Origin of the sequence: Vasconcelosia minhoensis LEGE 07310, from assembly GCF_015207255.1 — a bacterium.
In the GTDB taxonomy this organism is placed as follows: Bacteria; Cyanobacteriota; Cyanobacteriia; order Phormidesmidales; family Phormidesmidaceae; genus Vasconcelosia; species Vasconcelosia minhoensis.
In genome coordinates this window covers 1-55,772 of sequence record NZ_JADEXG010000027.1, presented here as the reverse complement: position 1 = coordinate 55,772, position 55,772 = coordinate 1, and the positions used below count along the sequence as shown (strand labels likewise).

The window sequence follows — 55,772 nt, the reverse complement described above, 5'->3', positions numbered from 1 at the left end:
GCGCTCTACGGGCGATATCAGCGCGATCGCGTTAAATTCTCCCAAATTCTTTTGATCAGCGACCTAGGGGAAGAAGTGGCCGAAGTGCCCCTGACCCCAGCCGAATTTCGCCGCCTGCACACCTACGGGCAGGCTGACCCTGAACGACTTGCCCAGCTGGCTCAAAGCTACCCGGCAGTTGAGCTGCTGAGCTGTGCTACAGATTGAAATGGGCGTGAACATAGGTGCGATCGCGCCCATGCTGCTTGGCATGATAGAGGGCAAGATCTGCCGCTTGCAAAAGCGACTGCGGCGTTTCAGATCGGCTTGGAACCGCGGTGGCAATCCCCATGGTGACGGTAACGTAGTCTGAGCCTGTCAGCGGCGAGAGCGGATGGGGAATGTACAGCCCGCGGATGCTGTCATGGATCTTTTGGGCGACTTGCCAAGCGCCCTGGGTGTGAGTATTGGGTAATACAATGGCAAATTCTTCGCCGCCGTAGCGCGCGACTAGGTCCGCTGGCCGCTGAGGCACCTGCATTAGCGTTTGGGCGACCTGGGTCAGGCAGCGATCCCCCGCTGGGTGGCCGTAGTGATCGTTATAAAGCTTAAAGTGGTCGAGGTCGCAGAGAATTAGCGAAAGCGGCTTTTTCTCGCGGGTCAGGCGCTGCCACTCGCTATGCAGATGCTCGTCAAAGCGCCGCCGATTGGCTAGCTGGGTGAGCCCGTCCGATAGAGCCAGCAGCCGGAGTTCCTGGTTAGCCAGCTGAAGCTTCTGATACAGCAGGGCCTGCTGAATGGCGATAGAGAGCTCGTAGGCAACACTGCTAGCATTCGTCAGCGCCTGCTCCGACCATACATCTGGGTCAGCGCAGTTGGCCAAGGCGAGCATTCCCCAGGGCAGAGGGATATGCTCAGGCGGGCGGGCTGACAACCGCAGCGGCAGCAGCAACCACTGGCCTGGATACTGCTGCTGCCAGCGTCGTTGCCAATCCAGACAGGAAGCCTGATCAGGATCAGTCTGAATTGGCATCCCGTCGAGCAGGGGCTGAAGCTCCGGAAAATCTTTGAGGGTGATGGAGAGCAGATCCTGCCGAGCAATCGGCTCGGTCTGGCAGTATTGGACAATCTGTCGCCAGGCGCGATCGCGCTCATCATACTGGAGTAAGCAGACCCGCTCAGCCCCATATAGCTCGCCAACGCTCGTTACTGCGGTGGCGCAGACCTGGCGCAGATCGAGCGACTGACGAATTTGCTGCTCCACTCGCCGCTGCTGCTGCTGTCGTTGCAGCTGCTGCTGGAGAGATTGAAGCTGTAGCTCTAAGTTTGTCAAGTTCGCCAGCCTCAATGGAGTAACGCTGGTGCCAGCCGGGACCGAAGCCAGTAGCAATTGGTACACCGCACTGCTAAGCGGTGAGTCAATTAGCCCAGTCTGTTTCAGGGTCAAGCCGGTTCAATCGCTCTAATGGGTTGGCTTTGCTAAGCGGAACCCAACAAAGCCCAGTTTTCCCTCAATTATCTCAGAACTGCCGTCAGCAGCAGAGTTTCTTAGCAAAACATGCCGATTGAGAGACCTATTGAATTCGGTCTATCTATACTACTCTAAGCGCGTATGTGCTTAATTTCGAGAGCGCTCAGAGCACCTACGCGAATTTCCGTAGACGCTTGTACTGCCAAGGGGCCTTACGGTTGAACTGGGTCACGGGAGCTGATTTCTATCTTTGGGCAAGGCTAGGTTGAAAGCTGAAGAAAGTGCCTTAGGGCAGTGACCATCGCCGGGGGCCAGCGCCGTACCCGGGTCACCCAGTCCAGGTCACGATAGCGAGAGTCCAGGCCGACTGCTGCAACCCAATGGCTTTCAGCTTCGCCGCGCTGTCCTTGCTCCCATAGGGCGGCGGTCAGGCCGGCCCGAACATCGGCAAAGTTTGGATATTTACGCACTAGACTTTTCAGGAGCTGTACCGCATCCTGCGTCTGTCCCGTCTGATATAGGGCCAGTGCGTAGTTGGCGTAGGCTAGCGAAAAGCTAGGCCTGAGGGTAATGGCAGCCTGGTAATCTGCGATCGCGAGCTCCCATTCGCCCGCTCCAGCCTCGGCATTGGCCCGGTTGTTGTAGACCGCCGGGTCGTCTGAATCGAGCGCCAGCAGCCGGTTGTAGTCCTCAATTGCGGCGTCCCACTGGCCCATCGCTTCCCAGGCTGCCCCCCGGTTGAGGTAGGGATCGGGGGCTAGGGGAGCTAGGTCGATGGCCCGGCTGTAGTCCGCGATCGCGGCGGGCAGATGGTTTTGGCCCACCCGCACATTGCCCCGATTGCTCCAAAGCGCAGCCTCATCGGGGCGTTGCTCAATCAGCTCAGTCCAGTAGCCTTCGGCTGCGGCGAACTGGCCCGCTTGAGTGGCGGCGAAGGCCCTTTGGCGCAGCTCTGCCGTAGAGGTTGCCCAGGCGGGCTGCGCCGGTATGAGCCAAGCCAGCGCTAGCGTCAGCCCCAGGAATAGACTCAGCCCCGCGATCGCGAGCGCTTTTTTCATCGGATGGTTCTACCGCCTCTGTTGCTGTTCCTTCAGCTTAAGCCTTACATCAGCCGCAGCTGTTCTTCATTGTTAAAATTTAGCCGCATTATGCCATTCACAAAGGCATCGGGTACGTCATAGCCCAGGTGCCGACAGGCGGCGGCAGTCACGACCCGGCCCCGGGGCGTACGCTGCAGGTAGCCAATCTGGAGCAGGTAGGGTTCATAGACTTCTTCGATCGTCTGGGCATCTTCCCCCGTCGCCGCCGCCATCGTGTCAAGCCCCACCGGGCCGCCGCCGAAGTTTTCGATCATCATCGTCAGCAGCCGCCGATCGGTCCAGTCCAGGCCGCAGGGATCGACGTTGAACAGCTCTAGTGCCTCTGCCGCCACTTCGCCGCTGACCGGCCCCGACGCCTTCACCTGAACATAGTCGCGAACGCGCTTCAGCAGCCGATTGGCGATGCGCGGGGTGCCCCGGGCGCGCCGCGCAATTTCCTCCGCTCCTGCCGGCGTAATCTCGGTACTCAAAACGGCGGCGGTGCGCACGATGATCTGGGTGAGCTCGTCAATTTCATAAAACCGCAGCCGCTGGATTAGGCCGAAGCGATCGCGCAGCGGCGAGGCTAGCGCCCCGACCCGCGTCGTCGCCCCCACCAGGGTAAAGGGCTGGAGTGGAATGCTGCGAATGCGGGCGCTCTGGCCTTTGCCGATGGTGATATCGAGCCGCGAGTCTTCCATAGCGGGGTAGAGAATTTCTTCGGTCACTCGCGATAGGCGATGAATTTCGTCGATAAACAGGACGTCGCCAGCTTTCAGGTTGACCAGCAGTCCGGCAATGTCCCGCGGTCGTTCGATTGCGGGGGCAGTGGTAATTTTGCAAGCAACGCCCATCTCCTGGGCCAGGATCAGCGCCATCGTCGTCTTACCGAGGCCGGGCGGGCCATAGAGCAGCAGATGGTCAAGCGGTTCCCGCCGCGACTGGGCCGCCTGGATGGCGATTCCCAGCACCTCTTTGAGCGCTTTCTGGCCGATGTACTCCCCCAGCTGCTGGGGCCGCAGCCCTTCTTCCTGGCGTGACAGCTCGCTGGGCTGGGCTGCGCTTTGCAGCAGCTCGGCTTTGGGCCTGGCCGGGCGAGCCCGGTCTTCGGGAGGCTGCTGAGAGGAAATAATCGCCATGGCGCTGCAAGCTCGCGGTACGAGGACTGTCTTACAGACAAATGTACTATATTATCTGAGCATTATCTGGGCGCTACGTCGCCCGCGCGGAACAAGTCGGCCAGGGTCGAGCAGTAGTTGGTCAGGCCCAGCTTGGCTGGCGACACCGGGTTTTGGTAGGTAAAGTGGCGATGCTGGATGCAGAAGCGGTCCCACTCGGCCACTCTCACATTGAAAACCTTGATTAGCAGCTGAGTCAGGCGGGCTGAGAGCGGCAGCCGAAAGTAAATCCGCTGGCCAAAGTAACGACTAGTTTCCTCAATCGCCTGGTTGACCGTCATCGCCTCGCCGCCCAGGACGATGTCGCGCGGCCCGTCCGCTGCCGGCGGATGCTCTACCAGGTACCGCACCACAGTGGCAATATCCTGGGCGTGGATGTAGTGAAAGCTGCCTTCGGCCTGAAGAAAACGCGCCAGGCCAATCCACTGGGCGACTTCGGGGAGAGCGCCAGAGATGTGGGAGTAGGGCTTTTGGCCATCGCCACCAAAGACCAGCGTAGGGAAGAGGGTCGTAATTTGAGGCGAGATCGCGAGCTGACCCAGCCGCTGATAGCAGATATACTTAGAGCGAATGTAGTCGGTACCGATCTCACCGGCGGCTTTAAGCGGCCGATTTTGGGGGCCTAAAATACTTGAGGTCGAAAAATAGATCACCTGCCGCAGCCGCTGCGGGTCGAGCAGCGACATCAGCCGAAGCGTTTTCTCGACGTTGATTTCATAGCTCTCTTTGGGATCCCCCCAGGAGGTGGCGATGTGAATCAGCTGGTCTACGGTAGAAAGCCGGTCAGCAAATTTATTGATCTCCCGTATGTCGCCTTGCAGACAGTGAATACCGGGCCGGGCACCGATATCCAGGTGCAGCCGGTCGGGATTACGAACCATTAAAAACAGCTCATGATCGCTATTTTTAATCAGCGTATCGACGACGTAATGGCCGATACAGCCGCTGGCCCCAGTAATGAAAATTCGCATTGTTGCCTAGGCGTGAACCGCCAGCAGCCGATCGACCTGTTTCGCCGTCTCAAAGAAGTAAGCCGCGTTTTCTTCCGGCGTTCCCGGTAGGATACCGTGGCCCAAGTTGAGAATATGGCCGCGGTTGCCCGCCTTGCGCACGGTGTCGAGGATGCGATCGCGAATGAACACCTGCGACCCAAACAGTACGCCCGGATCGACATTGCCCTGCACCACCTGAGCCGGACCTAGCCGCCGCCGGGCATCGGCCATGTCAACCGTCCAGTCCACACTAATGATGTCTACCCCGGACTCGCCCATTAGCTCCAGCACGCCCGCACTGCCGCTAATGTAGAGCACCAGCGGCGTATCGGGATGGGTCTGCTTCACCTGCCGCACCACCTGCTGCTGGTAGGGCAGGGCAAAGGTGCGGTAGTCCGCCGGGCTCAGCTGCCCCGCCCAGGAGTCAAACAGCTGCACCATCTGAGCGCCGCAGTCGATCTGGTAGCGTACATAGGTGGCAATTCCATCGGCCAGCTTGCTCAAGAGCTGGTGCAGCATCTGCGGCTGGGAAAACGCCATACCCTTGATCACCGCGTAGTTTTTGGAACTCTTACCTTCTACGGCATAGGCAGCCAATGTCCAGGGCGAGCCAACAAACCCCAGCACCGCCGCTTCATTGCCTACTTCCTGCCGCAGCGTGCTCAAGATTTTGCGAATAAACGATAGCGCCGCTTCCGGGTCGAGGTCATGCACCTGATCGATCTGGGCCTGGGTGCGGATTGGCGGATCGATAATCGGCCCCTTGCTTTCCACAATGTCGAACGGGATGCCCATACCCGGCAGCGGCGTCAGGATGTCAGAAAACATAATCACGCCGTCGGGTCGAAAGGCCCGCCAAGGCTGAAGGGAAATTTCAATGGCCAAATCGGGATTCTCAGAGCGCTCCCGAAAGGACGGATATTGCTCACGCAGGTCCCGATACACTTTCATATACCGGCCCGCCTGCCGCATCATCCAAACCGGCGGACGCTCCAACGTTTCTCCCCGAGCAGCCCGCAGCAGGTAAGGGGTTTGACTGAGTCCGGTCATACCAGTTCCAAAAAAGTAAAGGGAAAATCTTTTGTCCTTCTGCTAGCTTATCACCTGAAGCGGAGCTCTGAGCAGCGCCAGCTCTAGGCCAGCTCTGGCCCAGAGCTGGCTGAATCCGTTCTGACTAGGCCCGCTTGGGCGTAAACTGAGAGACAGCGAAGCATTGTTGTCTGAATTCAGACCGACCCATGGAAATTGTGAACTTTTTTGAAAAGCTGGCCGGCAAGTGGTTCTCTCAACGCACGACCCACGATATTGCCAGTAAGCAGTCTCAGGCCGGCAAGTCAGATTTGCAGATAGACTTTCTTCCCGCCGACAGTGCCGATGTCCAGCAGCTCTGTCAGGCTGCCGCTGCCGCAGCCCCCGCCCTATGCGGCCTGCGGCTGAGCCAAAGCAGCACCATCGAGGGTGATCCTAAAACGCTGACTGGGACTACTTTGATGGTGCCCTTAAGCCCGGCTGCGGACGGCAGTGGGTCTATCCTCTATGGCACCCCGAGCTCGTCCAGCATGCGCCAGTATCGCCTGGAAGACGGCGTTTTGACCATCCTAGCTGAGGATGATCAGGCCCGCTCAGAGGAGCGGCTCTGGTTTGTCAATGACAACGTGCGGATGCGTACCCAGGTGTTGGAGCGGCCCGACGGACTGAGACTGACCTCGTTTTGCTCAGAGATTCGACTAGGGGCAAAGCCGCCAGCCAGTTCCGCTACGGGTTAAATCGGTCAGGGCTAGGAAATGGGGTTAACGCGCGGCTAGCGCTCTCATCTTCGTTCGCCGGGCCGTCCACAGCGATGCTGAAACGGGCGTCAGTTCCGGTTTAAACGGCTGAATGGGGCGATGGAGTGAGTAGATAGGCCTGTAGCTGGCTGACCCAGCGCTCACTTCTGCTTTGGGATTGGGCTGCGGTGACAGGGGCTCAATCGGCTGGTTGCCCCGGGCCGGAGCCTCGCTTGGCAGCGTTACCAGCTGAATTTCATCGAACTGGCGGCAGGCGATTCGAACGAATTCGCGGTTGAAATGCCGTACCGGCTCACCACGCCGATTCCAGAGTTGCAAGATCTGCCGTACCGAAACAGCTTTGTAGCGACCTTCATAGAGGGCTTCAATTACCCCGTCTCGCACCCAGGCCGGTCGAGCCGTTCTCAGCCAGTCATCGAGCCAGTCGTTGGCCGGCCTGCCGCTGAGGTCAAAGCTATAACCCTGAACGAGAATCAGCGCCTGATGGGCCTCTTGTGGCAGAGAAAATGCGGTCATGGAAGCAATCCGATTGCAGCACAGACGACGTTGACGTCGGGGTAAAATGCGACACCCATGATTAATCTATAGCGTTTTCTCCGAGTTTTCTCTATCAGTGTGAACACTTGACTCCTCAAGTTGATTAAATACCTGGCTGCCAGCCGTAATACGGCTATTGGAGCGGCTCGCGCTGAATGATGCCGCCCTCGACATCGCGCCTCGGCGGCTGGTCAAAGGGCGCGGTCTCACCGCTCCAGCCCAGATTGCTCAGCCGAAACCCAACAAATCCGACCTCTTGCGAGGGGTTATAGCGTACCAGCAGGCCGTAGGTACGGCGGCTATATTCCAGCGCAAATGACGTATCTACCTCTTCCCCCGTGTCGAGATTGATCGCGGTTTGAACCCCGAGTAGGAAGGGTCCGTAGATCTGCTGAGTGATTCCCAGGGTGAGGACGCTGCGATCGACGTCCCGGTCGAAGGTAAACGGCGACTCGGCGCCGCCGAGCAGCGCCTGATAGTAGCTGATGTTAAAGCGGGTATAGTCGCCAAAGTTGCGCGATAGGTGACCGACCTGACCCACTAAGCCGATGCTGCCAGCGACCGTATCTTGGACATCGCCGTTAGTGTAATAGGTGCGGGTAGCGCGCAGACCGGTCTGAAGTTGTAGGAAGGGCACGACCGGCTCTGGCGTATAGCGCAGTCCGCCGAACTGGGTAGGCGGCAGCGGTTCTCCCTGCCAGAGCTGAAAGCTTTTGGTCAAAGAGGCGCTGCCCTGAAACCGGCCAAGGCTGATCAGATTGTCTTCGGGGGCTGTACCGAGCAAATCGGCTCGGTCGGTGTTGGCGGTGATGTACTGAGCGCTGGCCTGATAGGACAGGGTCGGTCCCTGGTTCCCCAATGGAATGGCAGGAGACAGGATCACTGCTCCTAAATTGGACTGCACGTCTTGAAACCCTAGCGAACCGTTATAGAGGCGCTCTCGATAGCCCGCTTCTAACGACAGCAGATGGCTACCCACAAACCGCTGAGCTTGCAGATTGGCCCGCAGCTCATCAGTAAATTTTGAAGGATCCAGGCTGCTGAGGTTGGCCCGGCCTCGGAGCGTTGTCCTAGGGCTGAGCTGAGCGGCTAATTTCGTCGCAATCCCGAAATTGTCAAGGTCAAAGAAGCCGCCATTGCTGCCGGTAATGGCCTGATTGACAAAGAACTGAGGTGCAACCGAAAAATTAAAACCAGGTCGGGTGACCGCAATCAGCTCGCTTTCTAGAAACACGCCGCCGCGATCGCGCCCATCTAAGCCAATTTCTGCGGGCAGTGGGCTGCTGTCGTCCTCAGTCGGATCGGTGCTGCCGCGGCTGAACAAAAAGCGCGATCGCAGCAGCGGTAGCGACAGGCCCTGGTCAAATACAATCCGGGGGCGACCGAGGGTGAGCTCATCTTGGGTTGGTGAAATGTTGCGCAGCTGCGCGGTTCTCGCCCGAAACTCGAGCTCTGGCGGCGAGAACGGATCGTTGGTAATGCGAACCCCTTCAGCCTGCCATCCATCGGCGTCGAAAAACAGCCGGTCGGCTTCAAATCGGAGCTGACGCACGCCGCTGCCCGTTGACTCGGCCCCAAAGGCGGCGTTGCTATCGGTACTGAGCCGCAGACTGCCCTCGTTCCTGACCTCAAGGGAGCGATCCGGGTTGATGGGATCATAAATGGGCCGGATGGTGCCCGTGCGGCGCTCTAGCGGCTTGGCAAAGTCAGACTCCAGCGCCGGGATGAACAATTCGCCGCGGGCGCTGCGGATCATCCCCATACCCTGGGTAAAGCTGTACTCCGCCTGCTCGCCGCGGATCACCTGCGCCCCCCGGCTGAGCAGCACATTGCCCTCGGCCAGGGCAAAGCGGTTGACCACATTGAGCCGCAGTTCGTCGGCTTGCAGCCGAGACCGCTCTAGCTGGAGGACGACGTTGCCCTGCGCGATCACCACCTGACGAATCGGGTCATATTCCTGATAGTCAGAGGTGAGCTGAAGCGCTGAGCCTGGAGCGACACCCGCTGGTGGGTCGGCGTTAATAGCGGCATCGGGGGTAGCCTCGGGCGGGTCTGGGGTCAGAACCGGATAGGGCGCTGATAGCGGATTTTCAAGCAATGGCGCCGGTTCTGACGCGGGCTCTGAGCCCGGCTGAGCGGGCAGCCGGAGCAGCTCGGTGGAGGTCTGCGCGATCGTGTCCCTAGCCGCTCGGTTAGGTTGCTCAATCCGCAGATCGTCGAGAGTCAGCTGACCTAACCCAGCTCCAGGTGGAGAAACCAGCTGATCTTCAGCCAAATCACTCGCAGACCGGCTAACCCCCTCGCCCGCAGTAGCAGCGGCTGATATCGGACTGGGCAACGCTGTAGACGAGCGACTGAAGCGAGCATCGGCATATTCGATCAGCTCTACTGGAGGGCGTTCAGGGGGAAAATCGGGATAAAACATACCCTAAACGACTCTCTTTAGACAAAAAGAGAGCCCGACGGAGCGGGCTAACTCTAGCATGAAACCATTCTCAGTAAAACGACCTATGCCGGGTCACAGCGTCCCCAGTCCCCAATGGATTATGCAAAATCCTAGATTATTCAAAATCCTGACGGCCGGGGTTCCGCGCCGGGTCGCCGCTGAGAAAGCCAAAGATGAACAGGCCAATAAAAAAGGCAACCGTAATGTAGACGATGATTTTAAGCGTCAGCATGAGAGGTCTCCAGACAAGACTCAATAGTAAACCCATGGTATCGCAGGTTGGGATCGCTCAAGGGCCTCACGCGCAGAAGATTGCGCTATCGCATCGTTTTGAGAATGCGCTAACGCACAATCTTCTGCATATAGTTGCCCCAGACCAGGGCTGCCTGAGCGCTGCTGCCATAGGTGGGCTCGTTGCTGTCATTGCCGAACCAGACGCCTGTTACTCGGTCAGCTCGGGGCACGAAACCGACAAACCAAAGGTCACGATTATCGTTGGTCGTGCCGGTTTTACCCGCTTCGCCATAGCCCAGGGCGGCATTGCGGCCCGTACCGCCCTGGATGACGCCCTGCATCATCCCCACCAGGGTATCGGCTACGGTTGGCTCGAGCACCTGAAAATTGGCATCGGCGGTTTGGGAAAAGTCGTAGATCACGCGGCAGGTGTCAATTTGGTCAGGATTGGTACAGTCGCTGCTGTCAAGCACCCGCTGGATGCCGTGGGGCCGATTCCAAACGCCGTCGTTGGCGATCGCGCCAAAGGCGCCGGTCAGCTCTAGCGGCGTCACTTCGCTCTGACCCAGCACCAGCCCCGGCACCGGCTCCAGGGTCGAGTCAATCCCCAGGCGGTGGGCCAGCTGCACAATCGAGTCGAGCCCAGCCGCCTGGGCGATCCGCAGGGCGACGACGTTTTCGGAGCGGGCCAGCCCAGCATACATGTCCAGCCCGCCCGCGGCCGAGCGACAGCCGTCAAAGGTCTGCCCGCCCCAGCCCAAGCGGCTACAGGAAAACACCTCATTGGCAGAGATCCCCTGTTCTAGGGCGCTGGCGTAGGCAAATACCTTGAAGGTTGAGCCCGGCTGACGCACGGCCTGGGTAGCTCGATTAAACTGGCTTTCCTGATAGTCGGCCCCGCCCACCAATGCCTTAATTTCGCCATTGCTGCTGTCGAGGGTGACCAGCGCCCCCTGGGAAAAGCCATACTCGCCGCCCAGGCCGCTAACGGCTTCGCGAATGCTGCTTTCGGCCTGGATTTGCGAGTCCAGGTTAAGGCTGGTCTCAACGATGAAATTGCCTTCCCCCGCCAGACTTTCTCCCAGCACCTGATTCAGCTCGTCAAACACATAGCTGTAAAAGTAGGGGGCCCGGATGCTCTGCAGCTGCTCCCGCGCCCTGGGGCTGATCTCAATTCGCGATCGCCGCGCCCGGCGGCCCGCTTCCTGGCCGATCTTGCCCTGCGCCACCATTCGCTCGATCACGCGATCGCGGTAGTCCACCGCGGCCTGGTAGTCCTGGACCGGGTTAAAGGCATTGGGCGCAGGCAAAATCCCGACCAGGGTCGCCGCTTCTGAAATATCGAGTTTCTCAGCCGATTTGCCAAAATAAAACTGGGCCGCATCCTCAAACCCGTAGAGGTTATTGCCCAGGTAGACTCGGTTGAGGTAGAGCAGGAGCAGCTGTCGCTTGCTGTAAAAGGTCTCTAGCTTCAGCGCCACGACGGCTTCCCGTACCTTGCGTCCGGCGCTGTCGGCCGTTCCCACGTAGTCGCGATAGATATTGCGGGCCAGCTGCTGACTCAAGGTACTGCCGCCTTCGCTGATTTCGCCGGCCCTGACGTTGGTTACCAACGCCCGGGCGATGCCGATCGGGTCAACTCCTAGGTGCCAGTAGTAGCGCTTGTCCTCAGAGGCAATCACCGCCTTGGGCAGATAGGCCGAATATTCGTTCAGCCGCTGCTTTTCCAGATGGGCGATATTGGGCAGCTGGTTGAGCTGGGTGCGGCTGCCGTCTTCCTCCGCCGTAATCAGCACGGGGCCTTGAACCGAGTTGGGCAGGGGCCGAATGTCGATTTTGGGCCATTCCACGCCGACGATCCACAGGGCGATCAGGGCCGTCAGCCCGGTCACTCCGTAGAGCCCATAGCGTAACGCTTGAACGTATCCGGGCGGCGGGTCTAGATAGCGCAGGGTGACGGCATCGGCCAGCTCAGCCGGGCCCAGGGTCAGCACGTCGCCATGCTTCAGGGGCAGCGTCGATAGGCGCTTTTTGCCGCGGTAGATGCCATTGGTCGAATGCTGGTCTTTGAGGATAAAGGGCTGGCCGCTGCGGGCGCGATCGCGGGTCAGCGACAGATGCACCTGGCTGACGATCGGGCTGCGCACGACAATGTCGCTAGATTTTGAGGAGCGGCCCAGGACATAGTGCTCGCCGACCAGGGGATATTCCTCGCGATCGCGACCCGACTCAACCACGAGTTTGGGCACCCGCGCTCCCGGCTTGAGCGGGATCTTGCCAAAGTCCACCCGGGCCTGAACGGTTTGAAATGCCTGAGTAATCGTACCCAGCATCGTGCGCTGGGGTGGCTTAGGCGGAGGTTGGGGGCGCGGTGAAGTCATGCCGGTCAGGAAACGTCTAATCCTGGAAATAAGCTAGCGCGGATGCAATTTCGGCCTGTTCATTCTAGACAACCTGTCTAGAGGCAGGCCAGATGCCGACCAGAAACCGCCGACCGAATGCCGGGGCTATCGCCGCCGCTTACTGCCATTTTCATCTTCTGGCACGAGCACAAGGGTCAGCAGCAGGCAGATAATGCCGATGTTAATCCAGATATCGGCCAAATTGAAAACGGGAAAGCGCGTAATCGGAAAAACCTGAATAAAATCAACTACTTCCCCTGACCGCAGCCGGTCGATGCCATTGCCAAAGGCACCGCTGAGGATCAGACCATAGCCGACCTGCTCCCAGCGGGTGGGGATTCTGGTCAGTAGGCCGTAGAAGGCCAGCCCTAGGCTGACGATCAGCGACAGCCAGCGCAGCCACTCGCCGTTTTCGCTGAACAGGCTCCAAGCCGCGCCGGTATTGGTGACATAGGTAAAGTTGAGCACGCCTGGGATCAGCGGGATGCTCTGGGGCGGGCTGGTCAGCTCAAAATTTTGAACGACCAGCAGCTTGGTCAGCTGATCGAGCCCCAGACCGACGACAGCGACCAGCCAAAATAGTGGATTTCGCAGGCTCATAAGGGCTAAACCAAAGCAGGCTCAGTAAAACATTAGGCGCCGCATCGCATAGGCAATCACAGAAACAGCGCAAATAATCATCACCTGCCCTGGTATCTGGGAAACGGAAAAGCTGGCAATGGCATTCAATAGCGAAAACCGGTCGTCACCCCAGCGGAATAGATGCGTCAGTACCAAATACACCAGTCCAACCAGGTGGATCACAGCCAGCCCACTCAAACAGCTGAATACCAGCCGCTCCAGCCTAGGCTTGGCCCTAAACGCCAGAGCGCCACAGACCCACCCCGCTGGCACAAACCCCAGCAGATAGCCAAAGCTGGGCTCGCGCAAATAGTCTAACCCACCCCCCTGGGTGAAGACCTGAAAGCCAAAGGATTCGAAGAGAAATAGTCCCAACGACAGATAGGCAATTTGCGAGAGCGCGGCTGCATGTCGCCCGCCCATACAGCCCGTGAAGAGAACGGCTCCCACCTGGAAGTTGACGCCGAGCGAATAAAACTCAATATTGCCCTGGGACCAGTTCCAAGGCGCATTGGTGACAAAGGCTTCGAGCCAGGTGCCACCAATCGTTAAAATTAGCCCTATGAGCGCCCAGAGCAGCCCGAATGGAGCAAACACCCTTTTGGTTCCGTATCTTCTTTGGTAGATGGTCATTTTATCGTCTCTCGCTCATTTAGCAGCAGGCAGCCCGATCCGGCTTCAAATCCACTGCGCGTTCCTGGGCAAAACGTAACCTTTTTTAACCGCCAGCTGGCTGCGACGCGATCGGGGCTGAAAACTGGCCTAAACTGGATTTTAGATTCTTCAAATCCCCACTGTTCAAAGTTTTCTGGGTTTTTCTCAGGCTTACCGCGTTCTATGTTTCCTACCCATCGCCCTCGTCGGCTGCGCAACCATTCCCAACTCCGCCGTATGGTGCGCGAAAACAGCGTCACCACCAGCGACCTAATTTATCCTCTTTTTGCCGCACCTGGGAGCGGATTTGCTAAAGAAGTGACCTCGATGCCTGGGGTCTATCAGCTCTCGGTCGATAAAATTGTCGAAGAGGCCAAGGAAGTCTACGACCTGGGCATTCCGGCCATCATCCTATTCGGCATCCCGGCTGAGAAAGATGACGAGGCGACCGGGGCCTGGCACGACCATGGCATCGTGCAGCAGGCGACTACGGCAGTAAAAGAGGCCGTTGGCGACCTGTTAGTCATTGTCGATACCTGCCTCTGCGAATATACGTCCCACGGCCATTGCGGCTATTTAGACGTCGGCGATTTAACCGGCCGAGTCCTCAACGATCCCACTTTGGAATTGCTGAAAAAGACGGCGGTTTCCCAGGCTCAGGCGGGTGCCGATGTGATTGCGCCGTCGGGGATGATGGACGGCTTTGTCCAGGCCATTCGCAGCGGCTTGGATGAGGGCGGCTTTGAAGATTTGCCGATTCTGTCCTACGCGGCCAAGTATGCCTCTTCTTACTACGGTCCATTTCGCGATGTAGCCGAATCAGCTCCGCAGTTTGGCGATCGCAGAACCTACCAGATGGACCCCGCCAACGGCCAGGAAGCGCTCAAAGAAATCGAGCTCGACATGGCCGAAGGGGCCGATATGCTGATGGTGAAGCCCGCCCTCTCCTATATGGACATCATCTGGCGGGTGAAGCAGGCGACCCATCTGCCCGTCGCCGCCTACAACGTCTCCGGCGAATATGCCATGGTCAAGGCCGCCGCCCTGAACGGCTGGATCGATGAGGAGCGCGTGGTGATGGAGACGATGACCAGCTTTAAGCGAGCCGGGGCCGACCTGATTCTGACCTACCATGCCAAAGATATCGCCCGCTGGCTCGGCTAGCGGCGGTTGGGACCAGGCTGAGCTAGCTTGGGCTGAGTGAAAATGCCCTGGCTAGGGCTGAACAGCAGTGCCAGCAGAAATAGCGTAAATACGACCAGCGCGATCGCGGGTCCAGTTGGCAAATCTAGGTAGTAGCTGAGATAGACACCGATAACGCTAGCCGCAGCGCCAAGCCCGCTGCCTATCAGCATCATCTGGTGCAGCTCCTTCACCAGCAGGTAGGCCGTCGTCGCCGGGCCAACCATCAGCGCGATCGCTAAAATCACCCCGACCATCTGCATTCCCAAAATCAGCGTCAGCGTCACCGCCGCCATCAGCCCAGCGTTGAGCCAGCTGACCGGCAGCCCCATTGCTTCAGCTCCCAGCCGATCAAAGGTGAGAAATAAGAGCGGTCGATAGAACAGTCCCACCAGGACTAGTAAACCCACAGCCAGAATGACAGCCTGACGAATTTCTTCTGCCGTCACGCTGAGAATATCGCCAAACAGCAGCCCATCCAGGTCAAGCTGGGTATTGAGCGTGGACAGCAGTACGATTCCCAGGGCAAAAAAGCTGGCGAAGGTCAGCGCCATTGCCGCGTCAATCTTGATCCGCGACTGGGCGCGAATCCAGGTAATTAGTCCAGTTCCGAGCATTCCCGAAATGAACGCGCCCAGGATAAAGGCAATTCCCCAGAAGTGAGCTAGCACTAGCCCTGGTAGCAGCGCGTGGGCAATCACGTCTCCCAGCAGCGTCAGCCGCTGCACGACCAGATAGCTGCCAATAATCGGGCAAACGCCGCCGATTAGCAGACCCATCAGCAGCGCATAGCGAATGAACTCATAGGCCAGCGGGTCGGTCAGAACATGTAGCATGGCTCAGCAGACAAAGGGCAAATCCGCCGAGGGCTTGACCAGCTGTAGGTTTTGACCGTAGGCGCGGTGAATATTTTCCAGCGTCATCACCCCCTCTGGGCGGTCGTCGGCTAGCAGCTGCTGATTTAACAGCAGCAGTCGGTCGTACTGCTGGAGCCGATCGCCCCACTCGTGGCTACAGACCAGCAGCGTTTTACCCTGCGCTTTCAGGGCTGAAAACACCGCCAGCATCATCGCCTCGGTCTTGCGGTCAACGCCGGTAAAGGGTTCATCCAGTAAAAACAAATCGGCCTGCTGGGCCAGGGCTCGGCCCAGAAAGACCCGCTGCTGCTGCCCGCCGGAAAGAGCCCCAATGGCGCGATCACGCAGCCCCACCAGATCGACTCGTTCCAGCGCCGCATAGGCTCGCCGCTGCGCCTCTCGACCCGGCGGTCGCCACCACCCCCGCAGCGCTGTGGTCCCCATTAGGACGACGTTCCAGACGGTGGTGGGATAGTCCCAGTCGATCTGTGATCGCTGGGGCACATAGGCGACCCGCTGGCGCTGGCGACGCAGCGGCAGCCCATTCCACAGCACCCGTCCGCTGGCGGGCACCAGCCCCAAAATAGCTTTAATCAGCGTGCTCTTCCCCGCTCCGTTAGGGCCAATCAGCCCGACCAGCTCTCCGGCAGCAAAGTCTATCGAGAGCGGCTCCAGCGCCCGCACGCCTCGATAGTTGACAGAGACATTTTGTACCTCTAACATAGGCGGGAAATGATAATCGTTCTCAGTCAGAGTTCCCATTCATCCTAGCAGATTTTCTGCTATCGCTGAGGAAAGAGAACAAAATGGTCTATCGCTATCTCGCCTTCAAAACCCCCTGGCGCGCGCTCGGCGCGACGCTCCTGTTGGGAGGTTTGGGCTGTCAGCAGGTGACTCCGCCGCCCAGCTCTGCTCCCGAACCCTCGGCTGAATCCGCCGACTTGGCCCAGGTGGTCGCAACGAACAGCGTGCTCTGCGACCTAACGCAGCAAATTGCTCAAAATACGGTTGATGTGCTCTGCCTGCTGAGCTCAGGCCAAGATCCCCATACCTATGAGCCAACGCCGTCTGACCGACAGGCAATCGAAGATGCCGACCTGATTCTCTATGGCGGCTATGGGCTAGAGAGCCGCGTCATTCAGCTGATTGAATCGAGCAGCACCCCTGCATCTCAAGTGGCTGTATATGAATCAGCCGCACCTGAGCCTCTAATGGGGGCGTCCCACGAACATGGTGGGCACGAAGGCGAAGAACATGCTGAAGGTGAAGCCCATGCCGAAGGCGAACCTGTACCCGATCCCCATATCTGGAACGATGCTCAAAACGGCGCTGCTATTGCCGATGTGATTGCTGAGCAGCTGGCCCAAATCGAGCCCGATCAGGCCCAAACCTATCAGCAGGCCGCAGACGAAATTGCGGGTCAGCTGACTGAAATTGACGCCTGGATTCAGGCCCAGGTAGCGACGGTACCCGAGTCGGCTCGCAAGCTGGTGACGACCCACGAGGCGATGGCCTACTACGCCGATGCCTACGGCCTAGGCCTAATGGCTGCCCTGGAAGGGCTGAGTACCGAGGCTCGCCCTTCTGCGGCTGAAATCACCGAGCTGGTCAATGCGGTCAAAAGCTCACAGGTGCCCGCCGTATTTGTTGAATCTACAACTAATCCCGAGCTCATCCAAACGGTTGCCAAGAATGCCGGCGTTGCAGTCTCAGACGACCCCCTCTATGTCGAAGGCCCGGTCGCAGACAGTGAGGCGGATACCTATCAAAAAACCTTCATCGCCAATACCTGCACCATCGTTGAGGCGCTAGGCGGAACCTGCGATCGCGCCTCCGCACCACTCTAAGCAAACTCTATCCCCTACTCCCCTATTCCCTCAATCACCAAAGTCAAACTGCCGGTGAATCCACTGCTTCGCCCGACGAATCGCCTCATCCCGTGAAGCCGCCCGGGGTACAGCAACGGCACTGCCCGTGGCATAGTCCACCCAGGCTGTAAAGATCCAGCGCTGCTCATGCTGAGCGGTCGTGATCGTAATCTTCATGCCTCGATAGGGAAAGGCCAAGACGGTTTTGAGATAGTCGGGATTGGCAATATGCTCATGCATAGGCAGCTAGCTCGATGCTCACTTATAAAGCTGGGCAACGTAGTCTCCATAGCCGTTATAAATCACCGTCGGCTTTCTTTCCCAGTCCCCCTGGCTGCCAGAGCCAATCAGCTTTTCAGTTTCCTGAGACCAGCGCGGGTGAGGGATCTCAGGGTTGACGTTGGCTTCAAAGCCATACTCATTTGGCGATAGGGTGTTCCAGTAGGTGGCGGGCTGTTCGGCGGTAAATTCAATCTTAACGATGGACTTAGCACCTTTGAAGCCATACTTCCAGGGCAAAACTGCGCGGATGGGAGCGCCGTGCTGTTTTGGTAAAGTACGTCCGTAGATCCCAACGGCAAAGAATGCCAGCTCGTTGGCCATTTCTTCTAGCCGCAGCCCCTCGTGGTAAGGCCAGGGCAGGTTTGAGAGCGAAAAAGTCGGGCCGGGAGTGATTTCCGGATCATAAAAGGACTCAAACCGGACGAATTTGGCCGCTGGCTGAGGAGCGGCGGCCTCCAGCAGAAGACGCATTGGGAAGCCAATCCAGGGCACTACCATGGCCCAGGCTTCGACACAGCGAAAGCGATAGACCCGCTCCTCCAGCGGAAATTTCTGCCGCAGATCGTCCAGGTCGTAGGTCTGAGGATTGTTCACTAGCCCGGTAACTTCAACCTGCCAGGGGTCAACCGGCAGGGCCTGGGCCTCAGACCAGATGGTCTTACTCTGGCCAAATTCGTAGAAATTATTGAATCGGCTCGCATATTTCTGCTCGGTAATTGACCGGTCTACCTGGGCAAAGTTGGGATTAGCCTCAACTCGTAGGGGTTCTCCCAGGGTCGCTTCAAACTGACGCCGTTCAGAGCTGCTGAGGGAACGACGGCAGCCGCCCAGCGCCGTCACCATCGACGCGCCTACGCCAGCGCCAATCGCCGTTTTGATGAACCGGCGGCGATTAAAAAAGGCAGACTCAGACGTAATCAGCCGGCTCGGCGACTGCCAGTCGGGACGGAGAGAGGGCATGGGCTCAGTTGGGATGACTGGTACCATTGTTACACTTTCAGCCCGTCGCAGACTGCTTCATGCTCAGCCCGCCTGCCAACCGCCAGTCTCAACTCAAGTTTCGAATGGGCTGTGCGGTCTGGGCGTTTAAAGATTGGGTGGGAGGTTTCTATCCCAGTGGCAGCCGCAGTGGGGATTTCCTTCGTCTGTACGGTGAGCGCCTGAGCGCGGTAGAGGGCAACACGACTTTTTATTCCATCCCCGATGTGGCAACGGTTGCCCGCTGGGCGGCGGCAACCCCATCGCAGTTTCGCTTTTGCCCCAAGCTGCCGCGCACAATCACCCACACAGGGCTACTCGCGCCGCACCAGACCGCTGCTCTAGATTTTCTCAACCGAATCCAGGGTCTAGGCCAGCGGCTTGGTCCAGTGATGGTTCAGCTCCCGCCCGCTTACAGCCCGGCCAGCCTGGATGACCTGAATCGGTTTTTGTCAGCCTGGCCTCGTCAGGCCGCACCAATCGCAGTAGAAGTGCGTCATCTCGACTGGTTTCGGCCACCCCATGAAGAGCGGCTTAATGCTCTACTCACTCAGCTGGGCATAGGGCGAGTCTTACTGGATACGCGGCCCGTCTATGCTTGGGAAGCACCCCAGGAAGACCCGCAGCGGCATTCCCAACGGCATAAGCCAAGAGTGCCGCTCCAGCCCGCTGTTACGGCTCCATTTGCGATCGCGCGCTATATCGGCCATCCCCAGCTCAATCGCAATATCCCCTATTTAACGAAATGGGTCGAGCATATTCGGCAGTGGCTGAATCAGGGAGCGCAGGTCTACTTTTTTGTCCACTGCCCGCAGGAAGTCAAATCGCCCGCGATCGCGCAGCGCTTCCAAGAGCTACTATTGCAGGCTCAGGTTCCTGTCCCACCGCTGTCCTGGCAGTTGGAAACGATTCCAGAGCAGCTCACTTTATTTTGAGTGATTTTGAATGGCGGACTTTATGCTGCAGAACGCTTGACGCGGGGGCTAATCGTTTTCCCAGTCTTCGCGTCCCATCAGATCGACAATTCGATCTCTCAGCAGAAAACCATTTTTTTCGAGTTCGCGCTCAACCCCGACCCATTCCCGAGCAGGAATGTACTTGCACAGGGTGTAAATTGGCTGCTGACGGCCAACGACGCCTTGATACACGAGCTGGCGGGCCTCGTCTTGAAGCAAATTGATGGAATACTGCAGCGACTGGAGCATAGCTACATCCTTTAGGTGTGTGAGAGGAAACTTGGAAGCGGAGTTTTCAAAGGAGTAAATGTTGCGGCTTGAACCCCTGAACTTTTGGAGTTCACGAAAAAATGTATTCAATCTTACTAAATAGCCTAAGCAATTTTTTATAAATGATCAAGCCTTGAATCTACTGAGATAGGGTTGATTCGGCCTCTATTGAGTGATAGAGGCTACCTCTGAGTGCCAGAACTATTCTAGGTATTTTGACCTAATGTCGCTCTATCAGAGCGTTTTAGTAATTCTTAAACCTTTGTAAAAAAACGGACAAAGCGATGCGCTACAGTCGGACTGATTTTCAGTTGAATGTGTCGGCTGAATTTAATGGCGGTTAGCCAGCCGCTGCCGACACAGCTCGATCGCCAGCTCAATCGCCGCTATCATGCTGGTCCCATCCGCTAGGCCCTGCCCGGCAATGTCAAAGGCCGTTCCATGGTCAGGCGATGTGCGAATGAACGGCAGACCGATGGTCGTATTGACCGCTCGGTCAAACGCCAGCAGCTTAACTGGAATCAGACCCTGATCGTGATACAGCGCCAGATAGGCATCGTGAGCGGCGGAGTGAGCCCCATGCCAGGCCTGGCCAGGACGAACCCAGAGCGTATCGGGGGGCACCGGCCCGTCCAGCTGAGCTTGGGGAAACCGCTGCCGCTGCTGGATGAGCCAGGGCAGCAGCCAGGATTTTTCCTCGTCTCCCAGCTGGCCCTGTTCGCCGCTGTGGGGGTTTAGTCCCGCGATCGCAATTCGCGGCTGACGCAGGCCAAAATCCTTTTTTAGGCAATCGATTAAAAGCTCTAATTTTACCGTCATCAGACTAGACGAAAGGGTGTCTGCAACAGTCCGCAGGGGAATGTGGGTGGTCGCCAGCAGGGTGCGTAAGGCCCAGCCGTTGTGGGGTGAGCGGGCCACAAACAGCATGCCAAACCGGGCCACTTCAGCCATTTCTGCCAGCAGCTCAGTCTGGCCGGGATAGCGATGGCCAGCCGCTAGCCAGGCTGATTTCGCAATCGGTGCAGTAACAATGCCGTCAAATTCGCCAGCCAGGGTTTTCGAGATCGCGGTTTGCAATGTCCGAAAGCTCAGCTCCCCGCTGGCCGCACTGCCGACCCCGGTTTGGATCGCCCGATTCCACTCAGCGCCAATCGCCAAGTCGATAAACGGCAGCGTATCTGGATCGGTGAGCTCAGCGGTTGACTCAGCGGAGGCAATGGTGCGGAGCTGTTCGTAGGTTTGATGACAAAGGGTGCGATCGCCGATTAGGGTAATCTCTGCCTGCTGTCGCAGCCGCTGATTCACGGCCCGCAGCACTACCTCTGGCCCAATCCCAGCGGCATCGCCTAGAGTCACTACCAACCGTGGCTTGGCGGTCAGGTCAGCGACCGGCAGCGGCGCTACACCCGAATTAGCTTGAGAAATAGGAGTCATTGCGTCAGCCTGATGCGATCGCCAAACTGATTTAGAATAGAAGCTACCAAACAGTTACGGTTGGCCTTTAGTTCCAAGCTAAAAGCTTTTCCTTAAAATACCAACTATTACTACAAAGACCAGGAGGATAGCTTCAGAATGGGTGGAGAAATTTTTTCAACCGCAGTTGTCGTTTTTACGACGGTGCTGATTGGCCTTAGCGTAGGGTTTCTGATGCTGCGGTTACAGGGCGGTGAAGAATAGCAGCCCGCCGGCTCAATCTGGCCCTATTCTGACTTAGAGACTTAGAGCCGTAAATCAGCCCAGCACAAATTTTCTGCTACGTAACGCCTTCTGCTAAGCTGAGGGCATTATTAAGTTTTGTTTACACTCCCTCATGGTTTTATTAGTCGTGGGTGCAACTGGCACCTTGGGAAGGCAAGTTGTCCGCCGGGCCTTAGATGAAGGCTACGAAGTGCGCTGCCTCGTCCGGAGTTTTCAACGCGCGAGTTTCTTGAGGGAGTGGGGAGCCCAGCTCGTTCGAGGTGACCTTTGCAAACCCGAGACCCTGCCACCCGCGCTAGAAGGCGCAACCGCAGTGATCGACGCGGCCACGTCCCGACCTGCCGAGGCAGGTGGCGTCTATGCGGTCGATTGGCAGGGCAAAGTCTCACTCATTCAGGCAGCGAAGAAGGCTGGAGTCGAGCGCTTTGTCTTCTTTTCCATCCTCGACGCTGAAAAATATCCCCATGTCCCCCTGATGGACGTTAAGCACTGCACCGAGAAGTTCCTAGCAGAGTCGGGGCTAGACTACACTATCTTGCGCCCCTGCGGCTTCCTGCAGGGGCTAATCAGCCAGTATGCTATCCCTGTTTTGGAGAAGCAAGCCGTTTGGGTCATGGGCGATGCCGCTCCGGTAGCCTACATGAATACCCAAGATATTGCCCGGTTCGCGGTTCAGGCTTTAAGGCAGCCCAAAACCGCCAATGCGACCTATCCGCTTGCCGGTAGCCGAGCTTGGGGCGCTTATGAAATCGTTCGGCTTTGTGAGCGCCTATCTGGACAAGATGCAAAAGTGTCTCAAATGCCTCTAGGACTGCTCCGGGGCGTGCGCAAGCTGGCTCGGTTTTTTCAATGGGGTTGGGACCTCTCCGACCGGCTAGCGTTTAGCGAAGTCAGCGCCAGTGGCGAGCCTTTGACTGCTCCTATGGACGAGGTCTACCCGGCGTTCGGCATCGACCCCAAGGAAATTACAACGCTAGAGGCCTATCTCAAAGAGTACTTTACCCGGATTATGAAAAAGCTCAAAGAGCTGGATTATGAACGGGATAAGGCTAAGAAAAAGAAGGTACCCTTCTAAAGCTTTTCCTTATAAATGGACGGACTGAGCTTGCCAACCCCTCCACAGGTTTTGAACTTTGTGCTAAGGTGGGACTCGTGAGCAGAAAGCTGTTCATCCCTTTACAGGAAGACCGTTTAGGATCAAGGAGGTGATGCCCATGTCAGATAGTTGTAAATGCATGGGTCTCCAGGTTGATGTAGTCCGGCTGCGAGCCGGGGCTGTTCTCTAGGGAACTGGCTTCAATATCATTTGAAACCGGTGTTTGCTAGAGTTCCTTCCGGCAGTCTGGTTTCAACCTGAAGACCCGCTAGACCGCTCCCATCCCCAAAGCGCTTTACCCAAGTGTTTTTCCTGGATGGGAGCGGATAGCTTTTTAAAGGGGTATTCCTCAAGCGTAGCCAGCGAAAGCTAAGGCTTGCTGAGCTACGCTACGGCAGCTCAGCGATGGCACGAAACTTTTAGGGAACTTTGCAGCGTCACATGCTGTCATAATGTATTTGGGATGATATTCTCTGCCCGCCAGGTCGCCTGACAAAGACAACTGCAAAAGTGGTCTATCCCCTAGCCGAACTGAAATGAATCTGCTAGCATCTGCTATAGCTCTGAAATTGGTTCGGTTTTTAAAGGCTTTGCGTAATACCAGATCGAACTCAGATTCAGCGGCTCTAGATCGAATTTTCAATGGAACTGTTTCCCTAATTTGGTCCTAGATTACTAAGGTGTGAGGAAAATACAATGACGAAAATGTTTTGGAGAACGCTGCTCGTTTACCCGGCAGCCCTCGGTGCAGCCCTAGCCTTCTCAGGAAGCGCTCTAGCGGCTGAGCCAGCAAGCCTTGATTCCCTATTAAATGCTGATTCTGTCAGCCTCGACGATGCTGAGAAGTCGGCTGACAAGCCAGCAGCAGAGCCTATTGCTGCCCCGACCGAGCTGGCTAGCGCCAACGCCCCAGCTGAAGCGCCCGCTTCGACTGCTCCGGTCAGCGTTGAAGCGCTGAGCAACGAGCCGGTTCAGCTGGCTCAGGTAACCAGCGTTTCTGAGCTGTCTGACGTCCAGCCTTCCGACTGGGCCTACACCGCCCTACAGCGACTGGTCGAAGAGTACGGCTGTATTGAAGGCTACCCCGACCGCACCTACCGCGGCAACCGGGCGCTGACCCGCTATGAGTTTGCCGCTGGTTTGAATGCGTGCCTGGACGTGGTGGTGCAGCTGATTGGCCCCGATGGCGACCTCGACACCATTCGTCGGTTGCAGGAAGAGTTTGCAGCTGAGCTGGCGACTCTGCGCGGTCGGGTGGACACGATTGAGGCTGACGTCGCGGAGCTGGAAGCTAACCAGTTCTCAACCACCACCAAGCTGCGCGGTCAGTTGGATGCTCACCTAATTGTCCCGATTGATGAGCCAATTGTTCAGGGGCTGCCAGGGGAAGATCCCCAAGACGAGGAAGTCACCTTTGACTATCGAGCTCGGTTGAACTTTGACACTAGCTTTACCGGCGAAGACCGGCTGCGGATTCGCCTGCAGGCCAATAGCGGGCAGACGGGCCTGACAGCGGTTCCTGGTGGCTTGGCGAACGGTGGTGGTAGTAACAGCTCGATCTTTTCTGAAGATGCTCCGGGGAAGATAACGTTGCACTCAACGACGTCTATTACAGCTTCCCAATCGGCAGCCGCATCAGCGCTATCATTGCGGCGAACAGTATCACGACTGACGACTTCGTCACCAGCACCATTGTGCCGTTTGACGGTCCATCAGTGGCTGATTTTGGCGGTCCTCAGTTCTACGACATCTTCTCTGGCGGTTCTTCATTTGCTGCCGGTGTAAACTTTGCCTTTACCGACAACCTCATCCTTGACTTAGGCTACGCGACGGATGACTCTGACAACCCGAATGAAGGCATCTTCGAGAACTACAGCTACATTGCGCAGCTCAACCTCTTAGATGTTGGTCCGTTCAACGTGGCGGCCACCTACATTGACGGAGACCAAGAAGGGATTGACTACACTGCTGCCGGTTTGGTCAGCCTCAACTTTGGCAACTTCGAGGTTGGGGGTTACTACTCCTACATCGACCTTGACGATGGAGAAACCGACTCATGGATGGGCGGTATTTCTATCTCTGATTTCCTTGGAGCTGGCAACACCCTCGGCGGTTACTATGGCCGTTCGCCCATTTTCCCCGATGGAGCATTGGATACGATTGATCGTAATCCGTATGTGGCTGAGGTTTACTACGAGATTGGCCTGAATGAGTTCTTCACGCTCACGCCCGCTGTTATCTACAGCGATCCTAACCAGCCTGGGGATGGCTTCGGCGATGCTCTGTATGGAGTGCTACGTAGTACTTTCCGCTTCTAAGCTGATTAGCGACTGAACTACTCAAAACGCAATCAATAACCCCCCGCAGTCATATGACTGCGGGGGGTTATTGATTACAGATTTGCATTTCCCTGACTCTGTCAACCATTGATTCAATCTGCTTAGAGAGTCAGCAGGAAGAGTGCGTTTAACCAAAGCTTAAACGCACTCTTTTTATAAATGTAATCTATGTTCTATTTCATCTGAGTGGAATCTACTAGTGTCATTTATAACTCCGGAGATAAGTTGGAATTCGGGGTCTATCTGTCAGACCAACCAAAGGTTTGGTCTTAATTTATTAAGGTGTGAGGAAAATACAATGACGAAAATGTTTTGGAGAACGCTGCTCGTTTACCCGGCAGCCCTCGGTGCAGCCCTAGCCTTCTCAGGAAGCGCTCTAGCGGCTGAGCCAGCAAGCCTTGATTCCCTATTAAATGCTGATTCTGTCAGCCTCGACGATGCTGAGAAGTCGGCTGACAAGCCAGCAGCAGAGCCTATTGCTGCCCCGACCGAGCTGGCTAGCGCCAACGCCCCAGCTGAAGCGCCCGCTTCGACTGCTCCGGTCAGCGTTGAAGCGCTGAGCAACGAGCCGGTTCAGCTGGCTCAGGTAACCAGCGTTTCTGAGCTGTCTGACGTCCAGCCTTCCGACTGGGCCTACACCGCCCTACAGCGATTGGTCGAAGAGTACGGCTGTATTGAAGGCTACCCCGACCGCACCTACCGCGGCAACCGGGCGCTGACCCGCTATGAGTTTGCCGCTGGTTTGAATGCGTGCCTGGACGTGGTGGTGCAGCTGATTGGCCCCGATGGCGACCTCGACACCATTCGTCGGTTGCAGGAAGAGTTTGCAGCTGAGCTGGCGACTCTGCGCGGTCGGGTGGACACGATTGAGGCTGACGTCGCGGAGCTGGAAGCTAACCAGTTTTCAACCACCACCAAGCTGCGCGGTCAGTTGGATGCTCACCTAATCGTCCCGATTGATGAGCCAATTGTTCAGGGGCTGCCAGGGGAAGATCCCCAAGACGAGGAAGTCACCTTTGACTATCGAGCTCGGCTGAACTTTGACACTAGCTTTACCGGCGAAGACCGGCTGCGGATTCGCCTGCAGGCCAATAGCGGGCAGACGGGCCTGACAGCGGTTCCTGGTGGCTTGGCGAACGGTGGTGGCAGTAGCAGCTCGATCTTTTCTGAAGATGCTGCCAGTGGGGAAGATAACGTCGCACTCAACGACGTCTATTACAGCTTCCCAATCGGCAGCCGCATCAGCGCTATCATTGCGGCGAACAGTATCACGACTGACGACTTCGTCACCAGCACCATTGTGCCGTTTGACGGTCCATCAGTGGCTGATTTTGGCGGTCCTCAGTTCTACGACATCTTCTCTGGCGGTTCTTCATTTGCTGCCGGTGTAAACTTTGCCTTTACCGACAACCTCATCCTTGACTTAGGCTACGCGACGGATGACTCTGACAACCCGAATGAAGGCATCTTCGAGAACTACAGCTACATTGCGCAGCTCAACCTCTTAGATGTTGGTCCGTTCAACGTGGCGGCCACCTACATTGACGGAGACCAAGAAGGGATTGACTACACTGCTGCCGGTTTGGTCAGCCTCAACTTTGGCAACTTCGAGGTTGGCGGTTACTACTCCTACATCGACCTTGACGATGGAGAAACCGACTCATGGATGGGCGGTATTTCTATCTCTGATTTCCTTGGAGCTGGCAACACCCTCGGCGGTTACTATGGCCGTTCGCCCATTTTCCCCGATGGAGCATTGGATACGATTGATCGTAATCCGTATGTGGCTGAGGTTTACTACGAGATTGGCCTGAATGAGTTCTTCACGCTCACGCCCGCTGTTATCTACAGCGATCCTAACCAGCCTGGGGATGGCTTCGGCGATGCTCTGTATGGAGTGCTACGTAGTACTTTCAACTTCTAAACAGGTCACTTTCAGCTCGCACTGCAGAAAGCCGTCATTTACAAGCGGCGGCTTTCTTAAGCGAAGCATTTCCTACACTTTAACCTAGCCACTGTATCCAAACTTAAATATCCCAAACCCCACCGGAGAACCGGAGTATAATAGAGGGGTTTCTGATTGACCAAGTTTGTGGAACTTTCCTGTAAAAGTGAATATGCGCTGCTGGCGCTAATCGAACTGAGTTTGTATTACAGCTGTGGCGAACCGCTGCAAATTCGGCAGATTGCGACGCAGCAAAATATTCCCGATCGCTATCTAGAGCAGCTCCTGGCGACGCTACGACGAGCTGGGCTGGTGAAGAGTCAGCGGGGGGCGAAGGGGGGATATTTGTTAACCCGCGAGCCCTGGAAAATTACGCTGTTGGAAATCATGGGCTGTATCGAAGGGTTTGAATCGACCGAGCGAAAACCTTCTGAAGGGGCAGAAAGCGCGGTAGTGTGCGAAATTTGGCAGGAGGCGAGACAGGCGGCTGAGGCCGTGCTGGCCAGGTATACGCTACAAGACCTGGTTGAGAAACGCAATGCCAAACGTCAGATGAACCTGATGTACTACATTTGAGGCGGCCGATGCGAATTGCGAATAATGTTACAGAGCTGATTGGCCATACGCCGCTGGTGCGGCTGAACCGCATCCCCGCGTCTGAAGGCTGCGTCGCTCAAATTTTAGTCAAGCTAGAGGGCCTCAATCCATCCGCTTCGGTCAAAGACCGGATTGGCATCAGCATGATTGAAGCGGCTGAGGCGGCCGGCGAAATTACGCCAGGTCAAACGACTTTAGTCGAGCCCACCTCTGGCAACACGGGGATCGCCCTGGCGATGGCGGCGGCGGCAAAGGGCTACCATCTCGTACTGACCATGCCTGAAACCATGAGTTCTGAGCGCCGAGCCATGCTCCGAGCCTATGGGGCTGAGCTAGAGCTGACGCCGGGGACATCAGGTATGGGCGGCTGCATCCAGCGGGCTCAGCAGCTACTCAACAGCCTGCCAGATGCCTATATGCTCCAGCAGTTTGACAATCCGGCCAATCCAGCGGTGCATCGGCAGACGACAGCCGAAGAAATCTGGCAGGATACCGACGGTCAGGTCGATTTTGTCGTGGCTGGGGTAGGAACGGGTGGCACAATCACGGGTGTCGCAGAGGCGCTCAAGCCGCGCAAGCCGGATTTCCGAGTCATTGCTGTTGAACCGGCCAACAGCCCTATTCTGTCTGGTGGTAAACCCGGCTCCCATAAAATACAGGGGATTGGCGCTGGGTTTGTGCCGGGTGTGCTCAGGCGAGATTTGATCGATGAGGTGATTGCGGTAGAAGATGAGGAAGCGATCTCGTTTGGCCGCCGTCTGGCCAGGGAGGAGGGTATCCTTTCGGGTATCTCTAGCGGGGCCGCTCTGTTTGCCGCGGTGAAACTCGCCCGTCGGCCAGAAAATGACGGTAAGCTAATTGTGATGGTTCAGCCGAGCTTTGGCGAACGCTACCTGAGCACGCCCCTATTCCAGGACCCAGAGCTGGTTGCACCGCTGTCTGTGAGCTAGGCCCAGACTAGGCCAGCTGCTCAGGTTTTGCGGGTAGCCGATCGCGGTTGGCTCCCCTAAAATGCTCCTATGGCAGAAATCAATCACTACACCACCCTAGGCCTGCCTGAGTCAGCGACCCAGGCTCAGATCAAGCAGGCCTACCGCCAGCTCGCCAAACAGCTCCATCCCGATAGCCGTCACCCAGCCGCCAGCCACGAGCAGATTACAGGCTTAAACGCAGCCTACGAGGTGCTCGGCAACCCCAGCAATCGGCAGCAGTATGACCGCTACCGGGCTTTCCAGCCGGGCCGGGCCGATCGCTCCTGGCGGCAGCGCACCGCTGATATGCAAAGCCAGTATCAGCAGCAGCGCCAGGCCGCTCGGGCGGCGGATAGTCAGCTTGATCGCTGGCTGCAAACGGTCTATGCCCCAATCGATCGGCTGATTAGCAAGATTGTCGATCCGCTTTCGGCAGAGGTGCGATCGCTCTCAGCCGACCCCTTTGATGATGAGCTGATGGCAGACTTTCAAGCGTATTTAGAAGACTGCCGCGAGCAGCTAGAGACGGCCCAGCGTCAGTTTAAATCGATGGCAAATCCGCCCACGGTGGCTGGTGTGGCCGCTAACCTTTACTACTGCCTAAACCAGCTGGAAGACGGTATCGAAGAAATGGAGCGCTTTACCTATTGCTACGAAGAGAGCTATCTGCATACGGGCCAGGAGCTGTTTCGGATTTCTGTCGGGCTGCGGCAGGAGGCCAGGGCAGGCATGGGAGCGTTTGCCTAATCCTGTAGTCGGGCCAGGGGTTGCGCCGAAATTAGTCGGCAGGGTTCCAAAAAGCCTTGATAGAATAGTGGTTTACTCTCCAGGCTCAGAACTTTGATGATGTCGCTGCCAATCGTCGCGATTATTGGTCGCCCCAACGTGGGCAAGTCAACCGTAGTGAACCGGCTGGCTGGCGGTCGCGAGGCGATTGTCTTCGATCAGCCTGGGGTCACCCGCGATCGCACCTACCAGCCTGCTTTTTGGCAAGACCGCGAGTTCATGGTCGTCGATACCGGCGGTCTGGTATTTGACGACGATACGGAATTTTTGCCCTACATTCGCGAGCAGGCCCTGGCGGCGCTGGTCGAGGCGGCGGCGGCGATTTTTGTGGTAGACGGGCAGACCGGTCCGACCGAGGGCGATCGCGAAATCGCCACCTGGCTGCGTCAGCAGCCCGTACCGGTGCTGCTGGCAGTGAATAAATGCGAGTCGCCCGATCAGGGATTGGTTCAGTCTGCTCAATTTTGGGAGCTGGGGCTGGGCGAGCCCCACCCAGTTTCGGGCATCCACGGGAACGGTACTGGTGAGCTGCTGGACGCGCTGGTGGCCCATCTGCCGCCGGTTGACCAGCTGGCGGCCACGGATGAAATCCGAGTCGCGATCGCAGGGCGACCCAACGTTGGCAAATCCAGCCTGCTGAACGCCTTTGTGGGCAACAATCGAGCTATTGTCAGCCCAATTTCAGGTACGACTCGGGACGCGATCGATACGGTGGTACAGCGAGGGGATCAGGTCTATCGGCTAATCGATACTGCTGGCATCCGGCGGAAAAAGAATGTGGACTATGGCCCTGAATTTTTCGGGATCAACCGAGCGTTCAAGGCAATTCGCCGTGCCGACGTGGTGCTGCTGGTAATCGACGCGGTGGACGGCGTTACCGAGCAAGACCAGAAGCTGGCCGGGCGCATCGCTGATGATGGCCGCGCCTGCGTGATTGTGGTGAATAAGTGGGACGCTGTCGAAAAAGACACCTATACCATCTATGACTTCGACAAGCAGATTGCGGCAAGGCTACATTTTGTAGATTGGGCCAAGCGGCTTTACGTCAGCGCTATGACCGGTCAGCGCGTCCCCAAAATTTTTGATGCTGTCGATGCTGCCGTAGCTCAGCACCGGCGACGAGTCACCACCTCTGTAGTGAATGAGGTGCTGGAAGAAGCCGTCAGCTGGCATACGCCACCGACCACCCGCCAGGGCCGCCAGGGCCGAATTTACTACGGCACTCAGGTTACCGCTCAGCCGCCTTCCTTTGCCCTATTTGTCAACAGCCCGTCCTTAATTGGTGAAAACTATCGCCGCTATATCGAGCGCCAGTTTCGCCAGAATCTAGGCTTTGACGGTTCTCCCATTCGCCTGCTGTGGCGCGGTAAAAAGACCCGCGACCTGGAGCGCGACAGCGTCAACCGGGCCACCAAGGTCTAGCGGAGGCAGTCAATGGATCTGCTGCGATCGCTGCCGCTGGGCCTCTACCTCGAACAGCCGGTGACCTGGCTGCACCGGGTGGATATTCGGGTGAAGCTGGCCTGGCTGCTGAGTATTCTGCTGGCCCCGATTCTGGCCAATCCGACCTGGCGACTGGCGATTGTCGTCCTGCTGATCCTGCTCACCCTCACCGCCCGCATTCCGCTGCGCGTCTGGCGGCAGCAGATGGGCTGGCTGCTAGTGCTGTGTCTGCTGATTGCCGGACTGATTATGGTCATGCCAGATGGGATTGCCGTCACCCAGCAGCCCCGATTGCCCGGGCTGGAACAGCTCAGCGGCTTGGACAATCCGCCCGAAGATCTCACCGGTTTGGACCGTCCGCCTGAAGATCGGTCGCTTCCTCAGCCGACCGGCTATCGCTATGTGCTGCTTGAGCTGGGCTGGCTAAAGGTGACCCAGCAGTCAATGCAGCTCGCGATCAAAACCGGAACGCTGCTGTTCACGCTAATCTACGGCACTAACCTATTTTTGCTAACTTCTGCACCCGAGGAAATTACGGCGGGGTTAGAGGACCTGATGCAGCCGCTGCGATGGCTCAACATTCCGGTGACTGAGATTGCGCTGACGCTGACTTTGGCCCTGCGCTTTATTCCCTTGGTTTTAGAAGAAGTCCAAAATTTAGTCCGCTCTGTCCGCACCCGGGCGATCAACTGGCAAAAGTTGGGCCTGCGCCGCGCCGCGGGAATCTGGCTGATGCTATCGGAGCGGCTACTAGAAAACCTGCTGCTGCGGGCGGATCAAATTGCCAGCGCGATGCGCGTGCGCGAGTTTACCAGCCCCAATCGGCATCGGGTCCAGTGGCATCAGCTGAGGCTGCACTGGTGGGACTGGGCCGTTTTACTCGGGCTAGCCCTGTTTTGGTGGGGCCGTCTGGCCTGGGGAGGCGCTGTGTGAGCCCAGCTGATCGCTGCTGGCAGCGCCTGCCGCTGGCCCAGCGCACCGGGTCGGAAGTGTTCGCAGCGCTGTTCCAGTCCGGCACGAGTCGGCCGGGGATCGCCGGTATTGCGACTTTGCTGGAGAGCCCTTACCCGACGGTTGAAGCCGGTGCGCCAGCGCGATACTCCATCTGTGCTGGGCCGCCGCATCTGCGACATGATGATCCCCAGCTCTGGACGCCAGCGGTGGGAGAAATCTTGCCGCTGCTTCGCCGCTTGGCGGCGGCCGCCGTTCCACCCCCTCAGTCTTGCCCTTGTCCAGAGCTGCCCTTTATCGGTGGCTGGCTGGGTTGGCTGGGCTACGACCTCGCTTGGGAGATCGAGCGACTGCCCCGGCTTCGCCCGGATCCCCTCCCTTTTCCGGTTGCTTTTTGGTACGAACCCGCCCAGTTTGCCGTATTGGACCATCAGGCTCAGGTCCTATGGCTAGCGGCTCCTAGCCTAGCGGAGCTGGCTGAGCTGAAGGCAAAACTGGCCCGGCCGCTACCGCTGGGGGAATCGTCTGAACAGGTCACCGACGCACTGACGCTGGCTACAGACCGGACGGCGTTTATCGCGGCTGTCGGCCAGGCTCAGGACTCGATTCGAGCCGGTGACGTTTTTCAGGTCAACCTTTCGCTGCGCTTTAGTACGCACACATCGGCCAGCAGCTGGCAGGTCTATCGGGCTTTGCAGCGCATTAACCCCTCTCCCTTTGCCAGCTATTGGCATACGCCCTGGGGCGCTGTGAGCAGCTGCTCCCCAGAGCGGCTGGTGGCGCTGCGCGATCGCACTGCCCAGACTCGGCCCATTGCGGGTACTCGTCCTCGAGGCGAGACGGCCACTGCCGACCAGGTCCTAGCTCAGACCCTGGGGCGGCATCCCAAAGAAATAGCCGAACATATTATGCTGGTAGACCTGGAGCGCAATGACCTGGGCCGGGTCTGTCGCTGGGGATCGGTTCAGGTCGATGAGCTGATGACCATCGAGCGCTATAGCCATGTGATCCACTTAGTCAGCAATATCATCGGCCAGCTGCGACCCGACCAAACCGCCGCCGATCTGATTGCGGCGATGTTCCCCGGCGGCACTATTACCGGCTGTCCCAAAGTCCGCTGTATGGAGCTGATCGAAGCGCTAGAGCCGGTTCGACGCAGTCTGTTTTATGGTTCGGCTGGCTACCTGGATGCCCGTGGACACCTCGATCTTAATATCCTGATTCGCACTCTGCTAATGGCCCGGGTTAGCCAGTCGGGGCATCAGCAGGGCGGCCATCGGGTTTGGGGCCAGGTTGGGGCCGGAATTGTGGCTGACAGCCTACCCGAGCAGGAATGGCTGGAGTCGCTGCAGAAGGCAAAAGCTCAGCTGCTTGCTCTGGGACTTTCCTAGGGGCTGAGCGAGCATAAACTTTTGGGCGACTGAGCAGGTTTTTGGGATTGCAGAAGGAAAACGCTGTAAACTCTTCCCAAATAGGAACAAGCGCATTTGAAGGCGAGTTCACTTGCCGACTGCGATCGCGATAAGCCTGAATGAGCACAGAAACCTATCTCAACCATCCCAACTTTGGCCTGCTCTTCAGGGTTTGCCTCGTCGAAGAGAACCAGGAACTCTTCGCCACCCTGTATGCCCAACGCTTGTTTTTCCTGGTCAAGAATTCGGCAGCCGGACTGTCCTTTGACCCGGTCGGGCGGAACGAGGCCCGGCTGATACTGGAAAATCGAATTCGAATCCTGCGGCGGGCTGGGCAGCATGGCGAATACGATCGCCTCCAGAAGACCTATCAGCAAACCTTTCAATGACCCCCGCTGCGGCTGCGATCGCGGAGCGCCTGGCAGCGGTGCGTGCCACTATCCCCGCTCGGGTGCGGCTGATTGCCGTGACCAAAACCTTTTCAGCAGAGGTCGTCCGCGCTGCCTATGAGGCTGGCCTGCGCGACTTCGGCGAAAATCGAGTGCAGGAAGCGATCGCTAAGCAGGCTGAGCTTTCTGACCTGAGCGGCATGACCTGGCATCTGATTGGCCGGCTACAGTCGAACAAGTCTCGCAAGGCGCTCGAGCATTTCCAGTGGATTCACTCGATTGACAGCCTGAAGCTAGCAGAACGGCTGAACCTGCAGGCCGCCGAGCTAGACCTGCGACCCAGCTGCTGTCTTCAGCTGAAGCTGCGGCCCGACCCAAACAAGGGGGGACTGACTCTGGCTGAACTTCAGAGGGACCTGTCGGACTATGCCCAGATGCAGCACCTCAACATCACGGGATTAATGGCGATCCCCCCCCAGGGGCTAGAGCCGGACGAGACGCAAGCCGTTTTTATTCAGACCCAGGAGATCGCGAAAATGATCAACCAAATGGCATTTCCCCATCTCAAAATCAGCCAGCTTTCGCTCGGAATGTCAGCCGACTACCCCCTAGCAATTGCTGCTGGCTCAACCATGATCCGGCTGGGAACGCTACTTTTTGGCCAGCGTCAACGTCGAACTGGAGCGCAAAACTAAAAAATAATCCTGCTAGCAATTGACATTTTGGGGAAAGTATGTGGTAATTCTTTTAAGTCTGAGATGAGAGCCTAGTCTACTTGCTTTGAAATTCGTGTATACTGTTGACTCAATTACTGCTAGCGCCTGCGGGGCATCCATAAAATGCTGATCTCCGCCTAGCCTACCGGGATATTCTTGACTGAGCACTTTTGCTGCGGTGACGGACTTCCCCTAAGTTTTGGAGCGCTTTAAAAGCGAGTAATTGGATAATATTTGGTAGTCCCAGACCCCCTGCAAATTTTTCAGCTTCAGCATTGCCCCCATGAGGAAGCAGAGATTTTTAGAAAAGTCCCCCGGAAGTCCTTATTTTTACTTTTCAGCGTCCTCGATGTGTGTATGCTGACGGTGATAACGATGTCAAGTTCGCAAAAGTCGTGATGGAGTTATAGGTTATGAGTAATCTTTTCACTAAGCTACGTGATTTTGTCGGTCTTAACGATCCGGCTGACTATGAATATGAATACGACGAGGTAGATGGCGAAGACTACCAAAACCTCTATGAAGAGGATACGCAGTCAGAGCCGCTGCCGCCGGTACCAGTCCCGAATCGTGCCGAGTCTCAAGAAGAGCCTCGCATTCGTCGTCGTATTCGCGAACGGGATCTGTCCTCTGAATCTGGTGTGGTTTCAATGAACAATGTAATCGGTATGCCTGGTGCTATGAACGGAACATCTGAAGTGATTGTGATGGAGCCCCGCTCCTTTGAGGAAATGCCTCAGGCGCTACAGTCGCTGCGTGAGCGGAAATCTGTAGTTCTCAACCTGACGATTATGGATCCCGACCAAGCCCAGCGCGCGGTAGACTTTGTGGCCGGTGGAACCTACGCCATGGACGGTCATCAGGAGCGAATTGGTGAGAGTATTTTCCTGTTTACCCCAAACTGCGTCCAGGTCAGCATGCCGTCTGATCTAGACCATGCCGTACCGACTATGCCCGATCCGATGCCGGCTATGCCGCGTCAGGCGGCACCGACACCGGCCTGGGCAACCGAGCAAATTGCTCGAATGGCTTAGCTGGCCTAGTCAACATCGCTTTTGCGATCAGACCTTTCATCCGAATGGTTGGCAAAATTCAGGCCTAGCACTTCTGAAGTGTCCCATTACAGACAAATCCAATATCTCGATGTTTCACCATTCGAGGTATGCTAAATGTGCTGAAAGCATTCTGTAAAGGGGACTGATTCTTTTGCCGGCGCGACTTGGCATCATTGGCGGCGGGGTAATGGGGGAAGCCCTATTATCTCGCCTTCTTGCATTAGGGCATTATGAACCTAGACAGGTATTAACGAGCGATCCCTCACCTGAGCGCAGGCATACGCTCACCGAACAGTACGATATTCGCGTCACTGACAGCAATCGCGAAGTAATTGAGTCTAGCCAAACGATTCTGCTAGCGGTAAAACCCCAGGTTTTCGACCGGGTAGCCAACGATTTTCAAGGGGTGCGTTGCGAGGTTTCTCCATTAATACTGTCGATTTTAGCTGGGGTGACACTGGCCAGGTTAGAGGCGGCGATTCCCGGCTGGCCAATTGTCCGCGTCATGCCCAATACGCCGGCGACGGTTGGAGTTGGCATGACGGCGATTTCTCCCGGTAGTCGGACGCTAGCTGAGCATAGTGAGCTAGCCGAGCATATTTTTAAGGCTGTTGGCCAAGTTGTTCGGGTACCTGAGGCCTTGATGGATGCGGTCACGGGGTTGTCGGGCTCGGGACCGGGCTACGTGGCTGTGGTGATTGAGGCGCTAGCCGACGGTGGCGTAGCGGCAGGTCTGCCGCGAGCTGTAGCCAATCAGCTGGCGGTGCAGACGGTATTGGGAACGGCGCAGCTGCTGCAGCAGACGGGGATGCATCCAGCCGTACTCAAAGACCGCGTTACCAGTCCGGGAGGGACGACGATTATGGGCGTTGCCTGTCTTGAAGAGCTGGGGCTGCGGTCGGCTCTGATCGAAGCGGTGCTAGCCGCGAGTAAACGGTCTCGTGAGCTGGGCGCTCAGGCCGGCGGCAAGAATTAGGAAGGAATTAGGAGGGCTTGGTTTGTCCGAGCTTCGGCTCCGTCCCGGCCAGCAGCCGCTCTATATTGCTACGGTGGCGGAGGATGACGTAGAGGCTACCCGCGATCGCGAGCAGCAGGTAGGCCAGCGGTTGGTGGGTCAGCAGCATTAGCAGCGAAATGGATACTGCCGCCAGGATAGAGCTCAGCGATACCATGCGAGAAACGACCAGCACCGTCGCAAACACAACTGCCGCGCCTAGCCCCACCGGCCAGGCTAGCGCCAGGATGACTCCCAGCCCTGTGGCTGCCGATTTCCCGCCGGTAAACCCGAGCCAGATCGAGCGGCTATGCCCGACCAGCACCAGCAGCCCGACCAGCATCGTCAGCCAGGGCAGGCGGTCGGTCGGGCCCGCGATCGCGTCAGTCTGTGCTAGCCAGCGTACTAGTAGCACCGCCGTTGCCCCCTTCAGCAGATCGACGCAGAGAACCGCTAGACCCGCTTCGCGACCGACGACACGAAGCACATTTGTAGCGCCGGTACTGCCGGATCCATGTTCGCGAATGTCAATCCCCTTGACTGCTTTGGCAATCAAGAAACCGGTGGGAATCGACCCCAATAGATAGGCGGCTCCGAGCAGCCCGAGTCCAATTAACCAAGTCATGAAATTTCCAGCTTCAGTCCGATCTTAACCTGCTATATTCCAGCAGAATATCGGTTTATCACCGCCGCTTTTCTGCTTGTCAACATTTATCAACCTTTTGTCGAGTCTCAATATTCGTAGTCGGCGATTGGATTGGCCGGGTCGGGAGCAAAGGCTAGCCACAGGGGAAACTGTAGCAGCGAGAGGCTAATTTTTTCTTCCGATTCATCAATCAGCAGAATCGGCAGCCGACCACTGTCGAGCAGCCGCTCGGCCCGCTGCACCATCGGTTCAGGAGCCTCAAACAGCATCACCCCGCGATTGGTGCCAAAATCAGCCCGGGAAATGCCCAGGCAGTCCTGTAGCCAGCGCCGCCACTCGCCTAGCCGCTCTGGCGTACTGGCCAGCACTAGGGCACAGAGCCGATCGCCATAGAGCGTATGGAGCGCAGATACAGCGGCCGAAGCCACCAGCACATTTTGCAGCCGACTGCCGAGGCTCTTAACCGCGCCCCGCCCGCCCTGGGTAAAGAACCAGTTCGCCACGCGGTCGGCGTGGATCGGCTCGAAGGTGCGGCGCAGCTGCCAGGATGGACCGTAGTAGTCAGGTCGGGTGCGGTACTGGTCGAGCAGGCTGCGAACGCGATCGCGCTGTTGCTCAAACCGCTGGGCTGCGAAGCCAACCGTGGGTGGATCCGTCTCAGCGGCCGGCGGCTCGGCGACTTCAGCTGGACTGTCGGCCGCTGCAGGCGGCGCCAGCTCTAGCTGCTCTGCCGCCCTGGCCAGATCCTGTAGACTGCCAATCAGATATTCCTTAAAGCCCTGAACGCGAATGGCAATATCCTGGGAGGCCCCGGCAAAGCTGGTCCGCATTTCAGCCTCGATCCGCTCCTTCCGGCGTTCTAGCTGCTCGACCTGGCGCTGTAGCTCGCGGCGCTGGCTTTCCAAGTCGCGCAGACTGGTCTGGATCAGCCGCTCTAAACCGGGCTGCGGAGGCTGCGGAGGTGAGCCCTGGGTCAACCGGCTATTCGTTGTTTGCAGCGTTTCGACGCGTTCCTCTAACTCGGCTTTCTGAGCCCGCAGGGTACTGATCTGATCGGCATCGGCCTGAGATACTCTGGTGGGTTCGGCCGTCTCAGGTCGATTGTCATTGGTGGCAGCGTCGGAAAATTCGTCTGGAGTCATGAAATCAGCAGGGCAAGCGACTATGGCAAGCATAAGAGGCGATGACCGGCGGAACAACCCCCCATGAGCTGTGGGCCACAAGCTTATCGCTGGGCCTTGGCCTGGGGCGGGGCGGCTTGGGCACAGCGCGCCAGCAAATGGGTGCGTAGCGCCTCGGGGTCAAAGAGGACCGGCAGAAAATGAATACTGTTTACTTCTTTGAAATAAAATAGAATCGGTACAGCGGGCCAAAAAATCGTCCAATACTGCCAGTCCTGATAGGGAAACTCGCGCAGCTGCCGGTCGCCCCGGTAAAGGGCCAGAGCCGTCGGCGTCAGCCAGAGCCGAATCGTCGCGGTTTGGTAGAGCAAAAACAGTCCCAGCAGGGCCAAAATGCCGCTCGTCCAGACATGGCCCCAAAGCTGGACCAGGGCGCTCAGCACCGCCAGCAGCAGCAGCCCAATCGGCAGACGGTAGCTCGGGGCAAGACAGACGCTGTCAGGCTTCAGCTCAGCAATGGTAGGATCGGTCGGGCTCAAGGGTGTCCTAAAAATAAACAAGCTGCTCTACTAGTCTAAGGGCACAGCGATCGCGCGGCATCTGCCTAGAGATTTCCTTTGTGCGTTAACACCTTTGTGCGTTAGCCCATCTATAACCTATGACAAAACTTGGCTCGTCTCCGCCGCCGGCGGCTGCTTCTAGCTCAGATAGCCCTGGCCTGAGTACCTTTGGCGGCGTCTATACGCCTTCGGTACTGACCATTCTAGGCGTGATCATGTACCTGCGCTTTGGCTGGGTTGTGGGCAACGTGGGCCTGGTGAATACGCTAATTATCGTCACCCTATCTACGTCCATCACCTTTTTGACCGGCCTTTCAATCGCAGAAATTGCCACCGACCGCGAGGTCAAAGCGGGTGGGGCTTACTATATGATTAGCCGCTCGCTGGGCCTGGAGGTCGGTGGGGCGGTTGGCATTCCGCTCTACATAGCCCAGACCCTATCGATTGCCCTCTATGTGATTGGCTTTGCTGAAAGCCTGGCGATCACTTTCCCGGCGCTCAATCAAACCCTAGTTGGGCTGATTACGGCGATCATCGTCGCCGGAGTGGCTCTCAAGTCAGCCGATTTCGCCATTCGCATTCAGTATTTCATCATGGCAGCGATCGCGCTTTCGCTGCTTTCGCTGGCGCTGGGCCATCCGGTCGCGCCGCTGAGTGCCGCTGACCTGCCGACTGAACTGCCCGCAGAAGCGTCATTTTGGACGGTATTTGCCGTTTTCTTTCCGGCGGTCACCGGGATTATGTCCGGGGTAGCCCTGTCCGGCGACCTGAAGCAGCCGAGTCGGGCGATCCCGGTAGGTACGCTGGCCGCGATCGCGACCGGCTATGTTATCTATATGGCCATTCCGCTTCTCCTCGTGCGCTGGGCCGATTCGGAGACGCTACTGACCGATCCGCTGGTAATGCAGCGAATGGCGCTTTGGGGCGGGGCAATTTTGCTCGGGGTCTGGGGGGCCACCCTCTCTAGCGCCCTGGGCAGCATTCTGGGAGCGCCGCGAGTGCTGCAAGCGCTGGCCCGCGATCGCGTTCTGCCCGGGGCATTGCGAGGCCTCGGTACCGGCAGCGGTCCGGCCGATGAACCGCGGTTGGGCACGCTGGTGACACTGATGATTGTGCTGGTTGCCGTCTTCTTTGGCAATCTCAACCTGCTGGCCCCGATTTTGACTATGTTTTTCCTGACCACCTATCTGGTGCTCAACATAGCGGCAGGACTGGAAAATTTTCTCAACAGCCCCTCATTCCGGCCCACCTTTCGCGTGCCTTGGGTACTTTCATTTTTGGGGGCGATTGGCTGCATCGTCGTCATGTTTTTGATCAACCAGCTGGCGACTTTGCTGGCCGCGCTGATCGTGATTGGGGTTTTTGTCTGGCTTAAGGAGCAGGCGCTGCAAAGCACCTGGGGCGACGTGCGGCGGGGGGTTTGGCTAGCGTTAGTGAGGCAGGGCATTCTGGGTCTGGGGCAGGCTCCCCAGGCCGATACGCGCAATTGGCGGCCCCACATGCTAGTGATGTCAGGCATTCCCACCCGCCGCTGGCCGATGATTGAATTTGCCGCTGCGCTGACCCATAACCGCGGCCTGGTGACAGTCGCGAGTATCCTCCCCGCCGGGGCCAGAAGCATTGAACAGCAGCTCAAGTCGGAAGGCGTGATCCGCAGCTATATGGCTGAGCGAGGCGTGCAGGGTCTGGTCAGGCTGGTAATGGCCGCAGATACCTTTGAAGGGGCTGAGCAGTTTGTCACCCACTATGGGCTAGGGCCGCTGGTGCCCAATACCGTCATGCTCGGCCACAGCCAGCAGGCCGAGACGCAGCAGCGCTATTGCCAAATGGTCGAAGCGTTTCACCGAGCGCATCGCAACGTGCTAATTTTTCGCGAAAACCCAGAGCGGGGCTTCGGGCAGCGGCGGCGAATCGATCTATGGATACGCCATCTGCCCACCGACGGCGCGCTGATGATGATTTTGGCCTACCTGCTGCAAACGTCTATGGCCTGGAACCGAGCTGAAATTTGCCTGAAGCTAAGCGTTCCGAATCAGGCCGCCGCTGTGCCAGCGCTGGACAATCTGGCCAATCTGCTCACTCAGCTAAGAGTTAAGGCGACTCCGGCCGCTATCGTCGAGCATACAGAGTCCTTTGAAACAACCTTGCAGCGAGAATCGCAGGCTGCCGACCTGGTCTTCTTGGGGCTGAACCAGCCCGGCGAAAGCTTTACCCAGTCATTTATTCGCCAGCAGGTCAAGGACGACCAGCTGCCTACCCTGGTTTACGTGTTGGCAGCCAATAACTTTGCGTTCTTGGACGTCTTAACCTAAGGCGTTTCAACCTCACGACGCACTAGCGTGTGAGACGCGAATATCGGCTATTCAACAACTCGCAGCCGTCCCTGACTTAGGGCTTCGTAAATTTGGTTGATCAGCGTCTCCTCCTGAGAGCTGATTCTGCCCTGGGTCAGCAGAGTCATCAGGATAGACTGATCGTGGCGGGTGATGCGGCGGGTCGCAAAAATCTTTGCCACCATCTCTTCAACGGACGTTGTGATCATCATGGGATAGCTTGAGTTTAAAGCTGCTGTCAGGGAAGCCAAGGTATTAAAAATGACTTATTTTTTAAACTTATCTACATACATCACTGTAACTAGATTGATTGTTAAGAGCATCCGTGATATGTCGTAAACTCAATGTTATACAGTTATTTCGCTCAATAGATAAAAATTCGGGACAATCCAACTGCTGTTCCGGGCCGGAAAATACTGGGCTGTTGAGCACATTTCAGGCCGAGCTTTCTACGTGTTTTGACGGAAGCCGCGGTGGGGTGAAGCAGTATGAATCAACAAACAGCAAAATGCCCTGAGGCTGACAGATTCCTCAGGGCATTTTCTCGATCTTAAGGGAGTCCTAAATGGACTGGGAAAGGGCCGTCTCTGCCTGCTAGACAGTCGCGAGTTCAGGCTCGGAGCGCTTGCTGTGACGAATGCTGCTGATTGCTTCAGCGTAATCAGGTGCCTTGAATACGGCAGACCCGGCGACGATGGCATTCGCTCCGGCTTCTAGCACCTGGTAAGTATTATGGGCCTTGAGACCGCCGTCTACCTCGATCCAGGGATCGAGACCGCGCTCGTCGCAGATCCGGCGCAGCTGACGGATCTTGTCCACCATTGTGGGGATAAAGCTCTGTCCGCCGAAGCCCGGGTTGACGCTCATGATCAGCACCAGGTCGCAGATATCGAGTACATGCTTGATCAGCTCTAGGGGGGAACCGGGGTTGAGTACCACACCCGCCTGCTTACCGCAGTCGTGAATTAGCGATAGGGTCCGGTGGAGGTGGGGCGAGGCGTTGTGCTCAGCATGGACTGAGATAATGTCGGCTCCGGCCTCGGCAAAGTCTGCGACGTATTTCTCGGGCTCGACAATCATCAGGTGAACATCGATCGGCTTTTGGGTGACCGGGCGAATTGCTTTGACAATGAGAGGCCCAATTGTGATGTTGGGGACGAACCGCCCATCCATCACATCGACATGAATCCAGTCTGCACCGGCCTGGTCAGCGGCGCGCACTTCGTCGCCCAGACGACTGAAGTCGGCAGATAAAATTGATGGAGAAATGACAGTGGATTTGGGGGATTTTGGGGAGTTGGCTGTTGCCATGAAAATGGGCCTCTCTAACGCAGACTACTGCACATATCGTAACAAAATCTTCGGACTCCTCATAGCCATTGGGGATCATCGTTATTAATCGTCGCCTTAGCCACATCCATCGCTGGATTGGGGGCGACGCTGAGGGTGTTGCGATCGCGCAGGATTGCGCTACAGTTTTTCTTAAAGCCATTGCTCCCGCTGCCCCATGCTCGGCCCCAGTAGCTCAGCGACGCAATGGCGGCTCAACTTTCCAGGCCCGACTCACTATCGGTCATTCATCATAGGTACGGTTTCTATGGCTAAATGGTTTGCTGGTCAGACTCGATTTTCGCTGGCTAGAATTAGCGGCTTTAGCGGCCTCGGGCTGGCTGGGCTGCCAGCGCTGGCGCTAACCAGCTCTGTGGGGCCAGCCGGAATCGACGCGCTGCGTCTGCAGCAGGCCCCTTACAATCTGACCGGCCGTAAGATTGCCATTGGCCAGGTTGAAATTGGCCGACCGGGGCAGTTTGGGCTCGATAAAATAGTGCCCCCAAGCGGACCGGTGGAGCCCCATCGGCTGTTCCAGCTGAATGAACCCGCGATCGCGAACGAATTTGTCGATGACCATGCTAACAATGTGGCGAGCGTCATGATCAGCCAGGATAAGCTGCTTACGGGCGTCGCCCCGGAGGCGGTACTCTATTCGGCGGCGGTGGGCCCCCTGACTGAGATGAGTGGTCAGCCAGAAGAATGTCTGGCGTCTCAATATGTGGCGCTGCAGAACAGCGGCGATGTGCGAGCGGTGAATTTTAGCTTTGGCGAACCGCTGAGCCGCGATCCCCGACCCGCGCCGCTGCTCGACGGCAACGCCCTGCTTACCCAGTGCATTGACTGGTCGGAGCGAGCGCACAAGCTGCTCTATGTGATTGCCGGGAACCAGGGCGGCGGCGGCATTCCCATCCCGACTGACAACTTCAACGGGATCAACGTCGCCTATTCCCGACGCGTCAACGGAGAATTTGTCAAAGTAGACTTTGCCAACCTCAGCAGCGAGCCGAATTTTTTCTCGCCGCGATCGCCCGGCCCAGAACGAAATGAGGGGACGCGCCGCTCGATCAATATCGTCGCTCCCGGCAATCAGATTGAGATGTTCGATCCCAGCGGCGTTCGAGTCACCAGCAGCGGTACGAGCTTCGCGGCCCCGCACGTGGTGGCAACCGTCGCCCTGCTGCAAGAATTTGGCGATCGCCAGTTTCGGGCCGGTGCCCCCCACTGGAGCCTGAGGTCGCGTGAGCCGATGGTGATGAAGTCTGTGCTGCTCAACTCAGCTGACAAGCTCCAGGATACCGGCGATGGTCGGCTGCTGGGAATGAGCCGGACACTGCTGGACGAAAGCAACCGCAGCTGGCTCGACTCTGACGCCTACAGCGACGTCAAGATTCCCCTCCATGCTGAGTTAGGAACCGGACATTTGAATGCGTTTAGGGCCTACGAGCAGCTGGCTGGGGGGCAGTGGTCTCCGGCCGAGGCCGTTCCCGCCGTGGGCTGGGCCTACCAGAAGCTAGAGACTGATCAGCCTAGCGCCTATGAGGACTATGTTTTTGAGCAACCTCTGCAGGCGGGCAGCTATTTCTCGGCGACGCTCTCCTGGGAGCGGCTAGTTGAGCTAGCCGATAGCGACGACGATCGCTATGACCGGGGTGAAAGCTTTCGCGATCGCGGCCTCAACAACCTCAATCTGTATTTGATGCCCGCTGACGCTGACGATCTCTCAGACAGCGTCTGGTCTTCAGTCAGCGATGCCGACAGCGTCGAGCATATCTTCTACCCGATCCCCGAAACTGGCCGCTATAAGCTGCGAGTCGTCCATCAGGAGGGTGTAACCGGTCAGCCAACCCAGCCCTATGCCCTAGCCTGGTGGGCGCAGTCAGCCTCTTCAATGGCTCCGTAAGCAACCTATACAGCGCGTCAATACGTGATCAATACATGACATACCCCGATCAATGTCGGTGTATGACAATAGTTACCCTTGAACAACAGCGGCTGTTCCGAGATTTTTGCCGAAGCGTATGAACAGCACCCCTTTGAGTAGGTGCTCGGGGTTGACCTAGACATTGACCTTTGGGTATTTATACCCAGCTTGGCGCTGACCAGAATATCGATTAGCACTCGCTTTACGCCTAGTAGAGACAAGCAATGGTTTACAAACCCAAGCGGTTGGGTTATCTTATTAACAGTAAGGTCAATGCCTAAGATTCTTGAAGAGCGAGGTTTTCGGTTCATTGTCTGGCCGAACGATCACGAGCCTGCCCATGTCCATGTTAAGAAGAACGCCGGAGAATTAGTTCTTAACGTGTCAGGCTCAGAGCCTGTCCCCATCGAGATTAGGGGGCAGATGCCGAATAAGACTGTCAACCAGATTCTCGATATTGCAGAGGAAAACCTAGCGACCTTAAAGCAAGGGTGGGAGAAATATCATGGCTGTAAAGGATAAAGCTCAAACGCGACAGGCGCAAATTGACGCAGCGAGAAAAGCTGGGCAAGCAGCAATCGATTCTAGCCCCCAAGCTGTAAACGCTTATTACGATTCCAATAGTCAAAAAGTAGTGATTCTATTCAGTGATGGTAGCGAGTTCAGGTTCCCAGCTCAGGATGCTCAGGGCTTGAAAAATGCGTCTGAAGCCGAACTCTCTAATGTCGAACTATCCCCAACAGGATTAGGGCTCAGCTGGCCCAATCTAGATGCCGACTTGAGCATCCCTCATCTGCTGCAAGGTCTATTTGGCACAAAGCAATGGATGGCCAATCTAGGGGCTAAGGGGGGACTGTCGGCCTCTGAAGCGAAGCGAATGGCTGCTCGTGAGAACGGTAAGAAAGGCGGTCGGCCAAAAAGCCAACGAGAGCACTGGCACTCTCAGCAGTCTTAGTCGTGTAGCCATTCTGAATCAGCAATTTTCCAAGGATGGCTGAAAAGAGGGCGAACGAAGGGGTTCGAACCCGCGAATGGTGGAATCATAAACCGAATTTTGAGTCCTTGAGCTCTAAGGCTTTCAGCTACAGCACTTGATATAAGGTAGGTTTACGCGCTTGGTTCAGAGGTACTAATAGGCATAAACCGGTATTAAACTAGCCTATATTTAGGCTAGTAGCTAGGCTAGGGATTTATGGTGAGAAGTCGGCAAGTGACTTGCTGGGAGCGGCGAACGAGCAGCTGAAGGGTGGAAACATCCCGGTTCGGATTGTCACCCCAGGGGAGAGCGAGCGGCTGTATCTGCGGGGAACGTTCCCGCCTAAGCCTGGCTCGGGGAAGTCACAGTCCTATCAGAAGCGGATATCGCTAGGGATTTACTTCAACCCAGCGGGCATCAAGCGGGCAGAGGCAGAAGCCCAGCGCCTTAACCATTTGCTGATGCTAGGTCAGTTCGACTGGTCAGACTGGCTCACGGTTAAGCAGCGAGGGCAGATGGTAGGGCAGTGGCTGAAAGAGTTTGAACGCGACTATTTCATCCGCCGGGAACGCAATCCCAAAAGCGAGACAACTTGGGAAAAAGACTATGCCATCCCTAAAACGGGCCTGTACTGCCTACAGTGCCTTGGCCGGTTTCGCTGAGGTCAGCGCGAACCTGAAGCCGCTCAGGGGTAAGTATCGACCTACCGCAGTCAGCCGGGATCAGGTTCCCAGTGATGCTCTGATTTTGGAATGGTGCGATCGCATCCCCGACCAGCGGTAGCGAGCGTTCTATCAGCTGGTCGCCTGCTACGGGCTAAGGAATCATGAGGCTTTTCGGATTGACCTGGAAAAGCTGAAAGATGACCCCATTGCAGTTGTGCAGGATGGCAAGACGGGCTATCGAGCAGTCGCGCTGCCCTGCCCGCTGGGATGGTGGGAGCACTGGTTTAAGAGAGCTGAGAACGACCTGCCCCCAATGAAAGCTGCTTCTCATAGCGCCTATGGCAATAAAAGCAGTCAGTACTTTAGACGGTTAGGACTGCCGTTCAAAATCTATGACTTGCGCCATGCTCATGCAGGTCGGATGGCGCTGAAGGGAATTGACCCTGCGATCGCCGCGCGGTCACAAGGGCATAGCTTAAAGGTTCATTCAGACATCTACTTGCACTATCTGGGGGCCGACCAGCTTAGGAGCGCTTTCTTAGAAAAACTTAGATAGGGGGGTAAAGTTGCCCAACCCCTTTTGTAAGGTTGGGCAGGTTGGGCAGAAAATGAAGTATCCGTTTCGTCTATTGCGAATATTTCGTTTATTTTGTAGATTAGAGAGATGGATAGGAAAGTTAGTACGGCTCAGTAGTAGTGAGTTTGTAGCAATTTTTCTAAAGGAGAGACGGTCATGACATTGCCATCGACTACAGGGAAACCTCTAATTCCCAGTGAAGCTGATACTAAAATTTCAGAGCAAAGCAGCCGCATTTTGGCAGCTCATTTGTCAGCTCAGCAAGCGGCTCGTCGGATCAAGATCGTTGAGGATGATGGCTCAGAGCAAGAAGCGGTTATTCCTGAAGCGGCTTTTCAGCTGTTGATAGATATTCTGTCCCAGATGGCCCGTGGCAATGCGGTTACCCTGATTCCGATCCATGCTGAGCTGACGACTCAAGAAGCAGCCGACCTGATCAATGTTTCGCGCCCCTTCTTGGTAAAGCTGGTTGAGTCTGGTGACATCCCCTATCGACTCGTGGGCCGCCATCGCCGCATTCGGTTTGAAGACCTCATGGATTACAAACAGCGGATGGATGAACAGCGCATGGATACCCTGGATAAACTTGCAGAGCAGGCGCAAGAGCTGGGGATGGGTTACGAATAGCCGATGGCTTCTCAGTTCACAGCTCTCTATGATGCTTGTGTTTTATACCCAGCGCCTTTACGAGACTTGCTGATGCAGGTGGCGCTGACTGACCTTTTTCGCGCCCGTTGGACCAATCAAATCCATGATGAATGGATTCGTAGCGTGCTGGAGAAGCGGCCAGACTTGACCCTAGAGCAGCTGACTCGAACCAAAGTTTTAATGAACAGCCACGTTCGAGATTGCTTAGTAGAAGGTTATGAGTGCTTCATCCCACAGTTAGAACTCCCCGACCCTGACGATTGCCATGTGCTAGCAGCAGCTATAAAAGCGGGTGCTGATGTCATTGTCACGTTCAATCTAAAGGACTTTCCGCCACCAGTCTTGGCTCAATATGATGTTGAAGCTCAGCATCCTGACGATTTCATTGCCTATTTATTGGATTTGAGACCTTCTCGGGTAGCTGTCGCTGCTGAACTGTGCCGAAAACGCTTAAAAGCACCGCCTAAATCGACCGAAGAATATCTAGAAACTTTGCTGCGACAGGAATTGAGTATCACAGTGTCTATGCTGCGAGAGCTGATTGAGGAGATGTAGAACGCAGCTGCTCAGGCCGCTGCTGCCGTCTCTGCTCTGGGGGCCGTTCGTAGACCTTTCTCAGAGCAGAGACCTTTACGGCATAGGTGGGGCGGCTGCCGTTGCTAGTGTCTATGTACTGACTGCCATATTCAAGGAAGCCCGCTTTGATATCTTCCAGCAGTTTCCGGCTGCTGAAGGCTGGCCCAAGGGCTTTAGCGCCTTCTTCCAAGCTGATCCATTGGCTCTCTGACTTATCGGCGGCCAGCTCTGTCAGCTGCTGAAGGATGGCTTCATTCAGCTTTTGCTCAGCCGCGATCGCGTTCTGTAGGGTTTGTCAGATTTGGTTATCGGCCATCGGTTAGCCTGCCATAGATAGGGATTGCCGCGATCGGGTCAGCCTGAGCTTCAGCAAGGGGTCATGGACTGCTAGCCACTTCCATAGATACTGCTTTTCAGCTGTGGCAAGCAAACCCAGCAGGCTGAACATATCTGCATTGGCTTCAGGATTATTTTCCGCTAAAACAGCCCGCGCCCATTGCTGAATGGCGGTGGGCGTTGCTGAATAGCAGTATGAATTCGATGAGTATCTCACGGCATATTTAGGCTTTGAGAAAATGGCTCATACCTGAAATCAGCAACGCCAAGACGGGAGATATTCTAGGGGGAGGATATCACGCCCTGCTCATGCTCAATCTGCGGTTTCTAGGTCAGGAGTTTGGGCATCCTGGGAGTATTGTTCTAGGGGAAGGGCTGTGATTGATTTGGTGATCGCGATATTTGTGAGCGGGAACATAGCGGCTCTCTGCGAGCCAATAGTTCAGCTGTTGGGAACCAATCCTTACGTTAGCCCAACTCAGCTGAGGTGCCAGAGACAGAACGGGGAGGTGTTCCTGACTGACCGTTCTAGTGCCGCGGACTGCTGGCCAATCTGCTCACGGAGTACCTTTTCATTGAGTTGATCAACCTTTCCGGTCAGTTCGCCAACGTCCTGATTCAGTTCGTAAAACACCGAGCGCACCTCGTTCTAGGGAAGGCGCTAGCCATTACAATGTAGGGAGAATAGACAAATGCAGGCATGGCTGAGCAAACCCAGATCGACCGAATTGAGGCTGAAGTGACGCAGATTAATGCTGATCTTGAGCAAATCAAAACAACGCTTGACGCCGTAGTGACAGAGCAGAAGCTGACCAACGTGCGGGTAGAAACCTATCAAAAAGCGTCTGGGCAGGTAGTCAACTTGGCATTTGGACTGATTGCGACTGCGGTAATTTCGATTATTGCGAATATTCTAGTAAGCCGCTGAGAGGGACGCGGGTGAGTAACGTTCAAAGCTAAGCCAGCTTTCAGCAAGAAATGGTCGAGAGCTTGGAGCGAATAATTGACCAGAGGTTATGCGACAAGCCATGCTATCTAGCAGCTTGGCAGGCGCGGCTGAGGATGCGAGTATTCAAAATCCCGCATGCTAGCTAGCGCTCCAGTTCCTCCAGCTTTTCCCTCACTGCCTCAGTGCTGCGCCCGGTCTCGCTGGTCGCTTCGTTATTCCCAGCGCTCTAAGGCGAGATCGCAGTTCCAATGAGGCGGTTGCAATTGCGATTTTTGGACGCTGCCCAACCTTCTTTTACTTAGTTTGTCGCAAGGACAGGCTGCACTACTGGGGTTAACTTGCTCTACTGATGTAGGTTCACCTAAAACTGCGGCAACCTCTTTGGGGTTTTTCCTGCAATTGTAATTACTTCAAATTTTGGAAGATGAGGCGTAGAAACTGCACTAGATAAAGAATCTCCCTCAACTTCACTGTTTTGATTAGTCATCAAAAACGCAGGTCCCCAGAACAGAAGAATTAGTCCTGGAACGATAAATAGCCACTTTTTCACGGGAAGCCCTCACTAGATAGCTGAGGTTAGATTATCCCTGAGCAAATCTGTACAAAACAAAACGGGGATAGTGCAAGTAAATATAGAGCCCGCAAAACTCAAAAATTTAGGCTAGTCATTAGGCTAGCCACTTTGAGAAAAGTCTGAGATGAGGGCGAACGACGGGACTCGAACCCGCGAATGGTGGAATCACAATCCACTGCCTTAACCACTTGGCCACGCTCGCCATGTCTGCCCTAAGGCTTTAGTGAGTATAGCATTCTAGCGAAATTCAGAGCTATCTTTCAGCACGAACCTGCTTGGTGCCCAATTCAGAGATAATGGTCTGAGAAGCCAAAGCATTGATGCATGGGCCAGTTTTGGGGAGAGCTAGGTAATGGGCTTATTCAAAGTATCCAACTGGATTGGCGGCCTGATTCTAGTCGCTGTCCTAGGTGGGCTGGCGGTGACCAATCCCGAACGCGATGAGTATGAAACCTACGCGGCGGCGAAACTCAGCGACTACTTGGAAACGACGGTCTGCGCCGACCTACCGTCTGCCGTCGCGGAGCTGTTCCAATCTCAGTGCGCTAGCCTGCTTCAAAGCGGCCAGAGTCCGCTGCGAGAGCTGGTGAGCCAGCAGACCGCGCAGACGAATTTTATTATTTTCAGCCTTTACCGGACTCGGCTCACAATTCCGGGCTTCACCCAGGCTCCAGCCTACGAATTTGAGACCTTGGGGATCGGCGATCGCTTTTTCACCTTCCGCGCCGAGCGCACTTAGGTCAGGCCAAATTGACAGAAAACTTGATCCACTAGAGCTTGTGCCATTAGGATTGGGCAAAATAGCCGTTGGCAAAAAAGGGAACAGCCGTATATTGCATATTTAGTTACATACATCTGCATCGGAAATCCCAGATAATTTCTCTGCCCTCTGGTGGCTAGGTTTTTCCCCTTGGTGCGATCTGGCCTGTTTTATAGCCCTTTTAATACCCTATATTTTGAAACCTGTGGTGTCTTCTACTGCTTACCTACTGATTTCCCACGGCAGCCGTGACCCGCGTCCGCAGGAGGCGATGGCTCGCCTAGCCCGCCTCGTTCGCCGTCGGTTGATGGGAGGGCTAGCCGGTCAGCCCAGCAGCGCTCAAGCCAATCCGCCATCGAAAGCGCCGTCCTCGCCACTGCTGACCTCGGCCCCATCCATGCCGCCAGCATCGACCGTTCGCTGCCCTTCTGAAGTCATTGTCGGTACGGCCTGTCTGGAGCTAGCGCCGCTTCCTCTGAGTCAGCAGATCTATGAATTTGGTCGTCGTTTGCAGGCGGCTGGCGTCACTCAGCTAAAGCTGCTTCCCGTTTTTTTGATGAATGGCGTCCACGTGGCGGAAGACATTCCGGCTGAGGTGGGAACTGCTCGCCAGCTGCTGGGGGATACGTTGGAGCTGACGCTTTGTCCGTATTTAGGCAGCCACGAAAGAATTTCCGCACTGATGGCGGCAAAGCTGGCTTCGATTCCGGCAGAGGGTTCCCTGCTGGTCGCCCACGGCAGCCGTCGCCCCCGGGGCAATCGACCGATTGATGCGCTAGCTCAGCGGCTGGGCACTGCGGTTGCCTACTGGTCTACCCCGCCCGATCTAGAAAGTCAGGCGATCTCGCTGATGCAGCAGGGCTGTCAGCGTCTGACCGTACTGCCCTATTTCCTCTTTGCGGGCGGCATTACAGACGCCATTGCCCACCTGACAGAAGAGCTGGCTGAGCGCTTCCCGCGGATCAGTTTTCGACTGCTGCCTGTGCTGGGCGCTTCGGCCGAGCTAGCCGATATCGTGGTTGAATTAGTGCGTTCCGAGCAAGATTCAAGGGCCGCTTGAAGCTCTATCGCCTCAAAATTCGTAGCACTGACCGCAAAAGGGCGGCTATAAATTTGGTTCAATGGCTTTAATTAGGTGAGTGCTTGGTCATGCTCACCGATTCTTGATTCAGACTCATTCTCCCATGCTTCCTTCTGCCCAAACGGATACTGATGCTCGCTATGGAAAGGTTTATCTGGTGGGAGCGGGACCAGGTGACCCGGGGCTGCTGACGCTGAAGGCGAAGGCAATTTTAGAGGGTGCGGATGTGGTCATTCACGATGCCCTGGTCAGCCCGCCGATTTTAGCGATGGTGAATCCACAGGCCCAGGTGATCAACGCAGGCAAGCGGCGCGGCCAGCATTCCTTACTCCAGGCAGAGATCACCCAGCTCTTATTCGAGCAGGCGCGGGATCACGCGGCTGTAGTGCGGCTGAAGGGGGGAGATCCCTTTGTCTTTGGGCGGGGGGGGGAAGAGATGGCCGATTTGATCAAAGCGGGCGTTGACGTTGAGGTAATCCCTGGCATCACTGCTGGGATTGCAGCGCCAGCCTATGCCGGAATCCCGGTTACCCACCGAGAATTTAGCTCATCGGTGACCTTTGTGACGGGCCATGAGGGGGCTGGGAAATATCGGCCTGCGGTGAACTGGACCGCGATCGCGCAGGGTTCCGAGACCATCGTCATTTATATGGGCGTCCACAACCTGCCCAATATCGTCGAGTCGCTCACCGCTGCCGGTCTGTCGGCCCAAACGCCGGTAGCGCTGATTCGCTGGGGTACCCGGCCCGAGCAGGAAACGCTGGTCGGCTGCCTGGAGACGATTGTGCAGCAGGTTGCCGCTGCCGGGTTTAGCGCTCCTGCGATCGCGGTAGTCGGCCAGGTTGTAAACCTCTATCCGCTGCTGGCCCCGAGCTCGCCCCTGCAAGTTGCGCACTGGGCAAACACTTATTCCACCTCTAATCCGCCCCATCCATCTGCTCATCCGGCAAAATAGAGTCAGCGCTGAGGACTCTGATATTTCTGAAAAAGTGCTGGAACTGGTCGTCACCGGTACCCCAGAACGGCTAGACCGCTGGCTCTCAACCCAGGTCGAAAGCCTGTCTCGCAGCCGGGTGCAAAAGCTGATCGAGCAGCTTTCAGTGCGAGTAAATGGAGAGATCTGTACGGCGAAAAAAGCGACCGTGAGCCAGGGCGATCGCGTCTGCCTGACCATTCCCGAGGCAGTTCCGCTGGCGCTGATGCCGGAGCCGATTCCGCTCGATATTCTGTACGAAGACGATCAGCTGCTGATCATTAACAAGCCCGCTGGAATGGTTGTGCATCCCGCGCCGGGCCATCCCAGCGGCACATTGGTGAATGCCGTCCTGGCGCACTGCGGCGAGCAGCTCAAAGGCGTCGGCGGCGTCCTCCGGCCCGGCATCGTCCATCGCCTGGATAAAGACACCACAGGCGCGATTGTCGTCGCCAAAACCGAACCTGCTTTACACAGTCTGCAAGGCCAAATTCAGACCAAAACGGCTCGGCGGGAGTATCTAGGAATCGTTTTCGGAGCGCCAAAAGCCGATTCTGGTACCGTCAATCAGCCGATCGGTCGCCATCCTAAAGACCGCAAGAAAATGGCCGTCGTCCCCATTGACCAGGGCGGACGGCAGGCCGTCACCCACTGGCAGCTTCAGGAGCGGCTGGGGAACTATAGCCTGCTGCACTTTCGGCTAGAGACCGGCCGCACCCACCAAATTCGGGTCCACAGTGCCTGGCTGGGCCATCCTATCGTCGGCGATCTGGACTATGGTTCGGGGCGCTCTGCTGGCGTCAACCTAGCCGGGCAGGCGCTCCATGCTTGTCGTCTCACCCTATCCCATCCCCTAACTCAGGCCCCTATTGTCGCCGTAGCGCCGCTGCCAGCTGATATGGAAACCCTGCTAAATCGGCTGCGGCTGCGAACCTAGGCGTGGCGCTCTCTAGCAGGCCAGATCGGCAAAGCGCCAGAGAGATCTAGAACGAGATCTAGAACCACTCCGGCGCTTTGCTACAGATGCTCACAGATTGGCGAGAGCTGTGCGTTAGGTATTAACTTTCCGGTAGGGTACCGTAGCGCCGATGTTGATATTGGCAGTCGAAACCCGTGGAGCCTGAGTAGCGCGGCTGCCGATGCTGCGAGCCATTTCAAGATAGCGCTCCGGGTTCCCCTCGGTGGGCTGCTGCTCCTGCGGCTTGAACTTGCGCACTTCGCTCTGCCAGATAATTTGGGGGAAGCCCAAAATCGAGCGATAGTATTCGTCGTAGCGCGGCGACTTGATATTGACTGGGCGCTCGCCTTCCTGGCGACCCGGTAGCACGCGGCGACGCTGATAGGGCACCGTGTCGTAGCCGAAGTTCTCTAAGTACTCTTCGGAATCAAGCAGAGCATCGACAAACCCCTCAATCCCCTTGGTACCAATCACAATTGACCAGGCAATCTTTTCCTGCTCATTGTAGGGGTCGCGGCCTAGAACCCGCTGAATGCACTGTTCGACAAAGCGGTAGTTGCTGTTTTTGTCATAGAAGCTGCTGCGGAAGGTCTCAGATAGCAGCAGCCCGCGGATAAAGTCACGTACCGTAATCTGGTTATTGCAGAGCTGTGACTCCAGCGCCGACTCGCGGTCAGCCTTAAAGGCATAAAAGAAAATCTGACGATAGGCAGCCTCGATCAGGTCGAGCATCTCAGCCTTGGAAAGCAGAGCCTCGGCATTGTAAATCCTGGGCTGGTCATCGCCCGGAACCACGTAGCCTTCGACTCGCTGGTTCTGGCTTTTTGGGGTGTAATCCAATAGAGGAAGCGCCACTTTTGAATCTCCAGAATCTTATGGATGTTTACAAACGTTAATCCTTATCATACGGGAGCTGTGGCGCTCGCCTGGGACTATCTGAGAAAAATATTACAGACCTTAATATTCCGATCGCCCTGGGCCAGCTGCCAGTCAGCGGGCGTGTTGCAGTTAAACAGCATAGTTGGCGGCACTGCCGGATAGGCGGCAACGGTCTCCTGGGCCAGCCAGGTTTGGCAAGCGCGCTGTCCGGTGGCCAGGTAGTCGGCCAGGCTGCCCAAGCAGCGGCGGCGATAGAAGCCGCACAGGGGATCCCAGCCTTTGGCGGTGGGGAAAAGAGACGCGATCGCGGCCGCCGGTACCTGGTCCAGCTGCTGCTGCCAGCGCATTAGCACAGACGATTCTAAATTAGGCAGATCACAAGCCAGCAGGAGAACCCAGTCCACCGAGTCAGCTTGCGGATCGGCCTGAAGAGCGGTAAGTCCCTGGTAAAAGCCGTGGAGCGGACCGCGCGATCGCGGCCCCGACTGCTCCTCTCGCAGCAACCGTACGCCGTTGGGAAGGACCGCCTGATAGCGCTCAGGCCAAGGCGTAATTACAGTGACCCGAGGCGTACAGGTTTGCGCCACTCGGCAGGTTCGCGGCAGCAGTGGCATACCCCGCACCGGCAGTAGGGCCTTATCCTGTCCCATCCGCAGGCTGCGACCCCCGGCCAGAATCAGCGCAGCGGTCGTCACGGTTCGGCCTTGGCCTGACGCCGCTGATCCGCCCAGAGCTGGCCCTTAGCGTAGTAAATCGCAGCGGCCAGAGCGGCGATGGTGATGTACATCAGACGAATGGCCCAGCCCACCGCCCGAAAAGCGACTGAAATCAGCGACGATTGAAACTCTTCGTATTTTGCGAGCTCATTCTCAACCACCACATTGGGGTTATCGGTCAGCTGCGTCTGTAGAATTTCCGGCTGGGTCGGCAGGTCTGTCATTTGCGTGCTCAGACTAAAAAAGCCCCAAAAGCCACCGCTGCCCACCTCGCGCCGGAGAAAACCATTCGTCAGCTGGCGCGATTCGGTTGGGGAAATCTCTGCCCGCTCGGCCACCTGCCGCACCCAGAGCGCCTGCTGCATCACGTAGCTAGCCGAGAAGACCAGCGGCGTCACGACTACCAGCAGAGCAACTTTTGCCTGCATCGGCCAGGACTGGGGTAAATAGCGGGTAGCGGCCCCAATGCCCAACCCCAGCAGCAGAAAAATCAGCAGATTGGAAATTTCCACCAGCTCAACACTTTTCAAAAAGCCCCCGGCATAGGGTAGCGAGTAAAGATAGGTTGCAGCCGCCCAGGCCAGCGCCGCTTTGGCGACCGCTAGCAAAGCGCTCAAGCTCAGCCCCAGCAGAAAATAAAGCGCAATACGCTGCGCTCGCGGATCAGACGGTTTGGATTGGGCGGGCATCACTCAACGCTCTCTGAAATACTGAAACGGTCAGGCTCTAGTTCTCTCGATCGCTCACGATGGCGATTGATGTCCCCGATTCAAGCTGCCAGAACGGATCGTGCTCCGTCGCTACATCTATCTGCCCATCGTCCTCAGAACCGAGCGAAAAGTCAAAGGCTTAGGCAAGATCCGCAGTCTTCCATAGGTTGTTACGGCCTGTAGCGCGATCGCGCCTAACCCAAAAACCGCTCACTACAAATTCCTTCACAACCCTTGAGCAATCACCAGGAATTTAGTACATTTGAACTAAATTACTCATTCGCCCTTCACAGGCATGGTAACCATGCCCCTACCC

General features: G+C 56.7%; 60 protein-coding genes and 1 tRNA gene (1 of these 61 running past the window's edge). 34 read left to right on the top strand and 27 right to left on the bottom strand.

Annotated features, from left to right (window positions below; all coding sequences use genetic code 11):
• On the top strand, positions 1-207 hold the 3' portion of the coding sequence (locus IQ241_RS12950; RefSeq protein WP_193907760.1) for a hypothetical protein. 168 nt of this gene lie to the left of the window's left edge; only the last 207 of its 375 coding nucleotides appear in the window; its start codon lies off the left edge, out of view; the stop codon is at positions 205-207.
• Here IQ241_RS12950 and IQ241_RS12945 read toward each other — a convergent pair.
• The 5 genes from IQ241_RS12945 to hemE form a co-directional block, all read right to left on the bottom strand.
• Positions 197-1,426, bottom strand: a complete 1,230-nt coding sequence (locus IQ241_RS12945) for a sensor domain-containing diguanylate cyclase (RefSeq protein ID WP_228021654.1) — start codon at positions 1,424-1,426, stop codon at positions 197-199. The two genes, IQ241_RS12950 and IQ241_RS12945, sit on opposite strands and share 11 nt — an antisense overlap.
• Positions 1,427-1,710: 284 nt before the next feature.
• Positions 1,711-2,508: a tetratricopeptide repeat protein gene (locus IQ241_RS12940; RefSeq protein WP_193907757.1), complete on the bottom strand. Its 798-nt coding sequence runs from the start codon at positions 2,506-2,508 to the stop codon at positions 1,711-1,713.
• Between the two features lie 44 nt (positions 2,509-2,552).
• Positions 2,553-3,668 (bottom strand): Holliday junction branch migration DNA helicase RuvB, encoded by a 1,116-nt coding sequence (gene ruvB, locus IQ241_RS12935; protein WP_193907755.1) that lies wholly within the window; start codon positions 3,666-3,668, stop codon positions 2,553-2,555.
• Positions 3,669-3,730: 62 nt separating this feature from the next.
• Positions 3,731-4,678 carry an NAD-dependent epimerase/dehydratase family protein gene (locus IQ241_RS12930; RefSeq protein WP_193907753.1) on the bottom strand — a complete coding sequence of 316 codons (948 nt, stop codon included), beginning with the start codon at positions 4,676-4,678 and terminating at the stop codon, positions 3,731-3,733.
• Positions 4,679-4,684: 6 nt separating this feature from the next.
• The gene (gene hemE / locus IQ241_RS12925) at positions 4,685-5,749 is read right to left on the bottom strand and encodes a uroporphyrinogen decarboxylase (RefSeq protein ID WP_193907751.1); all 1,065 of its coding nucleotides are present in this window, start codon (positions 5,747-5,749) and stop codon (positions 4,685-4,687) included.
• 188 nt (positions 5,750-5,937) lie between these two features.
• Between hemE and IQ241_RS12920 the strand changes: the two genes are divergently transcribed.
• Positions 5,938-6,465 carry a phycobiliprotein lyase gene (locus IQ241_RS12920; protein ID WP_193907749.1) on the top strand — a complete coding sequence of 176 codons (528 nt, stop codon included), beginning with the start codon at positions 5,938-5,940 and terminating at the stop codon, positions 6,463-6,465.
• A gap of 24 nt (positions 6,466-6,489) precedes the next feature.
• Here the strand turns inward: IQ241_RS12920 and IQ241_RS12915 are convergent, their stop codons facing one another.
• From IQ241_RS12915 to IQ241_RS12890, 6 genes are all read right to left on the bottom strand, one after another.
• On the bottom strand, positions 6,490-7,002 hold the full coding sequence (locus tag IQ241_RS12915) for a hypothetical protein (RefSeq protein ID WP_193907747.1): 513 nt from the start codon (positions 7,000-7,002) through the stop codon (positions 6,490-6,492).
• Between the two features lie 154 nt (positions 7,003-7,156).
• Complete coding sequence (locus IQ241_RS12910) at positions 7,157-9,448, bottom strand: DUF3769 domain-containing protein (protein WP_193907745.1); 2,292 nt, start codon at positions 9,446-9,448, stop codon at positions 7,157-7,159.
• A gap of 136 nt (positions 9,449-9,584) precedes the next feature.
• Complete coding sequence (locus IQ241_RS12905) at positions 9,585-9,701, bottom strand: photosystem II reaction center protein I (protein WP_193907743.1); 117 nt, start codon at positions 9,699-9,701, stop codon at positions 9,585-9,587.
• Positions 9,702-9,810: 109 nt separating this feature from the next.
• On the bottom strand, positions 9,811-12,084 hold the full coding sequence (locus IQ241_RS12900) for a transglycosylase domain-containing protein (protein WP_193907741.1): 2,274 nt from the start codon (positions 12,082-12,084) through the stop codon (positions 9,811-9,813).
• 126 nt (positions 12,085-12,210) lie between these two features.
• Positions 12,211-12,705: a signal peptidase II gene (gene lspA, locus IQ241_RS12895; protein WP_193907734.1), complete on the bottom strand. Its 495-nt coding sequence runs from the start codon at positions 12,703-12,705 to the stop codon at positions 12,211-12,213.
• Between the two features lie 21 nt (positions 12,706-12,726).
• Entirely contained in the window at positions 12,727-13,323 is a 597-nt protein-coding gene (locus IQ241_RS12890; RefSeq protein ID WP_322743646.1) for a biotin transporter BioY, read from the bottom strand.
• A 240-nt stretch (positions 13,324-13,563) separates the two neighbouring features.
• On the opposite strand from IQ241_RS12890, the gene hemB reads away from it, so the two are divergent.
• Positions 13,564-14,544: a porphobilinogen synthase gene (hemB, locus tag IQ241_RS12885; protein WP_193907730.1), complete on the top strand. Its 981-nt coding sequence runs from the start codon at positions 13,564-13,566 to the stop codon at positions 14,542-14,544.
• Here the strand turns inward: hemB and IQ241_RS12880 are convergent.
• Positions 14,541-15,398, bottom strand: coding sequence for a metal ABC transporter permease (locus IQ241_RS12880; protein ID WP_193907728.1), 858 nt, complete (start codon positions 15,396-15,398; stop codon positions 14,541-14,543). The genes hemB and IQ241_RS12880 overlap by 4 nt on opposite strands.
• Before the next feature lie 3 nt (positions 15,399-15,401).
• Complete coding sequence (locus IQ241_RS12875; protein ID WP_193907726.1) at positions 15,402-16,142, bottom strand: metal ABC transporter ATP-binding protein; 741 nt, start codon at positions 16,140-16,142, stop codon at positions 15,402-15,404.
• A gap of 83 nt (positions 16,143-16,225) precedes the next feature.
• Between IQ241_RS12875 and IQ241_RS12870 the strand changes: the two genes are divergently transcribed.
• On the top strand, positions 16,226-17,266 hold the full coding sequence (locus IQ241_RS12870) for a metal ABC transporter substrate-binding protein (RefSeq protein ID WP_193907724.1): 1,041 nt from the start codon (positions 16,226-16,228) through the stop codon (positions 17,264-17,266).
• A gap of 30 nt (positions 17,267-17,296) precedes the next feature.
• On the opposite strand, the gene IQ241_RS12865 is transcribed toward IQ241_RS12870, so the two are convergent.
• Positions 17,297-17,527: a hypothetical protein gene (locus tag IQ241_RS12865; RefSeq protein WP_193907714.1), complete on the bottom strand. Its 231-nt coding sequence runs from the start codon at positions 17,525-17,527 to the stop codon at positions 17,297-17,299.
• An 18-nt stretch (positions 17,528-17,545) separates the two neighbouring features.
• Positions 17,546-18,529, bottom strand: coding sequence for a protein-methionine-sulfoxide reductase catalytic subunit MsrP (gene msrP, locus IQ241_RS12860; protein ID WP_193907712.1), 984 nt, complete (start codon positions 18,527-18,529; stop codon positions 17,546-17,548).
• A gap of 59 nt (positions 18,530-18,588) precedes the next feature.
• Here msrP and IQ241_RS12855 point away from each other — a divergent pair, with 59 nt between their 5' ends.
• Positions 18,589-19,482: a DUF72 domain-containing protein gene (locus IQ241_RS12855; RefSeq protein ID WP_193907704.1), complete on the top strand. Its 894-nt coding sequence runs from the start codon at positions 18,589-18,591 to the stop codon at positions 19,480-19,482.
• Between the two features lie 48 nt (positions 19,483-19,530).
• Here IQ241_RS12855 and IQ241_RS12850 read toward each other — a convergent pair whose 3' ends face one another.
• Entirely contained in the window at positions 19,531-19,752 is a 222-nt protein-coding gene (locus IQ241_RS12850; RefSeq protein WP_193907702.1) for a DUF4327 family protein, read from the bottom strand.
• A gap of 351 nt (positions 19,753-20,103) precedes the next feature.
• The gene (pdxA, locus tag IQ241_RS12845) at positions 20,104-21,207 is read right to left on the bottom strand and encodes a 4-hydroxythreonine-4-phosphate dehydrogenase PdxA (RefSeq protein ID WP_193907700.1); all 1,104 of its coding nucleotides are present in this window, start codon (positions 21,205-21,207) and stop codon (positions 20,104-20,106) included.
• Positions 21,208-21,345: 138 nt separating this feature from the next.
• On the opposite strand from pdxA, the gene petM reads away from it, so the two are divergent.
• From petM to proC, 15 genes are all read left to right on the top strand, one after another.
• Positions 21,346-21,450, top strand: coding sequence for a cytochrome b6-f complex subunit PetM (gene petM / locus IQ241_RS12840; RefSeq protein WP_193907698.1), 105 nt, complete (start codon positions 21,346-21,348; stop codon positions 21,448-21,450).
• Between the two features lie 133 nt (positions 21,451-21,583).
• Entirely contained in the window at positions 21,584-22,546 is a 963-nt protein-coding gene (locus IQ241_RS12835) for an SDR family oxidoreductase (RefSeq protein ID WP_193907695.1), read from the top strand.
• Positions 22,547-23,263: 717 nt separating this feature from the next.
• The gene (locus IQ241_RS12830) at positions 23,264-24,352 is read left to right on the top strand and encodes an iron uptake porin (protein ID WP_193907693.1); all 1,089 of its coding nucleotides are present in this window, start codon (positions 23,264-23,266) and stop codon (positions 24,350-24,352) included.
• Positions 24,283-24,885 carry a carbohydrate porin gene (locus IQ241_RS12825; RefSeq protein ID WP_193907690.1) on the top strand — a complete coding sequence of 201 codons (603 nt, stop codon included), beginning with the start codon at positions 24,283-24,285 and terminating at the stop codon, positions 24,883-24,885. The genes IQ241_RS12830 and IQ241_RS12825 overlap by 70 nt, the downstream gene beginning before the upstream one ends.
• Positions 24,886-25,204: 319 nt before the next feature.
• Positions 25,205-26,830, top strand: a complete 1,626-nt coding sequence (locus IQ241_RS12820) for an iron uptake porin (RefSeq protein WP_228021653.1) — start codon at positions 25,205-25,207, stop codon at positions 26,828-26,830.
• A 168-nt stretch (positions 26,831-26,998) separates the two neighbouring features.
• A complete protein-coding gene (locus IQ241_RS12815) occupies positions 26,999-27,427 on the top strand; it encodes an RrF2 family transcriptional regulator (RefSeq protein ID WP_193907779.1) in 429 nt (142 codons plus the stop codon).
• A gap of 8 nt (positions 27,428-27,435) precedes the next feature.
• Positions 27,436-28,398: a cysteine synthase A gene (gene cysK / locus IQ241_RS12810; RefSeq protein ID WP_193907688.1), complete on the top strand. Its 963-nt coding sequence runs from the start codon at positions 27,436-27,438 to the stop codon at positions 28,396-28,398.
• A gap of 69 nt (positions 28,399-28,467) precedes the next feature.
• The gene (locus tag IQ241_RS12805; protein ID WP_193907686.1) at positions 28,468-29,166 is read left to right on the top strand and encodes a J domain-containing protein; all 699 of its coding nucleotides are present in this window, start codon (positions 28,468-28,470) and stop codon (positions 29,164-29,166) included.
• A gap of 99 nt (positions 29,167-29,265) precedes the next feature.
• The gene (gene der / locus IQ241_RS12800; protein ID WP_193907777.1) at positions 29,266-30,627 is read left to right on the top strand and encodes a ribosome biogenesis GTPase Der; all 1,362 of its coding nucleotides are present in this window, start codon (positions 29,266-29,268) and stop codon (positions 30,625-30,627) included.
• A gap of 12 nt (positions 30,628-30,639) precedes the next feature.
• Positions 30,640-31,581 (top strand): energy-coupling factor transporter transmembrane component T family protein, encoded by a 942-nt coding sequence (locus tag IQ241_RS12795; RefSeq protein WP_193907684.1) that lies wholly within the window; start codon positions 30,640-30,642, stop codon positions 31,579-31,581.
• Entirely contained in the window at positions 31,485-32,990 is a 1,506-nt protein-coding gene (locus IQ241_RS12790) for an anthranilate synthase component I (RefSeq protein WP_193907682.1), read from the top strand. Before IQ241_RS12795 ends, IQ241_RS12790 begins: the two co-directional genes overlap by 97 nt.
• A gap of 140 nt (positions 32,991-33,130) precedes the next feature.
• The gene (gene pipX / locus IQ241_RS12785) at positions 33,131-33,400 is read left to right on the top strand and encodes a transcriptional coactivator PipX (RefSeq protein WP_193907680.1); all 270 of its coding nucleotides are present in this window, start codon (positions 33,131-33,133) and stop codon (positions 33,398-33,400) included.
• A complete protein-coding gene (locus IQ241_RS12780; RefSeq protein ID WP_193907678.1) occupies positions 33,397-34,095 on the top strand; it encodes a YggS family pyridoxal phosphate-dependent enzyme in 699 nt (232 codons plus the stop codon). The genes pipX and IQ241_RS12780 overlap by 4 nt, the downstream gene beginning before the upstream one ends.
• Before the next feature lie 434 nt (positions 34,096-34,529).
• On the top strand, positions 34,530-35,150 hold the full coding sequence (locus IQ241_RS12775) for a cell division protein SepF (RefSeq protein ID WP_193907676.1): 621 nt from the start codon (positions 34,530-34,532) through the stop codon (positions 35,148-35,150).
• A gap of 172 nt (positions 35,151-35,322) precedes the next feature.
• Positions 35,323-36,147: a pyrroline-5-carboxylate reductase gene (proC, locus tag IQ241_RS12770; RefSeq protein WP_193907675.1), complete on the top strand. Its 825-nt coding sequence runs from the start codon at positions 35,323-35,325 to the stop codon at positions 36,145-36,147.
• Between the two features lie 7 nt (positions 36,148-36,154).
• On the opposite strand, the gene plsY is transcribed toward proC, so the two are convergent.
• From plsY to IQ241_RS12755, 3 genes are all read right to left on the bottom strand, one after another.
• Entirely contained in the window at positions 36,155-36,790 is a 636-nt protein-coding gene (gene plsY / locus IQ241_RS12765; RefSeq protein WP_193907674.1) for a glycerol-3-phosphate 1-O-acyltransferase PlsY, read from the bottom strand.
• A 107-nt stretch (positions 36,791-36,897) separates the two neighbouring features.
• Positions 36,898-37,953 carry a DUF3086 domain-containing protein gene (locus IQ241_RS12760; RefSeq protein ID WP_228021651.1) on the bottom strand — a complete coding sequence of 352 codons (1,056 nt, stop codon included), beginning with the start codon at positions 37,951-37,953 and terminating at the stop codon, positions 36,898-36,900.
• Positions 37,954-38,036: 83 nt separating this feature from the next.
• On the bottom strand, positions 38,037-38,471 hold the full coding sequence (locus IQ241_RS12755) for a DUF3119 family protein (RefSeq protein ID WP_228021650.1): 435 nt from the start codon (positions 38,469-38,471) through the stop codon (positions 38,037-38,039).
• 119 nt (positions 38,472-38,590) lie between these two features.
• Between IQ241_RS12755 and IQ241_RS12750 the strand changes: the two genes are divergently transcribed.
• Entirely contained in the window at positions 38,591-40,804 is a 2,214-nt protein-coding gene (locus tag IQ241_RS12750) for an APC family permease (RefSeq protein WP_193907672.1), read from the top strand.
• Positions 40,805-40,851: 47 nt separating this feature from the next.
• Here IQ241_RS12750 and IQ241_RS12745 read toward each other — a convergent pair whose 3' ends face one another.
• Positions 40,852-41,037: a hypothetical protein gene (locus IQ241_RS12745; RefSeq protein ID WP_228021649.1), complete on the bottom strand. Its 186-nt coding sequence runs from the start codon at positions 41,035-41,037 to the stop codon at positions 40,852-40,854.
• 382 nt (positions 41,038-41,419) lie between these two features.
• Positions 41,420-42,136 (bottom strand): ribulose-phosphate 3-epimerase, encoded by a 717-nt coding sequence (gene rpe / locus IQ241_RS12740; RefSeq protein WP_193907671.1) that lies wholly within the window; start codon positions 42,134-42,136, stop codon positions 41,420-41,422.
• A gap of 286 nt (positions 42,137-42,422) precedes the next feature.
• Here rpe and IQ241_RS12735 point away from each other — a divergent pair, with 286 nt between their 5' ends.
• The 9 genes from IQ241_RS12735 to IQ241_RS12695 all read left to right on the top strand — a co-directional run bounded on the left by IQ241_RS12735 (position 42,423) and on the right by IQ241_RS12695 (position 48,784).
• Positions 42,423-44,057, top strand: a complete 1,635-nt coding sequence (locus tag IQ241_RS12735) for a S8 family serine peptidase (protein ID WP_193907670.1) — start codon at positions 42,423-42,425, stop codon at positions 44,055-44,057.
• A 294-nt stretch (positions 44,058-44,351) separates the two neighbouring features.
• Positions 44,352-44,600 carry a DUF4160 domain-containing protein gene (locus tag IQ241_RS26545; RefSeq protein WP_193907668.1) on the top strand — a complete coding sequence of 83 codons (249 nt, stop codon included), beginning with the start codon at positions 44,352-44,354 and terminating at the stop codon, positions 44,598-44,600.
• Positions 44,584-45,033, top strand: coding sequence for a DUF2442 domain-containing protein (locus IQ241_RS12725; protein WP_193907666.1), 450 nt, complete (start codon positions 44,584-44,586; stop codon positions 45,031-45,033). Before IQ241_RS26545 ends, IQ241_RS12725 begins: the two co-directional genes overlap by 17 nt.
• A 260-nt stretch (positions 45,034-45,293) precedes the next feature.
• On the top strand, positions 45,294-45,716 hold the full coding sequence (locus tag IQ241_RS12720; protein ID WP_193907664.1) for a hypothetical protein: 423 nt from the start codon (positions 45,294-45,296) through the stop codon (positions 45,714-45,716).
• The gene (locus IQ241_RS12715) at positions 45,700-45,837 is read left to right on the top strand and encodes a hypothetical protein (RefSeq protein WP_193907662.1); all 138 of its coding nucleotides are present in this window, start codon (positions 45,700-45,702) and stop codon (positions 45,835-45,837) included. The genes IQ241_RS12720 and IQ241_RS12715 overlap by 17 nt, the downstream gene beginning before the upstream one ends.
• A gap of 96 nt (positions 45,838-45,933) precedes the next feature.
• Positions 45,934-46,275, top strand: coding sequence for a site-specific integrase (locus IQ241_RS12710; RefSeq protein WP_193907660.1), 342 nt, complete (start codon positions 45,934-45,936; stop codon positions 46,273-46,275).
• A 177-nt stretch (positions 46,276-46,452) separates the two neighbouring features.
• A complete protein-coding gene (locus tag IQ241_RS12705; protein ID WP_193907658.1) occupies positions 46,453-46,923 on the top strand; it encodes a helix-turn-helix domain-containing protein in 471 nt (156 codons plus the stop codon).
• Between the two features lie 3 nt (positions 46,924-46,926).
• Complete coding sequence (locus IQ241_RS12700; RefSeq protein WP_193907656.1) at positions 46,927-47,499, top strand: PIN domain-containing protein; 573 nt, start codon at positions 46,927-46,929, stop codon at positions 47,497-47,499.
• A 1,057-nt stretch (positions 47,500-48,556) separates the two neighbouring features.
• A complete protein-coding gene (locus IQ241_RS12695) occupies positions 48,557-48,784 on the top strand; it encodes a hypothetical protein (RefSeq protein WP_193907654.1) in 228 nt (75 codons plus the stop codon).
• Between the two features lie 382 nt (positions 48,785-49,166).
• On the opposite strand, the gene IQ241_RS12690 is transcribed toward IQ241_RS12695, so the two are convergent.
• Positions 49,167-49,355: a hypothetical protein gene (locus IQ241_RS12690; RefSeq protein ID WP_193907652.1), complete on the bottom strand. Its 189-nt coding sequence runs from the start codon at positions 49,353-49,355 to the stop codon at positions 49,167-49,169.
• 153 nt (positions 49,356-49,508) lie between these two features.
• Positions 49,509-49,581 (bottom strand) — tRNA-His (locus IQ241_RS12685).
• Positions 49,582-49,731: 150 nt separating this feature from the next.
• On the opposite strand from IQ241_RS12685, the gene IQ241_RS12680 reads away from it, so the two are divergent.
• The 4 genes from IQ241_RS12680 (at position 49,732) to IQ241_RS12665 (ending at position 53,130) form a co-directional block, all read left to right on the top strand.
• On the top strand, positions 49,732-50,118 hold the full coding sequence (locus tag IQ241_RS12680; protein ID WP_193907650.1) for a DUF4359 domain-containing protein: 387 nt from the start codon (positions 49,732-49,734) through the stop codon (positions 50,116-50,118).
• 229 nt (positions 50,119-50,347) lie between these two features.
• Positions 50,348-51,199 carry a sirohydrochlorin chelatase gene (locus tag IQ241_RS12675; RefSeq protein ID WP_322743644.1) on the top strand — a complete coding sequence of 284 codons (852 nt, stop codon included), beginning with the start codon at positions 50,348-50,350 and terminating at the stop codon, positions 51,197-51,199.
• Positions 51,200-51,323: 124 nt separating this feature from the next.
• Positions 51,324-52,175 carry a uroporphyrinogen-III C-methyltransferase gene (gene cobA / locus IQ241_RS12670; RefSeq protein ID WP_193907648.1) on the top strand — a complete coding sequence of 284 codons (852 nt, stop codon included), beginning with the start codon at positions 51,324-51,326 and terminating at the stop codon, positions 52,173-52,175.
• A gap of 34 nt (positions 52,176-52,209) precedes the next feature.
• Positions 52,210-53,130: an RluA family pseudouridine synthase gene (locus IQ241_RS12665; RefSeq protein WP_322743643.1), complete on the top strand. Its 921-nt coding sequence runs from the start codon at positions 52,210-52,212 to the stop codon at positions 53,128-53,130.
• Between the two features lie 114 nt (positions 53,131-53,244).
• On the opposite strand, the gene IQ241_RS12660 is transcribed toward IQ241_RS12665, so the two are convergent.
• From IQ241_RS12660 to IQ241_RS12650, 3 genes are all read right to left on the bottom strand, one after another.
• Entirely contained in the window at positions 53,245-54,006 is a 762-nt protein-coding gene (locus IQ241_RS12660) for a phycobilisome rod-core linker polypeptide (protein ID WP_193907646.1), read from the bottom strand.
• A gap of 77 nt (positions 54,007-54,083) precedes the next feature.
• Entirely contained in the window at positions 54,084-54,725 is a 642-nt protein-coding gene (locus tag IQ241_RS12655; protein WP_322743642.1) for a molybdenum cofactor guanylyltransferase, read from the bottom strand.
• Positions 54,722-55,435, bottom strand: a complete 714-nt coding sequence (locus IQ241_RS12650) for a hypothetical protein (RefSeq protein ID WP_193907644.1) — start codon at positions 55,433-55,435, stop codon at positions 54,722-54,724. Before IQ241_RS12650 ends, IQ241_RS12655 begins: the two co-directional genes overlap by 4 nt.
• Between the last annotated feature and the right edge of the window lie 337 nt (positions 55,436-55,772).

Coding starts and splice junctions, on each gene's coding strand:
- IQ241_RS12795 (WP_193907684.1), top strand. CDS start 30,640: ATGGATCTGCTGCGATCGCTGCCGCTGGGCCTCTACCTCGAACAGCCG.
- IQ241_RS12830 (WP_193907693.1), top strand. CDS start 23,264: ATGACGAAAATGTTTTGGAGAACGCTGCTCGTTTACCCGGCAGCCCTC.
- cysK (WP_193907688.1), top strand. CDS start 27,436: ATGCGAATTGCGAATAATGTTACAGAGCTGATTGGCCATACGCCGCTG.
- IQ241_RS12695 (WP_193907654.1), top strand. CDS start 48,557: ATGGCTGAGCAAACCCAGATCGACCGAATTGAGGCTGAAGTGACGCAG.
- plsY (WP_193907674.1), bottom strand. CDS start 36,790: ATGACTTGGTTAATTGGACTCGGGCTGCTCGGAGCCGCCTATCTATTG.
- IQ241_RS12735 (WP_193907670.1), top strand. CDS start 42,423: ATGGCTAAATGGTTTGCTGGTCAGACTCGATTTTCGCTGGCTAGAATT.
- ruvB (WP_193907755.1), bottom strand. CDS start 3,668: ATGGCGATTATTTCCTCTCAGCAGCCTCCCGAAGACCGGGCTCGCCCG.
- IQ241_RS12880 (WP_193907728.1), bottom strand. CDS start 15,398: ATGCTACATGTTCTGACCGACCCGCTGGCCTATGAGTTCATTCGCTAT.
- IQ241_RS12915 (WP_193907747.1), bottom strand. CDS start 7,002: ATGACCGCATTTTCTCTGCCACAAGAGGCCCATCAGGCGCTGATTCTC.
- msrP (WP_193907712.1), bottom strand. CDS start 18,529: ATGCCCTCTCTCCGTCCCGACTGGCAGTCGCCGAGCCGGCTGATTACG.
- IQ241_RS12760 (WP_228021651.1), bottom strand. CDS start 37,953: ATGACTCCAGACGAATTTTCCGACGCTGCCACCAATGACAATCGACCT.
- IQ241_RS12820 (WP_228021653.1), top strand. CDS start 25,205: ATGACGAAAATGTTTTGGAGAACGCTGCTCGTTTACCCGGCAGCCCTC.
- IQ241_RS12835 (WP_193907695.1), top strand. CDS start 21,584: ATGGTTTTATTAGTCGTGGGTGCAACTGGCACCTTGGGAAGGCAAGTT.
- IQ241_RS12870 (WP_193907724.1), top strand. CDS start 16,226: ATGGTCTATCGCTATCTCGCCTTCAAAACCCCCTGGCGCGCGCTCGGC.
- IQ241_RS12680 (WP_193907650.1), top strand. CDS start 49,732: ATGGGCTTATTCAAAGTATCCAACTGGATTGGCGGCCTGATTCTAGTC.
- rpe (WP_193907671.1), bottom strand. CDS start 42,136: ATGGCAACAGCCAACTCCCCAAAATCCCCCAAATCCACTGTCATTTCT.
- IQ241_RS12705 (WP_193907658.1), top strand. CDS start 46,453: ATGACATTGCCATCGACTACAGGGAAACCTCTAATTCCCAGTGAAGCT.
- IQ241_RS12865 (WP_193907714.1), bottom strand. CDS start 17,527: ATGCATGAGCATATTGCCAATCCCGACTATCTCAAAACCGTCTTGGCC.
- hemB (WP_193907730.1), top strand. CDS start 13,564: ATGTTTCCTACCCATCGCCCTCGTCGGCTGCGCAACCATTCCCAACTC.
- IQ241_RS12700 (WP_193907656.1), top strand. CDS start 46,927: ATGGCTTCTCAGTTCACAGCTCTCTATGATGCTTGTGTTTTATACCCA.
- cobA (WP_193907648.1), top strand. CDS start 51,324: ATGCTTCCTTCTGCCCAAACGGATACTGATGCTCGCTATGGAAAGGTT.
- IQ241_RS12725 (WP_193907666.1), top strand. CDS start 44,584: ATGGCTGTAAAGGATAAAGCTCAAACGCGACAGGCGCAAATTGACGCA.
- IQ241_RS12875 (WP_193907726.1), bottom strand. CDS start 16,142: ATGTTAGAGGTACAAAATGTCTCTGTCAACTATCGAGGCGTGCGGGCG.
- IQ241_RS12930 (WP_193907753.1), bottom strand. CDS start 4,678: ATGCGAATTTTCATTACTGGGGCCAGCGGCTGTATCGGCCATTACGTC.
- IQ241_RS12900 (WP_193907741.1), bottom strand. CDS start 12,084: ATGACTTCACCGCGCCCCCAACCTCCGCCTAAGCCACCCCAGCGCACG.
- IQ241_RS12750 (WP_193907672.1), top strand. CDS start 38,591: ATGACAAAACTTGGCTCGTCTCCGCCGCCGGCGGCTGCTTCTAGCTCA.
- IQ241_RS12745 (WP_228021649.1), bottom strand. CDS start 41,037: ATGATGATCACAACGTCCGTTGAAGAGATGGTGGCAAAGATTTTTGCG.
- lspA (WP_193907734.1), bottom strand. CDS start 12,705: ATGAGCCTGCGAAATCCACTATTTTGGCTGGTCGCTGTCGTCGGTCTG.
- der (WP_193907777.1), top strand. CDS start 29,266: ATGTCGCTGCCAATCGTCGCGATTATTGGTCGCCCCAACGTGGGCAAG.
- IQ241_RS12905 (WP_193907743.1), bottom strand. CDS start 9,701: ATGCTGACGCTTAAAATCATCGTCTACATTACGGTTGCCTTTTTTATT.
- IQ241_RS12910 (WP_193907745.1), bottom strand. CDS start 9,448: ATGTTTTATCCCGATTTTCCCCCTGAACGCCCTCCAGTAGAGCTGATC.
- IQ241_RS12775 (WP_193907676.1), top strand. CDS start 34,530: ATGAGTAATCTTTTCACTAAGCTACGTGATTTTGTCGGTCTTAACGAT.
- IQ241_RS12855 (WP_193907704.1), top strand. CDS start 18,589: ATGCTCAGCCCGCCTGCCAACCGCCAGTCTCAACTCAAGTTTCGAATG.
- IQ241_RS12940 (WP_193907757.1), bottom strand. CDS start 2,508: ATGAAAAAAGCGCTCGCGATCGCGGGGCTGAGTCTATTCCTGGGGCTG.
- IQ241_RS12850 (WP_193907702.1), bottom strand. CDS start 19,752: ATGCTCCAGTCGCTGCAGTATTCCATCAATTTGCTTCAAGACGAGGCC.
- hemE (WP_193907751.1), bottom strand. CDS start 5,749: ATGACCGGACTCAGTCAAACCCCTTACCTGCTGCGGGCTGCTCGGGGA.
- IQ241_RS26545 (WP_193907668.1), top strand. CDS start 44,352: ATGCCTAAGATTCTTGAAGAGCGAGGTTTTCGGTTCATTGTCTGGCCG.
- IQ241_RS12805 (WP_193907686.1), top strand. CDS start 28,468: ATGGCAGAAATCAATCACTACACCACCCTAGGCCTGCCTGAGTCAGCG.
- IQ241_RS12650 (WP_193907644.1), bottom strand. CDS start 55,435: ATGCCCGCCCAATCCAAACCGTCTGATCCGCGAGCGCAGCGTATTGCG.
- pdxA (WP_193907700.1), bottom strand. CDS start 21,207: ATGACTCCTATTTCTCAAGCTAATTCGGGTGTAGCGCCGCTGCCGGTC.
- IQ241_RS12920 (WP_193907749.1), top strand. CDS start 5,938: ATGGAAATTGTGAACTTTTTTGAAAAGCTGGCCGGCAAGTGGTTCTCT.
- pipX (WP_193907680.1), top strand. CDS start 33,131: ATGAGCACAGAAACCTATCTCAACCATCCCAACTTTGGCCTGCTCTTC.
- IQ241_RS12780 (WP_193907678.1), top strand. CDS start 33,397: ATGACCCCCGCTGCGGCTGCGATCGCGGAGCGCCTGGCAGCGGTGCGT.
- petM (WP_193907698.1), top strand. CDS start 21,346: ATGGGTGGAGAAATTTTTTCAACCGCAGTTGTCGTTTTTACGACGGTG.